The following is a 44426-nucleotide window of genomic DNA, read 5'->3' as shown; positions in this document are numbered from 1 at the left end:
CATAAATGTGTCCCAACCGTAGGATAGGCATTGGTCAAGAATTAACTTTCCTCTTTCTCCTTCAACTTGAGTAAAGTCATCCCGACTTTTAGTACGGCGCGTTTTTTGACTGAAAAGCGGAAGTCGGAATTTTTTTATACAAAATCGGTTAGGGTGAAGAGATAATTAGACAAGGTAAGGAAAACCTAATTGCAAGTAAATAGATGCCTAAAACCAATTAGGGAAGCTTGAAAACGGAGAGGGTCTTTTGCATCAAACAACCATGACGGTGAAAAAAATCATGTTTATGAATATTTATTTTTTGAGTAAGCACGTAGAAAGACATATCCAGCAAATGGAAGAGGATCGAGCTGAATTTGAAACAGTAGAGGAGCTTTAACAAGCGCTAAAACATAAAAAAAACATGGGAATGCAAGGAGTAAGCATTAATAAATTCAGTACCTGTTTGCTGTTTTTAATAATTATGATGGGCACAGGTTGCCAAACTTATAAAGGGTACTATTATTCGAGTTTCGATGCTGATCGTCCTCGTATTTACGAGTATTCTTGTAAAGCAGATCCAACAAGAACCCAGTATTGGAGAATGACAAGTGATCATAATAGTCTGATTACAGAAGCATACGATGCTAATTTTACTCAATTCGAATTAATTAAGGAAGCGTTTAATCATGAAGGTTCCGTTTTAGTTAGCTACATTAATTTTGATGATAAGGGAGATCGTCTGCATAGGGATATTCAAAAAACGGACATTTATAAATGGAAAAAAGATGGACCGTACGAATATGCGATTGAATATGAAAACAATGGAGAGCGAGTATTCTTTTTAAAGGAAAGAGAATACATAGGTGTGGCAAAAGTGAATGTACTAGGTGCAGATTATGACTGCCTTAAGTTCAAGGGGACCTATAAGTTTGGCCTGGTGGGAGAGCCTGCCGAGTATGAGTATTATCAGTACAGTTATTACGCTAAAGGCCTTGGGATGGTCAAGTATGAGAGATACTTTCCGGATGGAGAATCGATTGTATTAGAGCTGACTGAAATTTATGATGATCAAGAATGGAAAAGGAGAATAAATTGATTTTCTACTGTTGCAGTGATGCTTTGTCCAAAATGTAATGAGCAATCAAAGGAGATGAGAAAGGGGAGCTACGCATTGCTTATCATTAATGGTATTAACATCGTAGAAAAGATACGTTGGGGCTATTTCGCGAAGAATACATCAAGGTTGATAATCTATATGCCTTCAATACTGGATTTAATGATCAGCATCTTCGTGTCTCTTATTGCTATAGTTGTTATTGTCAAGAAAATGGCGAATGATGATCATTCTAATGTGGTTTTCCGTGATGATGTATTGGATGCTTTTGATAAGGTATTGCCAAAGAGAAATTATTGGCTTGTAGGCATACTCACCTTGGTAGCCTGTTTTTACGTAAGTATAAAAGCAATGTTTTAGAACAAGTCTACTAAACCGGTAGCACAAATGCAGTGACTCCGTTTAGCAATAAGTAGTCTTACATTTGTAACAGAACCAAAGAACCAACCATGAAAACAAAATTCCTTACCATTTTTCTGTGCACTTTCTGTATTGGCGCCAGTGCACAAGTTGCATTTGAACAAAATGTAGTTATCGATAACTTTTACAGCACTATCAATCCTAGGGCAATAACAGCTGCTGACATTGATAACGACGGCTTTAAGGACCTTTTGGTCGCTAGCTATAGTAGTGCCGCCTGGGTAAGAAGTACCGACGGAGTAGGAGGTTTTGAAAAGGTAAGGCCCATTTCAACTGAGTTTTTAGACGCCAGTAATATTGCAGCAGCAGATTTTGATGGTGATAATGATTTAGATGTTGTGATCTACGCGCGTGGTGACAACAGTTCTTATGATGTACTTTATGCTGAAAATACCGATGGTCTTGGAGCTTTTTCAGCGCCCATTGTGTTGGCTAGTACGGAGTCTCTTATTCGTTTGAACTTACAGGTGCTGGATATGGATAATGATGGAGATATTGATATTGCCTATGGTAGTAATGACAATATTTCCTGGTTAGAAAACACCGATGGGCAAGCCACATTTACCGATAATTACTTGTTGGGGACCAATGATGGCTTTTATACGATTGATGTAGACGGCGACGATATTTCGGACATTATCGCTGATTTTGGCTATGATTTAAGGGCCTATAAGCTTAATGCCGATGGGACGCTTTCGTTTTTTGAAACTATGAATACCTTCTCCTTGAATAACGACCACAAAGCAGGAGATATAGACGGTGATGGTGATAATGACGTGGTGACCTTTTTTGAGAACGGAACAACGCGCCAAGTACATTGGTATGAAAATACAGATGGCTTAGGCATTTTTAGCAATAGGCAAATCTTGTTCAATCTGCCTTCTATTTCAGGTTCTTCCAGTGGTGATCAAAAAAGCTTGGAAATTATAGATATAGATAACGATAATTTGGTAGATGTCGTGACCTTTGACTCTAGAAGAAACGGTATGTCATGGTACAAGAATTTGGGGAGTGGTGCATTTGGTATGGAGCAAATTGTAAGTGACGAAATATTATCAATAACCAGTATTGCCATTTCAGATATAGACAATGATGGAGCGCAAGATATTTTATTCACGGATTATACCTCAAACGAATTTTCCTGGCTCAGAAACCAAGATGGTTTAGGCAATTTTGGAGGTATACTCAGGATGTCATCTTATGCTTATTTTGTTAATCATGTTGATTATGGCGACATAGACGGAGATGGTGATTTAGACTTGGTGTCTTCTTCCCATGGCGATAATAAAGTAGCTTGGTACGAAAACACCAATGGCCTAGGCGATTTTTCAAATATTCAGCAACTAATTTCAAAAACAACAGACGGGGCAAGGGATGTTTTTGCGGTAGATCTGGATGGCGACTTGGATCTGGATGTTTTGGTATCGGCCTATTTGGATGCTACAACAGACGAGCATCAACTCATCTGGTTTGAGAATGACGGCACAGGTACTTTTACGACAGAACACATTTTTGAAACTACGATGGAAATGATCTTGCGAATTAACTACGCAGACGTAGATAATGACGGAGACATGGATGTGATCAGTGGGCAAGAAAATAGCGTCTTGGCATTGTATAAAAACAATGGAGATGGAACCTTTGCACCGCCCGTTATCTTTTCTGAACCCGGATTTTCCTACCTAACGAGCTTGCAAGTTGCTGATATGGATGGCGATAATGATATCGACGTTTTAGCATCTTACATCAGTAGTGAAATTATATGGCATGAAAATGTTGATGGGCTTGGGGACTTAAGTGTTAAGCATGTTATTATTGATGCGATGCCGTCTTCTAGCCCAATCTTTGTGGCCGACATTGATGGCGACAGTGATAATGATGTACTGTTCGGTAGCAGGTCTGGCGATGAGGTGGGCTATTTTCTTAATGAAGACGGGCAAGGCACTTTTGGAGATAAGATCGTTACCTCGGAGGTTCCTCAAGAACCAAATGCTATTTACAGTTTAGACGTGGATGGTGACGGCGATATGGACATGATTGCCCATTCTTCAGAAGGACAAAAGTTTATCTGGTTTCCAAATGATGGCGATGCCAATTTTGGCGATGCTATCGAGATTACAAGTTTAATAGGAAGAATCAACCACATCACTTCGGCTGATATAAATGGAGACGGGAAAGTAGATTTAATCACTTCGTCTTATGATGACGACAAGGTGGCTTGGTTCGAAAACTTAGGCACCTTATTTACCAACACCATTTCTGGTGTGGTTCGTTTAGACGCCAATGCGGACGGTTGTGATGTGGCCGATGCCGTGATTCCAAACTTATTGATCCAGTCGAACAATTTCAATAATACCTTCGCAACGTTTACACAGCCCGATGGAAGTTATACTCTACAAGCTAATGAAGAAATTTTCACAACGGTAATTTCTTCCGCTTTACCAACGTATTATACGAGCAACCCAGCTAGCCATACCTTTGACTTTACAGGCTTGAGTAACACGACTAGCTATTCCGACTTTTGTGTAGAAGCCAATCAAACGGTCAATGATCTGAATATAGTTGTTTATCCATCCCTTGATGACCCTAGACCTGGGTTTGAAACATCGTATCGGTTGATCTATAAAAACAATGGTACAACGCCATTGACAGGAACCATTGACTTCCAGTTTGATGATACTAAAGTGAATTTTTTAAGTGCTTCTGAAACGATAGCTACACAAACCGCAAACACCTTAACGTTTAGCTATAGTGACTTGATTCCTTTTGAGACGCGGTATATTGATTTAGTATTCAGTGTATCACCTCCACCCACAACGAATATCGACGATGTACTAAATGTAATCGCAACGGTCAATCCACTTGCAGGAGAAAACAATGAAGACGACAACGTTTTTAGCTTAGCGCAAACCGTTATTGGTTCTTACGATCCCAATGACATTCGCGTCCTGGAGGGGGAAGAAATAACAATAGAGGAAGCCGATAAGTATTTGCATTATATTATTCGTTTTCAAAACACAGGAACAGCGAGTGCGATAAATGTAAGGGTTAATAATATTTTAGAAGATAAACTCGATTGGTCAACATTGCAACTGGAAGGTTTAAGCCACGCAGGAAGAGTTGAAATCATAGATGGTAACAACGTCGATTTCATATTCGATGCGATTAATTTACCAGATAGTACTACGAACGAGCCGGGTTCCCATGGGTTTATAGCCTATAAAATCAAACCAATGAGCAATGTTGTAGTTGGCGACATATTTTCTAATAAAGCTGATATTTACTTCGACTTCAACCCGCCGATTATAACGAATACAGCAACTACCGAGATTGTAATCCCATTGTCAGTGTCTGATATTGGAACGCATTCCGTTAAGTTTTATCCTAACCCCGTAAGTTCCGTTTTAACAATTAGATCGGAAAATGTAGTCGATTTAATTCGGGTTTATGATGTCAATGGGAGATTGCGTAAAACACTAATGCCGAATAGTGAGATGATCTCTTTAGATGTTTCAAATTTAGTTGAAGGCCTGTATTTTATGGAGGTTAAGTCTAAAGACGGTATCCAGATGTTGAAGTTTGTTAGGAAGTAAGCTGGATTTTCGGAAAAGTGCCGAAAGTTCAGCTAAGTTGTTGTTGGGGAAGACTGTCTTTTTACGTAAGCATAAAAACAATATTTTGGCATGAGGAAGCAACTGTTATTGTTGATTTTAGTCAGTCAACTACTTCCCGCTTGTTCCATTCCAGGGACCTACTATTTGGTAAACTCAACAGATGCTAGCCTTAGCGTAAGACTAGGTTATGCGTATTCTTTTGAAAATTTAGAAATCAAATCTGCCATATATGAAGGTCAGGCTGTTGATTTTGGTGATTTTGGCGAAATGGTAGATCATTCATGTGAATTTGATACATTATCCCACTCTGTCCTATTCACTTTGGAGCCAAATACCTATGCGTTTATTGGGTATGGATCAAATCATAGAAGCTATGTAGATGTAATTGATATTGCTCAAATTCAAAAACCAATGAACATCAATGATGGGGACAATAGCAAGGTGGATATTTCGTCAGCAGGTATGGGGTCGTATATAGGAGTAGTGACGATAGATCAAGTTGAAGATATCAGTAATATTCCGCCGCCAGATGGCGTATACATTTACGATGTCGCTTTCGCCGAATGGGAAGGAAAGTCAATGGGAGATAAAGTGGAAGTTACGATAAGGAATAGGAGCGTAGAAGTTCGATATGATGGCGGAAGCCAGTTGCCGTTAGCGGAAAAAGGTGAATTACTAGATAGTGGTATACTTGTTCGTCATAGAACAGGAGAGTGGATCATTGTCCGATCTCATGATGAGATTGATGCGGAAGAAATAGGCGGCTGTACTGGAGGGCCTTCTGTAATTGACTTCGATAAGCAGAAGTTCTGGATGTGCTAGCTGAATACAGCTCTCCAGTTTTATTACCTAAGAAAACAACCTAAATGCCTGGCTTTAAAGATGACAGAATACTCGATGCCCCTGTTCCATCTAGCGTCAAGAAATTGAGTGATTATCAACTTGCTGGATTCCTTGAAGAGGATCATCGATACGCAAGAATATTGAGAGAATACATTTCCGAACTTCGTATATGCCGAAAAACAGTGGTGGCAACCATTAATACAATACCTCAAAAATGACAAAAGTTACAATTGCTTTCTTTTTTTTAGCCTCATCATTCGCGGTCTTTGGGCAATCTATTGATGAGCCTTTTTCAATAGAAAAGATGGAAAAAGACTTAGAGGTATTTAAAGAAATAAGGCAAAAAGCTAATTCAGGGCTCTACAAATACCGTACAAAGCAACAAATTGATAGCTTATATGAATGGGCAGGCAATGAAATTCAAAATATTACCACCTATATCGGTTTTTACAACTTAATCTCTACCCTTACTGATTTTGAAGGAAGCCTGCATAACAATACTTCTTTGCCCCAGAAGTACCTGAAAAGTATACTGTCGGAAGAGGGTGGCTACTTTCCCTACCCCCTAAAGTGGATAGAAGGAAGATGGCTTGTTAATTACAAAGACGGGGACCTGCCTTTGGGAGCAGAAATTACAGCAATAAACGATGTGCCAATCTCGGAAGTAATAGTAAATCTACACAAATACTATACCACCGACGGCGTAAATACAACAGGAAAACGAATAGGGATAAGTAGTGCTTTTAGCAGGTACTACAGGTACCATTATGGTTTAAAAGATACTTTCGAAATTTCGTTCATAGCACCCAACTCGGATATCGAAGAAACATTAAGAACAACGAGTGTCAGGTATTCAGACTATCGTGTTAAGTTCAGAAAAAGACACTCCCGTCCGTTTGACAAACTTCAATTCAAAACGATCCAGGAAAAGGAAAGGTATGCCTACAAACAAATAGATGAGCATACAGGACTTCTTACCCTCAATACATTTGGTATGGGCAATGAAGAATCAGAAGAACACCTGGAATACAAAGCATGGCTGGACAGCATTTTTATCGCTATTAAAAAAAGCGAATTAGAAAATTTGATTGTAGATGTGAGGAACAATGGCGGTGGCGACGACCCTAATGATGTAGTAACGTATTCGTACCTAACCAATAGAACGTTTCAAGAAAGCAAGCAGGCTTGGATTAGCTTTAACAAGGTTCCATTGCTCAAGTATTATGATTCCCCGTTTCCTAGAATACTCCGACCGCTAGGTGTTGGCAAATTCAATCGTGATTTTCAAAAAAGATTTCCAAGGGAAGAGGATGGGAGGTTCTATATAAGCAAAGCGTCTAATGAAATGAAAATACGACAACCCAACGACAATGCTTTTAAAGGGAATATTTATCTTTTGATAAGCCCAAGGGTTGCCTCGGCAGGGAGCCTTTTTGCTGCGTTGGTAGCAGGAAATGATAATACCACTTCAATTGGTGAAGAAACAATGGGCGGATATTATGGTCATAATGGACATACTCCTTTTGGTTACGTTTTACCAAGATCAAAGATTGTTACCGAGTTTTCCATTGACAACATAGCGCAGGATGTACCTGTAAAGGCAAACCAATTCTATAATAGAGGAGTTATCCCTGACTATGAGGTTTTACAAACTTTTGAAGATTTTTTAGACAACAAAGACACGCAAATGGAATTTGTTTTAAACCTGATAAAAGAGAAATGAAAAAAATCGTGATTACTTTTTTAGTCTTAATTTCTTTTGGGAATTTTGGATTTTCCAAGGTAGAGGGGATTAGTGATACGCTGGAGACAACGACTGTTTTGTATAAGGTGACACATCCTGATAGCCAATATGAATCTTATCTGTTTGGCACCCACCACGCTTTCGGGAAACCTTTTTTTGATTCATTACAGTTTGCAAAAGAGGCTCTTTTGTCATCGAAAATCCTGATTAAGGAGAACCTTAATATTCCGGGACATTTAGCAGAAGATATTATCAATAAAAGAACATCTACTACAAAGTGGAACAAGTATTTAGACAAAGAAAACTATTCCTATATCCAAGCTCTTTTTTCACCGAGTAATTTGGAGTTCGATAAAATGACGCCGGCTGAATTATATGCTTTTTTAAGTAGGCACTACAAAGAAAAAGTTTGTATCAAAAAGGACTCAAAGGCTAATTATTTCTCTCTTGATGATTATATCGGGATGGTAGCTGAGCAAAATCAGATAGAGGTAGTTGGACTTGAAACGACTGAGGAGCAGATTTTATTAATCAACAACGACTTGAAAGGGATGCCTCGGAAGGTACATAAAAGGAGGCTCGGAAGTATGATAAACAGAATCCAATCGGAGTCTAATGACCATTGTGCTGAAATTGAATGGTACCGGAAAATGGACTTTGATTTCCGGCTGAATGAACCTTGCCAGAATACTTTGGTGTTATCAGATCGAAATGAGAAGTGGATGATTCAAATACAAGATCATTTTACTTCAAAAAGCTGTTTTGTAGCCGTCGGACTAAGTCATTTAATGTTTGAGTGTGGATTAATAAGCAAATTAAGAGCATTGGGGTATGAAATAGCTCCAATTGACGTAAAATGAAACGACTGACAACTATCAAAATTATATTCAATAATACCTCCACGATATTGCCAGGTGTAATATTCTTACTCCTAATAATTGTGTGAGCGGGAAAGGAGAAATAACTCGAGAAGGAAGTCTGACTGCCGCACCAAATTCAACCTTAGAAGTTGGGAAAATCTCGGCGTTGAACCAATATAAAGACGGTGAGAAAGATGGATTGTGGAGGACGTATTAGCAGAGGGGGCAATTGGAGACAGAAGGCCATTGTAGCGTTGGACTAAAATAAATCAGCTTTCAGCCCCATTTTGAGCTGCTAAAAAGGTATTTGCCTTATGCTAAAGCGACGAATGTATTTTTTCTTTTCACAGCTTCCGTTACCTAAAGCTTTGATTGCGAGGATAAACTATTACATGGTTATGGCCTTTGAAAAGAAAATTTGTAAAAAAGTACTGTACAACTTGCCTCCTAATAAAATATGTCCTAGATTTGCCTCGCCTTTTAAAGAAAGGTACTCTTATAGGTTGGTGCGGTAGCTCAGTTGGTAGAGCAATGGACTGAAAATCCATGTGTCGGCGGTTCGATTCCGCCCCACACCACTTCTTTCAGCAATTATGAACGTAACTTTTGTACATCATCATCATTCAGGCTTTGCTTTTGCGGCGAATGGTGATCTGATGGGTGCATAATTACTGAATTAACACACAATGAAAAGGTCTTCCGTTAGTCGCGGAAGGCCTTTTTTTATTTCCCTAAGTCAAAGTTTTGACGGAAATAAGTCATCTGGCCTCCAACACAAACGGGGAAATTCTGTTCCAAACCATAAAATACCCCCAAAATGGCCAATCGACTCAAAGTAGCTGTTCAAAAATCCGGGCGATTACTCGATGATTCGCTCAAATTACTCAAAGAATGTGGCATCAGTATTGATAATGGCCGCAATCAGCTGAAAGCTTCAGCGCGTAACTTTCCAATCGATGTGTTGTATCTCCGTAATGGCGATATTCCTCAGTATGTGCAAGATGGTGTAGCGGATATCGGAATCATTGGGCAAAACACGGTGCTCGAAAAAGAAAAAAATATTAAAGAGGCGCTACAGTTGGGGTTCTCTAAATGCCGTCTATCTATTGCCACTCCTCGACAGACAGACTATTCCGGGCCTCAGTGGCTAGCAGGCAAGCGCATTGCTACCTCTTACCCCAATTCACTCCGCCAGTATCTTAAAAGCAATAATGTTACTGCCGAAATTCACGAAATATCCGGTTCGGTGGAGATCGCTCCGAATATTGGTCTGGCCGATGCCATTTGTGATTTGGTGAGTACCGGTAGCACGCTCTTTAAGAATAACCTGGTAGAGCAGGAAGTGATGTTCAAGTCGCAGGCTTGTATCGTACAAAACGAAGATTTAGATCCCGAACTACAGCAGATTCTGGATAAATTGGTGTTCCGTATCCAGTCGGTGCTTACGGCCCGCAAAAACAAATACCTTCTGATGAATGCCCGTGATGAAGCGGTGCAAGATATCATTAACGTACTTCCCGGCATGAAGAGCCCTACCGTTATGCCGCTTGCGCAAAGTGGCTGGAGCTCGATCCATACCGTTATTTCAGAAGACCGCTTTTGGGATATTATTGATTCCCTCAAGGACAAAGGTGCTGAGGGGATTTTGATTGTCCCGATTCAGAAGATGATTCTTTAGTGACGAGGCTCGCTTTAGCGTATACCCTAGCGTAGCATTTTCGCAGTCAAGCCTCATCGTATTAGGTACTTGGTGCAAGGTATAGGGATTTGAAAACCCGAGACGTTGAGACTTACCAAGTACCCGTTATTTTTTACTTTGCACAGTGAGATTTGATATTGTTCAGCTCACTGAAGAACAGCATGAAAATAGGATTGCATTTTATTTTCTGCGCAATAATAAGGATGCACTTTTATAATCAAATCTCACTATACTTATGCAACTCTATCTTCATAGTGATCCCGAAAAGTGGCCAGAAATCCTGGCGCGCCCAGCGCTGGATTTGGCCCAGCTCGAAGCGCCAGTCAATGCGATCCTCCAGGAAGTAGCTACACGGGGTGACGATGCCTTGCTGGATTTTACGGCCAAGTTTGATGGCGTTCGCCTGGCGGAGTTGGCGGTAAGTAAAGAAGAAATAGCACTGGCCGCAGAACAATTGCCTGTAGAATTGCGCACTGCGATTCAAACGGCAAAAAGCAATATCTCACAGTTTCACGCGGCCCAGCAGGAAACTCCTTTGGTGATAGAAACCATGCCGGGCGTTCGTTGCTGGCGCAAGAGTGTAGGCATCGAACGGGTGGGCTTGTACATTCCTGGCGGTACGGCGCCTTTGTTTTCAACCGTTCTTATGCTAGCGGTACCGGCGCAGTTGGCAGGGTGCAAAGAGATTGTTTTGTGTACGCCACCACAAAAGGATGGCACGGTACATCCCGCTATTCTTTACGCAGCCCAATTAGCTGGTGTTGAACGTATCTTTCGGGTAGGCGGTGCCCAAGCCATCGCGGCCATGGCCCACGGCACGGAAAGTATTCCGGCGACCTATAAGATATTCGGCCCTGGAAATGCCTACGTGACCGTTGCCAAGCAATTGGTAAGCAGATTGGGAGTAGCCATTGATATGCCTGCCGGTCCCTCTGAAGTGATGGTCGTCGCCGACGAGACCGCCGATCCCGATTTTGTGGCGGCAGATCTACTGAGTCAGGCCGAACATGGTGCCGATAGCCAAGTGGTACTGGTCACCTATTCAGCGCAGATGGCCAGGCGCGTCATAAAGGCGACAGAGGAACAACTTGCGAACTTGCCTCGCCGAGAATTTGCTGCAGCGAGCTTGAAAAACAGTTCTGCACTGGTGGTTTCTACACCAGAAGAAGCTATAACGTTGATCAATGTGTATGCACCGGAGCACCTGATCTTATCGGTAGATAATCCAGAGGAATTGGCAGCTGGCGTCATCAATGCTGGTTCTGTATTTATGGGGCACTATACGCCGGAGTCGGTTGGCGATTATGCCAGTGGTACCAATCATACCTTGCCCACCAATGGTTTTGCCCGGGCATACAGCGGAGTATCTTTGGATGCTTTTGTAAGGAAAATTACTTACCAGCAATTGACCAAAGAGGGTTTGCAAAACATTGGCCCTACGGTAGAAACAATGGCAACGGCAGAATCCCTTGTAGCTCACCAACGCGCAGTGAGCATTCGTTTAGCAAAGTTAAATTCTTGATCCCATGTCTCGAAAATTTGATCTTAAACAGTGGGTGCGCCCGAATATCGCCGCGCTGAAACCCTACTCTTCGGCGCGTGATGAATTTAAGGGCACTGCCGATATTTATCTGGATGCCAATGAGAATCCCTACGAAACGGGCCTCAATCGCTACCCTGACCCCGGTGCAGCAGCAGTAAAGGCGAAGCTGGAAGCGCTAAAAGGTATCCCCGTCAACCAGATTATGCTGGGTAATGGCAGCGACGAGGTTATCGACCTGTTGTTTCGCATTTTTTGTGAACCTGGGCAAGACGAAGTCATCATTCTGCCACCGACCTATGGCATGTACCAAGTAAGCGCAGATATTAACAATGTAGGTGTGGTAACCGTACCGCTTAAGAAACGTTTCGTGCCGGATGTGCCCGCTATTTTGGCTGCAGCCAACGAAAAAACGAAAATTCTTTGGCTCTGTACGCCCAACAATCCCAGCGGCAACGATTTTCCCGCCAGTGATATCGAACAACTACTGAAGGAGTTTCCAGGTGTTGTCGTTATCGATGAAGCTTACGTCGATTTTGCCGGGCGAGATACATATATCGGTTGGTTGGAACGCTATCGTAACTTAGTGGTTATGCAGACCTTTTCCAAAGCTTGGGGGCTAGCGGGAATTCGACTGGGAATGGCTTTTGCTTCACCGGGAATAATAGCCTTACTCAATGCCGTGAAGCCTCCCTATAACGTGAATAGACTTACGCAACAGGCTGCCCTCGACGCTTTGGAAAAGCAGGAAGAACAGGCACAGCAGGTTGTCGTTTTACTGGGCCAGCGCACCTTGTTGCAACAATACCTCAGCGGCTTGGAATTTGTAGAACGTATCTACCCTTCCAGTGCAAATTTCATCTTGGCCAAAGTGAACGACCCACAAGGTATTTACAATTACCTGATGAGCAAAGGAATCATCGTTCGCGATCGTTCACGGCAGTACCTCTGCGAGGGATGCTTGCGTTTTACGGTGGGAACGCCAGAAGAAAATGAGAGGTTGTTTCGAGCCTTGTTGGCTTATTCACAGTAGACAGTCTTTCTATGTTGAGAAGAATGTCTAAAATATAGTAATCTTTATTAAAAGGATGGAACACGGATTTGACGGACGAAACAGGATTTACACAGATTTTAGATCCGCGAAAATCCGCCTGATCCGTTAAATCCGTGGCCCATCCTCCTTTAAGAGACTAAATAATAGGATGCGTTTTTGATTACCCTATGTTTGAAAACAAAGTAACCATGCAAAAAATACTCTTTCTTGATCGTGATGGTACCCTCAATTTGGAGCCAGAAGATTACCAAGTAGATGCTTTATCAAAAGTCGTCTTTTATCCAGAGGTATTTCAATACCTGGGGCGCATTGCTAGGGAGTTGGATTACGAACTCGTAATGGTTACTAACCAAGATGGTTTGGGGACGGACAGCTTTCCGGAAGATACCTTTTGGCCTGCTCAGAATATGATCGTTGATACCCTTGCGGGAGAAGGCATTACTTTTTCTGAAATCATCATTGATCGCACTTTTGCCAAAGACAATAAGCCTACCCGGAAGCCTGGCACGGCATTGCTCACAAAGTATCTGGAAGGTGATTATGACTTGGAGAATAGCTTCGTTGCAGGAGATCGCCTGACTGATATGCAGCTTGCGAAAAACTTGGGCGCTAAAGGCATCTGGATGAACAATGCGCCGGAGCTAGGTGCGGATGAGTTACAGCGCGAGCAACTAGAGCAACTCGAAAGCACTATTGCACTCACCTCCACCAGCTGGGCTGACATCTACGCTTTGCTGAAACTTGGTGGCCGTGAAGCTCGTGTACATCGCCAAACGAAGGAAACGGATATTTTGATAGAACTCCGTTTGGATGGTACCGGCCAGGGTAAAATGGATACAGGCCTCGGGTTTTTCGATCACATGTTGGATCAATTGTCTCGTCACTCAGGTTGCGATCTTAATGTGACAGTAAAGGGAGACCTGCACATCGATGAGCACCATACCATCGAAGATACCGCCCTCGCGCTTGGGGAAGCTTTCGCACAAGCATTAGGCAACAAAATAGGCATAGAGCGTTACGGTTTTCACCTTCCGATGGATGATGTGCTGGCCCAGGTTGCCATAGATTTTGGTGGCCGCCCCTGGATCGTTTGGGACGCCGAATACAAGCGTGAGAAAATTGGTGATATGCCGACGGAAATGTTTTTCCACTTTTTTAAATCCTTCTCGGATGCTGCCCGTTGTAATTTGAACATAAAGGTAGAAGGGGACAACGAGCATCACAAAATCGAAGCGACATTTAAAGCTTTGGCGAAAGCCATAAAAATGGCCAAACGTCGCGATGCGCGTGATGCCCAATTGCCGAGCACCAAAGGAATACTGTAAGATGAAAATTGCAATCATTGACTACAACGCCGGAAATGTACGCTCGGTACTTTATGCCATGGAGCGCATTGGCCATGAGGCACAGCTGACCTCCGACCATGAGGTAATCCGCGCTGCCGACAAGGTGATTTTTCCAGGGGTTGGCGCAGCAGGAACAACAATGGCCTTTCTTCGGGAAAAAGGCTTGGATAAACTAATACCTAGTCTAACACAACCCGTACTGGGTGTGTGTCTTGGGATGCAGTTGCTTTGTGATTATTCAGAAGAAGACGGTCATACCCCTTGTTTAGGAATCATTCCTCAGGCGGTGAAGCGTTTTCTGCCACAGCAGGGAGAGAAAGTACCTCACATGGGGTGGAATACACTACGTTTGCACGAAAATAGTTGGCTGAGCGCTGAATTAGAAGGTCAGCATGCCTATTTCGTACATAGTTATTACGTAGAGTTAGGCCCTTACACGGTAGCCGAAACCGACCATATTCATCCTTTTAGTGCCGTGCTACAAAAGGATAATTTTTACGCCACCCAGTTTCACCCCGAGAAGTCGGGGAGTGTGGGCGAGCGTATTTTACTTGATTTTTTAGAAAAAACAGCACAAGAATAAGTCTATGTATATTATTCCTGCAATCGACATTATTGATGGCAAATGTGTTCGCCTCACTCAGGGTGACTATAACCAGAAAAAAGTCTATAACGAAGACCCATTGGAGGTCGCAAAAGCCTTTGCTGATGCCGGGGTGACCCGCCTTCACTTGGTGGACCTCGACGGTGCTCGAGCCAAGCAGATCGTTAACTATAAGGTGTTGGAACGGATTGCTAGCAAAACCAACCTGCACATTGATTTTGGTGGTGGCCTCAAGAAAGACGATGACCTACGTATTGCTTTTGAATGTGGTGCTCAACAGGTTACCGGAGGAACGGTAGCAGTAAAAGACCCTGACCTGTTTCTATCGTGGTTGGAGCGCTTTGGGCCTGAACGTATCATTTTGGGCGCTGATGTTAAAAACGGAAAAATTGCTGTCAGTGGGTGGCAAGAAGAAAGCCAGGAAGAGTTACTTCCTTTTCTTGAGCGTTACCTGGCGGCGGGGGTGCGTTATGCCATTTGTACCGATGTTTCCAAGGATGGCCTTTTAGCCGGTTCTGCCAAGGATCTTTATAAGCAAATCACGACAGAATTTCCAGATTTGCAACTAATTGCCAGCGGCGGTGTGACGGAAATAGACGAAGTAGAGGAATTGCGAGAGATGGGGTGCTTTGGCGCCATTATCGGAAAAGCGATTTACGAGGGGCGGATTTCTTTGGAAGATTTAATGAGATAACCAATGCTAGCAAAACGAATTATCCCCTGCCTGGACATCAAAGACGGGCGTACGGTGAAAGGAGTCAATTTTGTCCAGTTGCGTGATGCTGGTGATCCGGTAGAGCTGGGCGCCCGCTACAGCGAAGAAGGAGCGGATGAACTGGTGTTTTTGGATATTACTGCGACCCACGAAAAACGCAAGACATTAGCGGCGCTAGCGCGTAAGATTGCCCGGCACCTCAAGATACCTTTTACCGTGGGTGGAGGTATTCGGTCGGTTGATGATGTAGGCGTGTTGCTGGATGCCGGCGCTGATAAAGTCTCTATTAATTCTGCTGCCGTGCGCCGGCCCGAACTCATCAGTGAGTTGGCGAGAGACTTTGGTAGCCAGTTTGTCGTACTAGCTGTAGATGCAAAGCAGGTAGGCGACGAATGGTATGTACACCTCAATGGTGGCCGGATAGCAACGGAGATGAAACTCTTTGATTGGGTAAAAGAAGCGGAGAATCGTGGTGCTGGAGAAATTATGTTTACCAGCATGGACCATGATGGTACTAAAGCGGGGTTTGCTAATGAAGCTACAGCAAGAATTGCCGAACTGGTACAGATTCCAGTAATTGCTTCGGGAGGAGCAGGGAGTATGGAACACTTTGCAGAAGTGTTTACTAGCGGCCAGGCCGATGCCGGACTAGCCGCCAGTATTTTTCACTTCGGGGAAATACCTATTCCGCAGTTAAAAAGTTACCTGCAAGGAAAACGTATTCCGGTAAGGGTTTAGAAAGACGCAAGCCCACCAATGATACCGATGAGGAACATCAAGGCATAAAATCCAAGCATAATCGCCATGAGGATGCCGTAAAATTTAAACATTGATTTGTGATTCTCAAAAGCATCACGGAGAAATACTTGGTTGTCGTCACGAAGAGCTACTTGCATTTTCGTAGCGAAATTGTACAAGTAGTAAATCGGAATAAGGCTAATGCCAAGTGCAATAACATATACCAAAATCATAATTCCTCCCATGCCAGCCATACCGCCGGCAATCATTGCACCACCGCCAAAGAGCATCATGAGAACGCCTAAGCCAATAAAAACAAAGCCAATAATGGCAATGAATTTACCCCAACGGGCAGATTCGGCAAGAAAACTGCGAATAGCGTCTGTAATAATTAATTCTGAGCCCGGGTTGCCGGTGTCGTCAAGAATGTTGTCAATATCCATCGTTAAAGTTTAGGTGAAAAAGTGGTTTTTCGTTTGTGTCAGAGAAGGTTTGATTTGTCCCGTAGGGATGCCTATGGCCTATTCTCATTGACACTCTTCATTGTTTAATCTTTCTAAAGGTAACAAGTAATGCGTAATTTTTTGATTTCAGACATAGATTTTCAAAAAGGTGAAGGGTTGATACCTGTCGTTGTTCAAGATGCTAATACACAAGTAGTCTTGATGTTAGGGTATATGGATCAAGTTGCCGTTGAGAAAACACTTGCTGAAAAACGAGTGACCTTTTTTAGTCGCAGCAAAAATCGCTTGTGGACAAAAGGCGAAACTTCCGGTAATTTTCTTGAACTGGTTGATCTACAACTCGACTGTGACCAGGATACGCTGCTGGCACTTGTTGTGCCTAAAGGGCCTACTTGCCATAAAGGAACCGGCACCTGCTTTGGTACAGAAAACAAAGGCTCATTTGTTCCTTACTTGGAAAAAGTGATTCAAGATCGTAGGGATAACCCCAATGACGAATCCTATACCAGTTCTCTTTTTAAGAAAGGAATCAATAAGGTTGCCCAAAAAGTAGGGGAAGAAGCCGTAGAACTTGTTATTGAAGCCAAAGACGACGACAAGAATCTTTTCCTCAACGAAGCAGCAGATCTGATGTATCATTATTTGGTGTTGTTGGCCGCAAAAGGATATAACTGGGAGGAAGTAATGGCTATTTTGCGAGAGCGGCATAAGTAGAGGAGTGTGTGTCCTATTTGATAATCCCCCAATAAGCTCTAAATTAGCGACATACAAAACGAAGTTGATGGGTAAGGAAAAAAATGAAATAGCAGTGCCAGGGCAGGTAGAGGCGCACTATCTCTCGCCCTTTGGCTGTTTTCGCTTGGTAGGAAGCCCTAAGGGGCTACGGTCTGTGAGTTTGGTGAGTACCAAACCCTGCCCTGCCGGACCAATTCCTCGTGAATTGAAAGAAGCAGTAAAGCAACTGGATCAATATTTTAAGCAGCAGCGAGAGGTGTTTGATTTGCCCCTTGATTTTTCCGGATATACCGATTTTCATCAAGCCGTTTGGCAACAATTGGTAAAGATCCCCTACGGTCGTACCACCTCTTATTTGTCGATAGCCGAAAGAATGGGCGACCCCAAGGCTATTCGGGCCGTAGGCCAAGCCAACCGCAACAACCCCATCGCCATCATCGTGCCTTGTCATCGGGTGATTGCCAAAAACGGCCAATTACAGGGCTATTTTTATGGCCTCGACTTCAAGCGGAGACTTTTGGAGTTAGAAAATCCCCTTAGCTTTGCCCGACAAGGGAGCCTCTTTTAATGTGAGGTTTACCTTTCGATCAGGAGAGGTAATATTAACTTGGTATCAAGTAAGTAAATGAATCGAGAATTTGCCGGGAACGCCGTATTGATTGTTGTGCTGAACTTGGTAGTAAAATCCTTCTACCTCTTTGGCATTGACCGTACGGTTCAGAATCTTCTGCCGGAAGGGGAATACGGTTTGTATTTTACCTTGTTCAACTTCGCGTTTATCTTTCAGATCATCTCTGATTTTGGGCTTCAAAATTTTAATGCCCGCAACCTCTCGCAATCACGGCATTTATTGCAAAAATATTTCCCGCACCTTTTAACGATCAAACTGTTGCTAGGTGCCGCTTTCACCGTCATTACTGTTCTTCTAGGGTACTGGTGGGGTTTTCGATCAACAGGCGTGTGGGTTTTATTGCTCATCATCTGTGTCAATCAATTTTTACAAACGTTGGTCCTTTTTCTGCGTTCAAACCTGGCAGGTTTGGGGCTTTACCGTTTGGATAGTTGGGCCTCTGTGTTAGACAAAAGCCTGTTGGTCATCATTGCCGGGGTATTGCTTTGGGGGCCTGGATTGCGCACTCATTTTACGATCATTTGGTTTGTGTTGGCTCAAACAGGGGCTTACGTGATCACAATCTTTCTGCTGCTTTGGTACTTGCGTCCTCGGCTGGGGCAGCTGCGACTCCGTTGGCGGGGGGCACAGGTGCAAAGCTTGCTACGGCAGAGCGCCCCGTATGCCTTGGTGGTATTTTTGATGACCGCTTATACCCGCCTGGATGCGGTTATGATTGAGAAACTGTTACCCAACGGAGCTGTTGAGGCAGATCGTTATGCATCAGCATTCCGGCTTTTAGATGCCAGTAATATTGCAGGTTATCTCTTGGCAGGCTTACTCTTGCCCATGTTTGCCCGTCAGTTAAAAACAGCAACGAGTATTGTGCCGCTTACGCGATTGGCCATTAGTACGATGTGGACAGGTGCGATCAGTTTATCTATTAGTGTTATTTGGTTTGCCGTTCCGATTATGACCCGCTTGTATACGAATGGTGATGGTTATTCAGGAGCTATTTTACAATGGCTTATGCTTACGTTTATTCCCATGAGTGGAGGCTACGTTTATGGCACCTTACTGACGGCCAATGCCAGTTTGCGCCTAATGAATTGGGTGTTTGTCGCTGGGATATTCATAAACATCACACTCAACCTGTTGCTTATCCCCCGTTATGGGGCGCTGGGCGCTGCGCAAGCTACCTTTATTACCCAGTCGCTGACCTTTTTGGCCCAGTTGGCTTTAGCCAAACACCTTTTGCAGTTACCCTTCGCGCCGGCCTTGTTACTGAGGTTGATACTGCTGTCTGGTTTGCTGGTAGCGCTGGGGTATTACCTAAACACTCACTTGCTATCTGTACCTTTGTTCGTTAAATTCAGTACCTGTATATGTGCGGGCATACTAGGAGCGTTCGCCTTAAAGCTTCTTGATTTAAAAAGTTGGTGGTCGTGGTTGCGGCCTCAGTAAGCCTGAAAGATGAGCTTCAATGCACCAAAGCCCAAGGCTTTTTCTACTTTTGCAAAAAAATCGCAAGTCTTTGCCTATGACTGCTCAAAAAGACAAGGTTTCTAATAACCTGCCGACAACGCCGAAAACCGATTTGGTGGACGTTATCCGCACGCTTTTTCGTTGGAAAAAAGTGATTGTAACTGCCTGCCTGCTTGCCGGTATTGGTAGTGCAGCTATCGTATTGCTGTTGCCGGTCTATTACCAGGCGAATACGGTTTTCTTTGCTACTAGCCCAGACCAAGCTACGCCAGAGTTGTTGTTTGGTGATGGAGCACTCGCACCCGAATTGTATGGCAATGAAAGCGATATCGACCGCATGCTGACCATCAGTGAGTCGAACGAACTGATCGACTACTTGGTAGATACATTTCGCTTGTATGAGCATTACGATATCGACGAGGACAGCCCCAAAGGACAGTTCTACGTAAGACGCCATTTTCTGGGGCTTTATGATATCACAAAAACCAAGCGCGACGCGATCCAGTTGAGTATAGAGGATCAGGATCCTGAATTGGCTGCGACGATTGCCCGCACGGCTCGCGATAAAATCAATCAATTGGGGCAATCGCTCATTAAGTCGACCCAGCAACGCGCGATCGCTACATTTGTAAACAATGTTTCCAGCAAAGAAGAACAACTGGCGGTGCTCAGCGATACCTTACAAGCACTACGCAAGCGTTACGGTATTTACAATACAGAGGCACAGTCAGAAAGCCTTACCGCATTAGCATCCACAACGGAGAATAAACTCAATAGCACGCGCGCCAAACTCATTGCGTTTCAGGAGCGGGGCGGCCGATTCCGTGATTCTATTGGTGTTTACGAAATAAAAGCAGCAGGTTTAGAAGAGGAGTTTTCCAAGTTAAACCTCAAGCTTGATCGCTTTAATGACGGTTTGTCCCAAGTATTACTTTATACCCGCCAGTACCAGGAAGCGAATACCAGCCTCAGTGAAGACAAAGAAAAACTGAAGCAGTACCAAGCGACCTATAGCTCAGATATTCCCGCCATGATCGTGGTAGAAGATGCTGCGCGGCCACAAGTCAAGTCTCGGCCTTTTCGCACGCTGATCGTCCTTGGAGCGGTGTTTGTTACTTTCCTTTTCACCTTGATCGGTATCCTCCTTTTCGAAGCATATAGCGATGTCGATTGGAAAGCAGTTTACCAAGGAGAATAAGAAACAGCACAAGAAAATCGTGTTTTATTTTCTGCGCAATAAAAAGTAATGTATACCAAATTTAGACAACAAATTGCCAATTTACCCACCGGCCATGGCATAGTGCTGGGCTTTGTGGTATTGGTGCTGTTGTCTGTATTTGTAGCTGCGGCTAGTGGTTATTACGTGCTGGCGGGCATTCCCGCAATATTGCTGGTGATTTACCTGGCTATTGTCGATTTCAAGCCGCTTTATTGGCTGCTCATTGCTTGCATTCCCATCTCTACCGAAATTCAGCTCCCCAATGGCTTGGGCACCGACCTGCCAACAGAACCGCTGATTGTAGGCCTCATGTTGCTTTTTGGCCTGTTTATGCTCCGCAACCTCAAGCAGCTTTCTACCGATTTGCTCAGGCATCCGCTTACCTTATTGCTACTGCTGCATTTGGCTTGGCTAGCCACCACCACAATAACTTCCGACTTGTTTATTGTGTCATTAAAGTTCCTGTTGGCCAAGTTGTGGTACGTAGTAACCTTTTTCTTGCTCAGTGCCTATCTCCTCAGGAATGATGCAGATTTTCGAAAATTCTTCTGGATTTTCTTCTGGCCATTCATCATGATGGTTTCCATCATTGTTGTTCGTCACGCGCTCCTGGGTTTCTCTTTTCAGGGCATCCACAGTATCATGCACCCTTTTCAGCGCAATCATGTCAACTACGCTGCGGCCCTTACCCTTTTCTTTCCTTTTATGGTCTTAATGCTACTGCGTTATCGCCAGTGGAGCTGGCAGTGGGTTGTGCTTGCAGGGTCAAGCTTGCTGGTATTGGCGGCTATTTACCTTTCGTTTACGCGTGCCGCTTATATTGCACTAGTAATTGCAGGAGGGACCTATTTTATTGTCCGCTGGCGCCTGATGAAGTATGCACTCATTGGCGCGGGTATCGCTGCCCTGGTGGGTATAGTATATATCGTTCAGGACAATACCTACCTCGATTTCGCCCCCAATTACGATCGCACAATATCCCACGAACGCTTTGACAATCTGATCGAGGCCACCTACAAGATGGAAGACATTTCCACTATGGAGCGGGTCTATCGTTGGGTAGCAGCGGGTCACATGGCCCCAGAACGCCCTCTTTTGGGCTGGGGCCCTGGCAACTTTATCAATTTCTACAAACCTTTCGCGGTCACCAGTTTCCAGACCTACGTCAGCGACAACCCCGAGCAATCAGGTATCCATAGCTATTTTTTTATGACCCTGGTAGAACAGGGTTTACCCGGCCTCCTGATCTTTCTCGCATTATTGGTCGTTTTCTTTCTTCGTGCCGAAAACCTCTACCACGCATTAGCCGCATATCCTGAGCGGCAAAGTATCGCCCTGACGGCTTTATTGTCGATGACTATCATCACAGCCTTCCTCTTGATCAATGATTTGATAGAAACCGACAAAGTAGGCTCGTTCTTTTTTATCAATCTGGCTTTACTGATTAACCAGGATTTGTTCCTGCAAAGGCAAAAGTAGATGCGACTTCGTTCGGCGTAGATTAGATTACATCCCTGTTCGACATTAAGATTGCATCTACGTCGCTGTATCCTAATGGTTGTTTAGTTTTTTGAAGATATACCCGTTACTAAGTGGAAATGTCCCAAACCACTTAGTAACGGGTATAATACAATTAATCATGCACTGTCTTTTCTTGCGGGGCCTCCCTTCGGGCGCTACGTTGCGTAGCTCGCTATCCGCTCGGCCCTCAAAGGGCCTGCCCCTGCCGGGGCAGCTACTGCACATCGCTAGGCCAGTTGGGTGCCTAAAATTGCTAGTGCCTTCGGAACTAAATGTTCGCACTAGACGTAACTTGGGGCTTTATAGTGGTCCAAATTCCCCCCAAGCCCCCTCCATTTTATACGGCAAAAAACGAGCAAACAACTCCTCCTTGTACCAGCCCAGTTCGCGGGTTTTCTGGATGACTTCTTTGTGAAAGGTATTTTGGTAGGCATAGTCCATCATCGCCTGTGAGCTTTCCCAAATGCTGAATGTTGCCTGCATAAATAGCGGCCACTCGCCCACGCCGATACTTAACCGCTGACCGGGACGCCCCTTGACGTGGGCACTCACACTCGGCACATAACGCCAAAAGCCGATCAAATGTCGTGTTTTGATCGTCGCTCGGGTGATGACGGCCACCGGCGCTTTGATGTCATAGTCAGTAGTGATGGTAAAAGGTTGCTGACCGCCCCACTCGCCATGTACTACGGCGGGTTTTAGATAAAAAGTACAGCGCTCCGTAGATTTCTTCAAGGCGCGTTGCCACCAGGGATGTTGGGTGAAGAAAGCCTGCGCAGCGCTTTCGTTTTCCCAAACGGCGAGTACCGCATAAACGCCAAAGTTTGGCCGGATACTGAAGCCATTACCAGCTCCACTACCTAGTAGCTTGAGTAGCTTGAGGCCAGGAATGTTTTTCAGGTACCAACCACCAATACCCATCTGTGAAAAAGCCCACCAGCGCGAGGCTATGCTTTCATAGCGCAGCAAACTCATTGTAACAACTTCGGAAGAAACGGACATAAGCAACCAGATAAATGATTCAAAAGCCTCAACAAGCACAAAAGAAAATGGTTGCTGTATCTTTTTTACAGTTCGCCCGTTATTAGTACAAAGTCATCCCTATACACAGGAAGTACAGTAAGAGATCATGCCCATCTTCAGTAATGAACGGGTTGATCCTGCTGTGCTGTCGAATTTTACGCTTATCTTTGAATTCGGTGTGATACCGATTTAAGACTAAGTATTTGGGCTGTAATACGCCTCCTAACAACTTCTGAAGCGGATAATGAAATATTTTTTGTTACTGGTTTTGACCCTCTGCATGAGTACGATTGCCTGGAGTCAGAACAATGAGATTGATGAAATAAAAGAAGCGCTCGGGGAAGCAGAAAATGCCCACGAACGGATGATCCTGCGCTACGAATTGGCGGAGGCTTACCTGCGGGTCGATGCGGAAGAGGCCGAAGATATTGGCAAGCAAGCCTACAACGCTGCCAATGATCAAAACAACAATGGCATGGCGGCACGGGCAGCGTTCTTGGTAGCCAAAGCTTTTGAGCGCCAGCGTGATGATCGCAATACCGAAGTATGGCTACGTACTACCCTTAATCATGCCAAGCGTGCTGGTGATTCGGACTTGATCATGAGTTCGGTAGAAAAGCGATCTAGCCTTGCAGTGAAAGACCGTAATTATCGCCGGGCCTACGAAATCAATCAGGAAGCGTTTACTTATTTTAGTCAGAATGGTAATAGCATTAGTGATCTCGAAGCCAAGTTTGAAACCCTTCGTCGTCAAATCGACAGAGATAAAAGGAGTCTTGCCCAAGAGAAAGACCAGTTGGAGTTTCAGGTCCGCAACCTACGCCTGGAAACGGACCAGCTGAGTTCTGATAAGTCGGTGCTGGAAGAACGTACCAGCCAGCTTAGTGAAGCAAACAAGGCGAAAACAGAAGAGATTCAGAACAAAGAAGAAGAACTTGCTAGTGTCTCGGAGCAGAAAGAAAAGGCAGAACGGGAAGCAAAACAGCGAACCCGAGAGGTAAATGCACTGAGTGAAGAAGTCGCAAAGGAACAACTGATCGCCGAAAAAGCAGAAAACGCTAAAATTAGCGCAGAGTTAAAAGCTAAAAATCAGGAAATATACCTGTTCGCAGCAGCCGGCATCGCGGGCATTTTATTACTCTTGGCTCTTTTGCTCTACAGCCGCTTTGCCGCAAAACGGCGTACCGCAAAATCGTTGGAAGAAAAAAATCAGCAGATCGAGGAAGAACGTGAGCGTTCTGATGAGCTTCTGCTCAATATCCTTCCGGCTTCTATTGCAGAGGAATTAAAAACGAAAGGCAAAGCCCAGGCACGGCAATACAAAGAAGCAACAGTCTTCTTTTCTGATTTTATCAACTTTACCGGTATAGCCGAAAAGCTCAGTCCGGAAGAGCTTGTGCAAGAATTAGATAAGTGCTTCAAAGGTTTTGACTTCATTATTAGTCAGTACGAAGATATCGAGAAGATCAAAACCATCGGTGATGCGTATATGTGCGCCAGTGGCTTAAATGACCGTAAAGCGATGCCTAATAGTATGGTGAAAGCCGCACTGGAGATGCAGGAGTTTCTCGATGAGCAGAAGCAGGAACGTATCCGTATGGGCAAGCCTTATTTCGAAGCACGTATCGGTATTCACACCGGTCCTGTAGTAGCCGGAGTCGTTGGTGTGAAAAAGTTTGCCTACGATATTTGGGGCGATACCGTAAACACTGCTGCTCGAGTAGAAGCCAACAGCGAAGCCGGGAAAGTGAATATTTCAGAAACCACCTACGGGCTGATCAAATACAATTTTGAGTGTACTCACCGAGGCAAGGTACAGGCCAAAAACAAAGGCTTGCTGGATATGTACTACGTTGAGCGTGAGTTGGTGGCTGCGGCTGTTTAGCTTATTTCCCCTTAAACTGCGCTTCTCGCCGTTCCAAGAAAGAATTTAGGCCTTCCGCTGCATCCTCTGTTTGCATGAGTTTGCGGGCTACGGGGAGCAGGTTTGCCATAGCTTTTTTCTCACCGTCGATAATGGATTCTCGCACACTCGCAATGGTAGCCTGTACCGCTAGTGGTGCTTGGCTGGCAATCGTTTCCGCAATGGAGAGCGCACGATCAAAAGGATCTTCTGTCGTCATTTCCTGAATCATACCAATTCGCAGGGCTTCTCTTGCCGAAAATAGATCACCAGTGAGGAGGTATCGCATGGCATTACCATAACCACAGCGTTGTACCATCCGTACGGTGGCTCCACCAAAAGGAATGAAGCCGCGTTTGATCTCTATTTGTCCAAAACGGGTATTCTCGGCGGCAACGGCAATATCTGCGGCCAGCAAAGTTTCGATGCCAATCGTGAGGCAGTAGCCTTTGACGGCAAATACCAGTGGTTTGGTGCGCAAGCGCCCTCCGGTTTGAGCAGGGTCGACAAGGTGTTCACCAAATAAATCACCTCCTTTCATAACAGCTGGCCCTACGTCCCCCAGATCAAGGCCAGAGGTGAAGTGTTCACCTTCGGAGTAAACAAGCCCGCACCAAATTTCGGGATCGTCTTCCATTTGGGTGTATGCTTCGGCCAACTCTCGCAGCATTTGCCGGTTAAAGGCATTCATCTTCTCGGGGCGATTGAGTTTGATGAGTAACAGATGGTCGCGAATTTCAGTTACAATTAAAGACATAGTTGTTTTTTTAGACCCGAAAGATATTTGCATCCGGTAAATAATGTTCCACAAGATAGGCACCCATGTTAAACCAGCGCTCGGCTTGGTCGATCACCCAACCATCGGCACTTACAACGATATGTGGGCTCACGGCGAGTACTTTGTCTGGATCAAAGCAGAGCTCTACTTCCCAGGGGAAACTATTTTGAGCACTAATTTCTTCAAGAAAAGCGCGCAAGCGGCCACTGTTTGAAATGGGCTGATCCAGAAACCATTTCACGTGCGCAACCTCTAATGTTTGGAAGACGTCTCCAATCAGTTTTATGGCTTCTCCGGTTTGTTTGATGTGCTTATAACTACCATGTACACTTGAAATGTCACGTAAACAGCCATCAAGGGAATGAAAGATATAGGCTCCGGAAAAGACATTCTCTAGCAGAATGAGTAAGTTAAAACCATCAACAGCAACAGTTGCTCCCTTCATGGCTGGCAGGCTGCAAGCTTTAGTTTGCCGTTGCTCTACATCTGATGGGGCTACGCTCATTCTCCGTAAAGCTTGCCGCTGCCGTTTATTTAAGCGGTAACGATTACCCACGATCTCAAGACTAGAGGTTGTGCCATAACCACGCTCAAGTAAAAAAGAATGATCATCAAGAGCGTCTTTGAAAATTGGTGGCCATTTTGCACCAAAGAGCTTGTCATCATTGGGGTGTTTACCGCGTTGGCGCTGGGTGGGGTTCATTGATTTGATTGTTCTTACTATTTCAGCCCCAATACGTCTTGCATATTATAAAGCCCAGCGGCTTGCTTCAATGCCCAGCGAGCAGCTACGATTGCACCTTGGGCAAAAATTCGTCGGTCGCTGGCTTGGTGCTTTAACTCCAGGCGTTCGCCAGGGCCAGCAAAAATAACGGTATGCTCTCCAACGACTTCTCCGCCACGTAGGGAATGGACGCCGATTTCTTCGTCGGGGCGTTCGCCGGTGATGCCGGAGCGGCCATTTTTTACTTTATCTGACGACCACTCTCGGCCGCGGAGGATGGCTTCCACCAAGTTCTCGGCGGTGCCACTAGGGGCATCTTTTTTCATACGATGATGCATTTCCACCACTTCGGGATGAAAATCATTGGTGAGGGTAGCGGCTACTTTTTCCGTAAGATAAAACAGCAAATTCACGCCCACAGCGTAGTTGCCCGCCCAAACTACAGGAATCTGGGTTTGGTATTCCAAAATGGCAGTTTTTTCTTCTACGGTGTGCCCGGTAGTACCGATAATGATTGGTTTGCCTGCTTTGGCTGCAGCTTCGGCAATCGCTAAAGTAGCTTCATGAGTACTGAAGTCAAGGACGACATCACAAGTGTCGATGGTTTCTAATTGTGGCTGTTTACGGGTAGCTGCTGTATGGATAACCGCTTTTTCATTGGGTGCAATTGCTGAGATTGCTTTTCCCATACGACCCTGTGCTCCGTTTAAAAATACTTTCATGATCAAAAATCTTGCAGAAGTAAATCCAGTTTACCTTGATTTTCTAAAGTAGGGTACGTCAATGGTAATCGAACTTGTGCCGTTTCAATCTTACCTGCTTTTTGTAACGCGTATTTGATGCAAACAGGGTTGGGTTCTAGCGAAAGCATTTGGGCAAACAATGGAAAAAACCTTTTGTGGTAGGTTTGTGCTGTTGCGAAATCATTGGCTAAAGCCGCTTCGACCATTTTTACCATACCAGTAGGCATAAGGTTAGAGGTGACGCTGACAACCCCTTTGGCACCAACAGACATGAAAGGCAAAGTGAGGGCATCATCACCGGAGAGAACTGCAACGCTATCCCCCAGTTCCTGAACCAGCTCCGATACTTTGTCACATGAGCCACCAGCTTCTTTGATACAGCTTACATGATCAAAGCGAGCTCTTAATCGGGCCACAGTAGGGGTGTCAATAGCAATTCCACTCCGGCCTGGAATGGAATACAGCATAATCGGCTTGTCTGTGCTATCGGCGATCCGCGAAAAGTGTTGAAAAAGGCCTTCTTGGCTAGGTTTGTTGTAATAAGGCCCAACTTGCAGAAAACCATCAACACCCAACTCATGGGCACTTGTTGTCGTATTGAGTGCCGAGCGGGTATCATTGGAGCCCGTACCCGCAATTATTTGAATGCGCCCCGCAACTTCATCAACAGCGACTTCGACTACTTTGAGGTGCTCATGAATATTGAGGGTAGGCGATTCTCCGGTTGTACCCACAACGACAATTCCTTTTACCCCTGCAGCGATTTGTTCTCGGATCAGTTTCCGAAACCCTTCGTAATCGACCTCTTCGTCTTTGTCAAAAGGAGTAACAATAGCAGTATAAACGCCTTCCCAGAAATGTTGATCCATGATAATTCAGTAACTAAAGATTGTTAATATCGCCCGCAAGGTAAGGGGAATAGCCAGGGGAAGCAATGGCAGTTGTCTAATACCTGGTTTAGAATGTTTCGTTATCTACATCTTTTAAAAACTGGATTACACCGGGGAAGTAATGCTCCGGATCATCGTATTGAGCGAGATGACTACCGTTGGGGCAGTGCAGATAGCGACCGTTTTTCACCTCTCCGGCCATCCATTCCATGTGTTTAGGGTCCATTGTATCATGAGCTGCTCCGATGACTAAGGTCGGAATAGTGATTTCCTTGAGTCGATTCTTGACATCCCAATCAGCGAGTAAACCCCGGATGCCAAATTCGCTAGGTCCTTGCATCGGCACATATACAGCGGGGTTGATATGGGCAAAAAGACGATTGACAGGGTCTGGCCATTCTGCAACAGGGAAACGAATGACGTGTTCCGTATAGTGGTGATTGATCAGAATGTCCATATAGCGAGGGTTACCAAAGTCCTCCGCATTTTCAAAAGCTTTTATTTCTTCAAAAAGCGCAGGGTCCATTGCAGGCCCTAGTACTTCCATGGCGTAGGCACCATATTCCGGACAGCTGGCCATCATGTTAGAGATAATTAGCCCCTTCATGTTTTGCTGGTACTTCAGCGCGTATTCCATTCCAAGAATACCTCCCCAAGACTGCCCCATAAGGTAGAAGTTGTCGGGGCCTAAGCCTAGGGCTTTTCGTACTTGTTCCACCTCTTCTACGAAGCGTTCCGTGCGCCAGAGCGTACTGTCTTCGGGTTGATCACTATAATAAGAGCCTAGTTGGTCGTAATAGTAATATTCGATGGCTTCACCAGGGAAATAGCTGTCGCAAGCTAACCATTCTTCGTGAGTACCGCCAGGCCCGCCGTGAAGAAGCAGTACTTTGATGGTCGGATTGTTGCCCGTGCGCTTGGTCCAGACATTGAAGGTGCCACTGGGCGTAGTGATCGGGATCAGTTTGATGCCACCACTAATGACGTCGTCGCGCCCGCTATTGTCAAAATATTCTGTCAGAGAAGTTGTTTCGGTCACTTCTGTGTTTGCCGGAGTGGGTTCACAGGCAAAAGTTAAAACCAATAACCCGAGGATGAATAAGGGTAGGGATGCTTTTTTCATAAATCTAGCTTTTTTTTCTGGTGTAAACTTCAAAGACGAAATCATGTTCATCCCGCTCACCAGCTTGATGGGGTTCACTACTGATTAACTCCCATTCAGCTGCGGGCAAATCGGGGAAAACGACTTCTCCTTTGGGCTCAGCGGATACGCGGGTCAGATACACTTTGTCGACATAGTGCATACTTTGCTGATAAATTTCGCCACCGCCAATGATGAAAACTTCTGTTTCATCATTATCGTAGGCAATGGTAAGTGCTTCTTCTATGGAATGTGCTACCAGGATGCCCGTAGCCGTAAACATGAGGTCACGAGTGAGGACAACGTTGGTACGCTTTGGGAGTGGGCGACCCATGCTAGCAAAGGTTTTCCTACCCATAATGACATGATGGTCGAGGGTCGTCCGTTTAAAGTACTTAAGGTCGGAAGATATCCGCCAGGGAATATCATTTCCATCACCAATTACGTTGTTTTGAGCAGCTGCTACTATAGCTGATACAATCATAGAGATAAAATTATGGTTGGCGACCAATGAGATCGGCAGTCTTCATACGATCTTCAAGCCACTGCCGGTTGGGCGTGATTTCACCACGCAGGTATTTTTCAATCATCAGGCTTACAATCGGTGCTGCGTAGCTTCCGCCCCAGCCACCGTTTTCAATGTAAACGGCGATGGCGATTTTTGGGTTTTCTTTTGGTGCAAAAGCAAAAAAGATAGAGTGGTCTTTACCGCCCCGTTGCGAATTCTCTGCGGTACCTGTTTTTCCACAAATAGGGATATCGGGAATATAGGCAATGCGAGCAGTACCTGATTGTACCACCATTTCCATACCGTCAATTACTGGAGGGAAATGCTTGGCATCGATACCTGTTTCTCGCCTTTGTAAGCTTAATGGAGAATTGATAGGGTTGCCTTCTGAATCTCTTAGTGCCCGAGTAAGGTGAGGGGTGATGAAGTGGCCATGATTGGCGATAGCTGCCGCAAGGTTGGCCAATTGTAGGTTGGTTGTTAGTAATTCACCTTGGCCAATACCCAGCGACCGAAGCCAGATAGACTTCCAGCCTGTTTCATTGGCGTATACCTTATCATAGAAGGCAGAGGAAGGAACATTGCCGCCTTGCTCACCGGGAAAGTCTAGCCCCAGTTGTTGCCCCATGCCGAAGTTTTCCAAATAATTGTTGAAATCGGTCAACCCTTCACGTGGCGTATTTTCGTTAGGAAAGCGATCGATGACTTCCCGAAAGGCCGTCACAAAGTAGGCATTGCAGGAATGCTGAATAGCAGTAGCAACGTCTTTACAGTAAGGGTGGTTGTGGCACCCCGTCAGGCGCATCCCATTGAGGTAGTAGGCTCCTTGGCAACTGATACCGCGATCTGGCGTAAGCGTGCCGTTCTGCATGGCGATCAAAGCAACAATAGGCTTGAATAAGGACCCTGGAGGATACTGTGCCTGGATACTACGATTGAAAAAAGGCTGTAAGGAGTCGCTTAGTAATTCCGCATAATGCTTGCCACGTCCAGTTCCAATTGCCAACAGTGTAGGGTCATAGGTAGGCGTGCTGATCATGGCGAGGATTTCACCGGTAGCAGGTTCAATGGCTACAATACTGCCAATTTTGTTTTTCATCAACTCCTCTCCATAAGTCTGAAGGTTGAGGTCAATCGTGGAAAACAAATCATCGCCAGCCTGGGGGCTAACATCAAGCTCGCCATCTTTCACGCTGCCGATGATACGGCCGTAGATGTCTTTTTCTACCCTGCGAATGCCTTTGGTACCACGCAGGTAATATTCATATTCCTTTTCTAGCCCGGTAATCCCCATATAGTCACCTGTGTTGTAGGTGTCGGTAGAGTCTTCCAGTATACTGGGGCTAACTTCTCCGATGTATCCCAGAAGGTGGGCACTACTATGATGAGGGTATGCCCGAGCATTGCGTTCCTGTATAAAAAAGCCGGGAAATTGATAAAGGCTTTCTTGTAAGGTAGCGTATTGTTCCTGTGAAATACGGGTAAGAAAGGGTTCCATTTTAGCTTTGGAGTAGCGAGGGTCACGCCAGTTTTTATCCAAAGCTGCTATGAAGTAGTCTTTGGTGACCCCTAATAATTGGCAAAACTTGGTGGTATCAAAGGTAGTTTTGTAATCTTCGAACTGATTGTAGATAAACATCAGGTCGTAGATAGGTTTGTTAACGACCAGTAGTTGTCCGTTGCGGTCGAAAATTAAGCCTCGGGAAGGATATTCCAGTTGCTTGCTTGAGCCCGCGGCTTCTGCCCGGTTGCGGAAGTTTTTGTTGAGCACTTGTAGATTGAGCAATTGCCCGATTATCACCAGTATGATGATGATAAAGAAAACCTGTATTATGCTTCCACGATTTTTGTGATGATCAACGGCCACAGTACCAGGTTTATAAAATTATGCTTCAGGATTGATAGCGTAGATGCTTGCCAGTAAAAAAAACATCGAGGCTAACCAACTAAACAATACCTTCAGTAGGATAGATTTGAAATATACAAAAGTAAATGCTTCTAAGGAAAAGTAGACGAATAAATGAATTAGAATAAGCGTTGCAGCATATTGAAAAAACCAAGTTTGTCCGAGAGACTTTTTTGTGGGGGAATCTTTGATGCTGTACCCTTCCCTAGGGGTAAGAATACCCAAAATAACAGCTCGCATATAAGCGGTGAAAACCAAAGCGCCAGCATGTAAGCCAGGGCTTTCGTAAAGCCAGTCGATGGCCAAGCCCAAAACAAATCCAAGGAAAACAGTAAGGCTACGAGGGGTATTAAAAGGAAGTAAGAGGATAAAGAGAGGATACAAGAAAACCTGTAAGTAAACAATACCATCCCAGCCCCAGATGACTTGCTTTAAAATAAAGACCTGGATGACCCATAGTAGAAAAAAACGAATGGTGCTATTGGTAATTGCTTTATTCATTTATTCCTGATTGTCGAGTTGATTCAAATCGTCTTTCATCAAGTCACGGACGATATAAGCATCCTTCACGCCATAAAGGTTGTTGAAGAGTTCAATCTCCAGCTCTAGCGTATTGTCCCCCTCATTAATTTCTTTGTTCAATACACTGCCGATAGGAACTCCTGTCGGAAAAATATTAGAATAACCAGTTGTCTCAATAGTGTCTCCAATGACGACATCAGCATATTCCGGAATAGCGTAGAGCATTGCTTTTCGAGTATCTCCGCCGTTCCAACGCAATGTTCCAAAAAAGTCTTTGTTGCGAAGTCCTGCACTGATACGTAAACTATGATGTGTAATGCTCATTACACGGCAATGTCGTTGAGCAACTTGGGTAACAATACCAACCACTCCCTCTCCATTGATAACCCCCAGGTGAGGCTCGACACCATGAATGTGGCCTCTGTTCACGACATAAGTAATATTAGCACTAGGCGCAGATTTATTGATGATCTCACCAGCGATATAATTATACCGTTGCCGGAGGGAATCATCCTGAATGGTATCATTACTTAATGCTTCTGTATAAAAGGCATTGGGCATCCTGGATAACAGGTTGGCATTTTCTTCCCGCAACTGGTCATTGAGTTGTTGAAGGTGAAAATAATCCTGGGCTTTGCTGGCCCGGTTCATAAATTCACCAGAGTACATCTTCCAGGTAGAAGCGGCAACTTCCTGCTGCGGAGTGTTATAGGTAATAATGAGGTAGAGGCATACCACTTCCAGCGCAGCAAACAGAAAGAATGCTCCTTGACGCGTAAAGAGTTGGAGTAAACTACTCATACCTGATTAATTTCAGACCCTGCTAATGGTATTTAGTATTGTGCTGTTTCTTAAACGCTACCCCGAGGAATCAAGATCGGCCGATAGCGGTCGGTGTCGGCTAACGCCGCACTGGTGCCACGAACAACGGCTCTTAGTGGATCTTCAGCAACGTGTACCGGGAGCTTGGTTTTAGAACTAATTCTTTTGTCAAGTCCTCTAAGCAAAGCACCACCACCCGTAAGGTAAAGACCAGTACGGTAAATATCACTTGCCAATTCCGGTGGTGTAGCCTCCAGTGCCCGCAATACGGCTTCTTCAATCGCTGTGATTGATTCGTCAATTGCGTGGGCAATCTCCTGATAGGTCACGAGAATTTGCTTGGGAATACCCGTCATCAAATCTCGTCCGTTTACCGCAAAATCATCCGGTGGAGTCTCCAAAACAGGTAGTGCGGAGCCTACGTGGATTTTAATTTGCTCAGCCGTACGCTCTCCAATCAGGATGTTGTGCTGCCGTTTCATGTAGTTCATGATATCGGTCGTGAGCTCATCCCCTGCGGTGCGGATAGATTGGTCGGTAACAATACCCGAGAGTGCTATAACTGCAATCTCTGTTGTACCTCCACCTATATCGATGATCATATTTCCAATAGGCTCTTCTACATCGAGCCCGATACCAAGGGCAGCGGCCATTGGTTCGTAAATAAGGTAAGTTTCTTTAGAGTCGACGTGGTCAGCAGAATCGAATACGGCACGTTTTTCCACTTCGGTAATCCCTGAAGGAATACAGATTACCATTTTGAGATGTGTAAAAAATCGGCGTTTACGGCCGATCATCCGGATCATCCCTTCGATCATATTTTCGGCAGCTTTGAAGTCGGCAATAACACCGTCTTTCAAAGGGCGAATAGTTCTTATTTCTTCGTGTGTTTTCTCGTGCATCTGCATAGCCTTCCGGCCAACAGCGATAGTCTCTTCTGAGCGTCGGTTATAAGCAACGATAGATGGTTCGTCGACAACAACTTCTCCGTCTTGGATGATTAATGTATTGGCCGTTCCCAAGTCAATGGCCAGTTCTTGCTTGAATAAGCTAAATAGCTTCATTAATTGTTTGTTCTCCTTAGTTTCAATAAGAGGGATGAATGATGTAATTCACCGCTTTAAAAAGTCGAAATTACATAAAATAGTGTATAGCCTCGGCTATTTTCTACGCTTAATTTACACTTTCTGCAAAGCAAAGCAAAAAATAGCTGGTTTTTTACCTAAAGTAGCGGTTTTATTGCAAACTAAGGTCCAACAATAACCGTCCATAGGTCTTCATCCTGGAGATAACGTTGAGCCAGGCGCTGAATTTCTTTAGGGCTAATATCCTGTACCGTTTTTATCAGGTTCGCCAGGTCTGTTGTTCCGAGTTGCTCAGTGAGTAGGGTACGTACTGTTTCTGCCCAATTGAAAGGCCCATCGACCATCGTAAGGAAAGAGCCCATAAGGTAATTGCGCAGCATTTGGAGTTCTTCCTCTTCAATCAATTCGTCTCGTAGACGAGCTATTTCGTGCCGAATTTCCTGAAGGGTTTGTTGTACGTATTCAGGGCTTACTTCGGTGTCAATTTGGAAAGTTCCGCCCCAGCGAAAACTGTCATAACCAGCGGAAATATTATAAGTATAGCCTTTGTCTTCCCGAATGTTTTCCATCAAGCGGCTACCAAAATAGCCACCCAGAAGATTAGCCAAGACATAGCAACCGTTAGCATCGGGATGGGTGCGAGGGAAAAGGCGTCGACCAATACGAATAGCTGCTTGCCCTCCCTGCGCATGCGGAATGACTATCTTACCAGGTGTTTGCTCGGCAACGGTCAAAGTGTTAATGGGTGCAGCTGTGCGATTAGGAATACGCGCCAGTTCGCCGTGAATGTAGCTGCTAGTAGCCTCGTCAAACCGACCGCTGATAATCGCAAAGCCATTGCCGGCATGAAAGCATCGATAGTGGTGTTCGACCAGCCACTCCTGCTGTAGGTCAGCGTAAGCCTCTGGAGTGGAATTATACCCGTAAGGGTGATTTGCACCGAAAAAGTGCTCGGTAATGTTGCGATAAGCAACAACCTCTGCTTTGCTCAAATCTTCTTTAAGACTTTGCTGCTTGCGTTTGAGGTAGGCTTGCAAATCCGTTTGCCGCAAAGCAGGTTCACAGAGTATTTCAATAAAAAATGGCAATATCTCCGGTAGTTGTTTGTTGAGGCAGTGCATGGCCAGATTGCCGGTGTCCATTTGAAAGGGAACACTCAGGTGTGCACCATAATAGTCGAACTGTTCTGCAATAGCACTGCCTGTATGCCGACGAGTACCTTCCTTGAGCAACGCGGCAGTAGTACGGGCCACCAAAGGGTGTTTCTCGTAGGGGCGGCCACCCCAACAGATGAATTCAATGCGGACCAAGTCCTGAGTGCCGCGATTGATATGATAGCACGGCAAGCCATTGGCAAGTAAGTGCTGCTCAAAATCGGGCAACTCAATATGGGTGACCGGAAAGATCGGCGGGGGTGCTGGCATAAAATTTCACTGATGAATTTAGAGCAAAAACTGCCCTGTAGTAAACTACAAAGCTATAAAAACATACTTATCCACATATTGTTAACATCTTAGTCTGCTTTATCGCTCATTTAATTGTATTTTTGCTATTCGACTCACCATTACATTTATCTATGAAGTTTAGTGTATCCTCTAACGATTTACTCAAGCGCCTGCAAGTAGCAGGTGGAGCTATCAGTTCCAATCCGGTACTCCCTATTCTCGAAGATTTTCTCTTCCGGATAGAGAATAACCAATTGTCGATCACCGCGACGGATTTGGAGACTTCCATCATTACCTCAATTGAAGTAATGGCCGATAAAGATGGTATGGTAGCCGTTCCTGCAAAAATCTTGTTGGAAACCCTCAAAGCACTGCCTCAACAGCCAATTACCTTTACGGTAAATGATGATAATTTTGGTATTGAAATCACCTCGGCTTACGGTAAGTACAAGCTAGCTGGTGAGAATGGCGAGGATTTCCCAAATATTCCGGAAGCCGATACCGTAGATACGGTAACTGTACCTTCTCGTTCTTTATTACAAGGGATCAATAATACCCTTTTTGCTACTAGTTCAGATGAATTGCGCCCTGCGATGACGGGAGTGTATTTTCAGGTAGACTTTAATAAAGTAATTCTGGTAGCCACCGATGCTCACAAATTAGTGAAATATGCTTTCAGCGATGTTGTTAGCGAAGTATCTACCACCTTTATCGTACCTAAAAAAGCCCTCAATTTGCTCAAGGGAGCCCTCCCTGACGGAGAAGAGGTGACTTTGTCTTTCAATAAAGCCAATGCTTTCTTTAGCTTCGCAAATACCAGCATGGTGTGCCGTTTGATTGATGCACGATACCCCGATTACAACGCCGTTATTCCGGTGGATAATCCAAATGTGTTGAGTGTGTCGCGAACGGATTTTCAGAACTCCTTGAAGCGGATTGCGATTTACGCTAATAAGACTACCAATCAGGTGATCCTCAGTATCAGCGACGGTAGCCTGACGGTTTCTGCCCAGGATCTTGATTTCTCTAACGAAGCGACAGAACAGCTCACTTGTACCTACGATGGCGATCCGATGACAATAGGGTTCAACGCTCGCTTTCTGGTAGAAATGTTGGGAATCCTTGAATCTGATGAGGTGAAAATCGAGATGAGTTCGGCAACACGCGCCGGTATTCTGCTACCTACAGAGGAAACAGAAGGAGAAGAAATCCTGATGCTCGTAATGCCTGTGATGCTGAGTAACTAATGTTAATGCTCCGTTTATTTATTTATGGTAGCTGCCTGCTTCTATTAGCTGGTGCTTGTACGAACAACACTTCTCCGGAGCCGGAAGAGGTCGTTACAGCGTACATTAATAAGTTGCATCGAAGCGACTTTGATGGAGCTGCGGCATTCTGTACCCCTGCCGGCGTAGCTTATGTAGAGGCACTAAAAGCGATTATGGCCGACCCGGAAGCGTTACCGGATACCTCGTCTGTGGTGATTAATCAAATTCTTTGCGAGCCGCTAAGTGGCGATTCAATAATGCGTTGCGAAGTCATGATTGACGATGGCTTTGAAGTTTATGCAGAGCAATATCTACTTCGTCAAAGTGCTAAAGGCTGGCTAATAGATCATCAACCACAAGACGGAGAAACAAGTGCCTCAGAGGAGGTTATCTCTACGGAGGAAAAGCCCGCTGTTGAAAACTGATCTTATGCGCAAAACTGGTCTCTTCTTTGGTTCTTTCAATCCGGTGCATACCGGCCACATGGTGATTGCCAACTTTATGGCCACCCAAACTGACCTCGATGAGGTGTGGATGATTGTTAGTCCGCAAAATCCCCTGAAAAATAAAAAAAGCCTGGCACGGGATCACGATAGATTACATCTGGTTCGACTAGCCATTGGCGAAAATACCAACCTCCGAGCTTCCGATGTGGAATTCTCCCTACCACAGCCGTCTTATACTGTTGATACCCTCGTTTATCTCCGTGAGAAATATCCTGACCGCGAGTTTGTCCTCATCATGGGCGGCGATAACCTTGGGACTTTGCACAAGTGGAAAAATTATGAAATACTGCTGCGTGACTACCAAATTTACGTTTACCAACGCCCCCAATACGACCTGGGCGAACTGGCGGATCACCCCAGTATTAAAATATGGGAAGCTCCGCTAATGCAGATTTCGGCTTCTTATATCCGCCGTTGTTTGCGTGAGGGATTGTCGGTACAGTACCTGGTGCCGGATCCAGTTTTTGAATACTTGGAGGGGAGTGGATTGTATAAGTAAACGAGTTTTCTTAACCCACCTTGAATTTTCTCAAATCATATTTAAAGCTTAGCATAAAATACTGCTGTAAAGTATTGGTTTGCTGGTCTTCGGTATAGGTTTCCGTTATATTCCGAGACAAGCTATTGTTTTGCTTAAGTAGATCAAAAACGGAAAGCGCAATCTCTCCTCGCTGGCTTTCGAAAACCTTCTTTCCAACACTCATATTCCAAAGGAGGTAGTTTTGGTCGAAATCATCTGAGAGACCGCGATAGAGTTGGTGATTAAGGTCTGTTCTGAAGACTAATCCATTCCCTAATACCCAACCAAGCTTTAGGCGAGTACTTTGATTGAGGTAATTCGTATTGCTCTGCGTCTGCAAGGAATTGGTGACCGTACTGTATTTGCTGCGTGATGAGATCGTGAAATCTAACTGTTCGCTAATGTTGCTGCTGAGGGTAAGGCCTACGCCATAACCGGTATTGCTGGAGTAGTTCAATGCTTCATTGACCAACCCCGGCGTCTTCAGGTAGTCTGTTGAAAAATCAAGATTAAGGTTCGACTTTAGGAAGGTGAGCGGAAAGCCATAGGTGATCAAGGAGCGTAAATTCCAGTATCCATCTATGTTTACGGTTTGGGTGAGCTGTGCTCCTGCGGCGACATTGTTTTCATTAAGAATAGGAAAGTCACCGTCGCCAGCACCTAGGTAGGTACTTTGCCCCAAGTAGTTATTGGTGTAGTTACCTCTAAGCAAGACGAAAAAGACAGATGATTTTTCCGTATTCGTTTTAGAATACCGAATATTGATGTTGTGTTGAAAAGCCTGTACCAAGTTGGCGTTCCCAATGGTTAATTGCAGCGGGTTGCTATTGTTAAGCACCTCTTGTAGCTGTTCGGTCGAGGGAAGTTGGGTGTTTGCTCGATAAGATAAATTGAAGCTTTTTGATTGAGCAACTTTATAACGGAGCCTAAATAAAGGCAGAATATTTGTAAACGTATGCTTACTTGTATTATCAAAAGGGAAGGTTTGTTCCCCGATCAAATTAGCCTGTTGTACACTTGCTCTGGTTGTTATAGATAAGTCTCTTTTTCGATAATTGTAACCTGCGCCCAATTGCTGGGTGTAGTAGTCGTTGGAAAACAGGTTGCTTAGGCCCGAGTTGAATACATCATAGTCTTGTGATCCTTCATCAAAATCGAGAGTTTCTTTATCGCTTTCTTCTTGCTGATAGCTGGTTCTGTAGTTAAATGTGAGCATCCCTTTTTCGCTAAGGGGTTCGGTGTACTGGACGTTGACGGCCATGTTCCAGCTGTTTAAATCCAGCGTAGATTTTTGTTGCAAAAAGATGGAGTCCGTAGAAGGCGAAGAGAAAATACTCTCGGAGAAAAGAAAGTTCTCCCCTTTTTTAGGGGCATAGCCCGAATTGAGGTTTACAGAAAATGTGCGGCCTCTCTTTTCAAATTTGTGTCTCCATAAAAGCCTATTGCCTAGGTTTAGGGCGGTCAAGTCGGCATTAAAACCAAGGTCAGTTTGACTGAGTAGATTGTCACTTAGTAGCGTTTGTCCTAACAAGTCTTCGGCTCCTTCATTGCCTTGGAAGCTTAGTGTTGGTTGCCAAATCAGTGAGTTGTTAGGATTGATTTCGTAATTCAGGCGACCCGAAAATCGATGGTTGGTATTGATGCTGTTGGTGTAGCTTTCTTCGGTATAAAACTCATCTATTCCTTCGGTGTCAAAAAACTGCTGTCGAACCAATTCCTCGGTGGTGTTGTCAGAGGTGTTGAAGAAGTAACTTCCCGACAGTTCGATTTTCTCTCCCCATTTATCCGAAAAGTTGAGTCCAAAGGCATTGGAGTTGGTGATTCCTCCCTGTTGAGAAACGAGGAAGTCATTGGCGTTTCCGCCGTTATTGTTGCCCCGGCCACCTCTTCTGCCCCCGCCTCTTCGTCCCCGACCACCGCCGCCAGAAGAGCTAACTACGCCAAGTAGATCTTCCGAAGAAAAGTTTTGTTGATTGATGTTATTTGATAAACCAAGGATAGAAATACGCTGGTCGCCACTGAAAAAGTTGATATTTCCTCCGGCCTGGTACTTGTCTTCGTAGCCGTAGCCCGCATAGACTTTTCCGAAAGTACCATTACGCATAGTCTGCTTGGTAATGATATTGATGGTTTTAGAGGTTTCTCCGTCATCAAATCCGGTAAACTGCGCTTGTTCACTTTGTTGGTCGAAGATTTGAATTTTATCAATTACCTCTGCGGGGAGATTGCGAAGTGCTGCGGTGGGGTCGCTCCCAAAGAAAGGCTTTCCATCTACAAGCACTTGTTTTACATCTTCTCCCTGAGCTTGAATTTTACCATCCTCAAGATTGACGGTGGGCATTTTTTCGATCAAATCTTCCGCACTAGCATCGGAAAGTGTTTTGTAGGCATCAGCATTAAATTGTGTTGTATCTCCCATTTGTAATACGGGAAGAACCTTTTCTGTTACCTGCACCTCCTCTAGCTCCACTCCTTCACGGAGTTGTAATGTACCCAGGTTAATCACTTGATTGTTAACTATGATTTCTCTACGGATTTCCTGGAAGCCTATGAAGGAAATTGACAACTGGTAGGTGCCATTTTGCACTGCATCAAAACGGAAAACACCCTTGTCATCGCTTATAGTGGCAATGGTTGTGTTGTCGCTTTTGTTGGTAAGTACCACATGGGCGCCGGGGAGAATTCCTCCATTCGTAGCATCTGCAATTTTGCCTTGCACGGGAGAGGTTTGTGTAAAGGCAGCAATAGTAATGAACTGGCTTAAAAGGAATAAGAAGATAGGTTTCATAGTGATTTTTTGACAAAGATTTTATCAAACCTCTGGTGTGGACAAATAGCTACAACCGTATTGTTTTACAAATAGCAGATACTTTGACAGTATCTTGGATACTTTTTTTCCAAAGGAGGATACTTTTTATAGCTAAACGATAGGCAGCTTTAGTAGATATACTTTATGGAGGGGGGGATAACTGGGGGGCTTTTGTATGAAATAGCTCTTTTGGTGTGATACTGTGCTAAGAGATGGGCTTTGTCGCTTTTGCCTCTTGATGTCCAAGTGCCTCACAGACAACTAGCTGCAAGTTGTCTCCCCTTTTGTCCCCCCTGTTCTATCGTAAGGCAGCTCTGGTATTGTGTAGATTCACGTCTGCATATCGCATATCGAGATTTTGACTTTTGTAACCAACCAGTCAGTTCTCTTGATCGGTAAGTGTTTTTTTTCGACCTAAAAACACAGGACTACTTTTTTGATTGGGTACAGGTGTATGCTTGTGCTTGAGTAACAAATTATTATTTTATAACAAATTTCTCATGACAAAAAGAATTGTACTCTTTTTATGGTTGTCCATAATGCTCTTTATGAGTGGGCTGGACGCCCAATCTGGCTTCTTCTCGCCAGTCGTTGACGAGGTGCTGCCTAAAGCCATCGGCGTAGTGGAGAACATCAATAGTATGAGCGTTCTCCGGCTCGATGAAGCAGCCTTGCGCCAGTATCTTTTGGACGCACCGATGGAATTTAAGGAAAATGGAGAACCTTTGTCTCTGGAAATTCCTTTACCGGACGGTTCAGTTGAAACGTTCAAAATGTTGGAATCTCCTATTCTATCGCCCGAAGTAGGTGCGTTGTATCCAGAGATAAAAACCTATGCTGGCAATGGTACCATTAACCAACAAGCCATTGTGCGACTGAGCCTAACTTCTAGCGGGTTTAGTGCTATCATTCTTTATGGAAATGGAGAGACGGTATATTTTCAGAAATATTCTGAAGATGCCACTGACCTTTACTTCAATTATTTTGCAAAAGATGCAAGGTTGCCAGAAGGTGCCTCTAGATTTAGTTGTGGGGTAGAAGAGGACAGCAAGAGGGAAGAACATGGTGGCCCCGTAAGAAACATGTCGGGCGCAACCCTGCGTACCTTCCGTCTCGCTATGGCTGGTACGGGAGAGTATACAGCAAATCATGGTGGTACCGCGATGGGCGGTTACAATGCCATTGTTGAGTATGTCAATGCAATGAACATCACCTACCGAAATGAGCTGAGTGTGTCCTTCGTTTTAGTCAGCACCGCAGCCACGGTTTATACTAACGCTGCTACCGATCCCTACACGCAAAGCATGGAAAGCATGATGCTGACCGAGAACCAAGATAATTTGGATATGGTAGTAGGCTCGGCCAATTACGATATTGGTCACCTGATGGGGGCTAATCCGGCTGGTACCAGCCCAAGCGGTTTGGCCAGCTTTGGCGTTGTCTGTGATGACACAGTAAAAGGACAAGGCTGGACAAAGGAAGCCGATCCATTGACCTACTCTCTCTTGTTCAACCAGCAAGTGCTTTTCCACGAAACAGGTCACATGTTTGGTATGAACCACAGCTACAACAGTAATATCAGTATCTGTACTACCCGCAACTGGCCCACCTCGGTAGAGCCAGGATCTGGTGCTACGATCATGAGCTATGGCTATACTTGTGATGATGATGATTATTTCCCATCTACCCAGATCGGGCCACTTCTTCAGTATCACACGATCAGCTACTCTCAGGCCATTGCCTTCTTGGGCACGATCAGTTGTAACACCAGTGCTGCTACAGGTAATACCCCTCCGGTAGTTACCGTGCCAGGGCCGTTTACGATACCAGTCTCTACACCCTTTTCGCTTACTGGTAGTGCTGATGCTCCGGGATCAGGCGATTCCTACACCTACTGTTGGGAAGGTACCAATATCGGTATTGAAACGCCTTTGCCTGATGCAACGACCTTAATGGATCCGTCTAAGCCTCCATTTTTCAGGTCTTACCCACCCACTACCTCAACTACCCGTACGTACCCGCTGTTGTCAGCGATATTGGATGGTACGAACATCGCAAGGGGAGATAAACTTCCTTCCATTGGTATTGCAACGACCCACCGCTTTACCGTGCGTGACAACAACGCTGCTGGCGGTGGTGTGACGTTTGGCGAGACGACGGTTACCGTGGATGGCAACATCGGTCCATTTTTAGAAACGACCAACTTGGCCGCTACTTATCCCGCGGGTTCTACGCAAAATATTACCTGGTCGGTTAACGGTACGAATGTAGCTACCCCAACGGTCAATGTTTTATTGTCTGTTGATGGAGGCTTGACGTTCCCTTACACGCTGGCAACAGCTACGGGGAATGATGGAACGGAGTTGGTTACATTTCCTAATGTCCAAACCAGTACTGCTCGTATTAAAGTAGAAGCGGTTGGCAATATTTTCTTCGATATTTCCAACTTCAACTTTGGTATAGAAATTCCTGGATGTACTGCTGTAAATAGCAATATTTGCCCAACCGATGCCATGACCTTTGATCAGGGCGATGCAGGGTTGGACTTAGGTTTGAGCAACACCTTCGGCGCTGCTGTAACCCAGGTAGCTCTTAGTACGACCAATGCCAGCCCTGAAGGGGAATTGGCTAACGCTACTACTGCTGGTGGTACAACCTGTCAGACTCCTTGGGGAGAGGAACGCTATACTACCTATGATTTTACGGTTTCTACCACAGGTAGCTATACTTTTACCAGAGATGCCCAGTTTGGGGCTTTTTCAATTTTTGTTGCTGCGGGTTACGATCCGGCCATGCCATGTGCAGGTACTTTCTTAGGTTCCAATGCTGATGGTGCTATTTCCTCAGCTTTATCAGCTACGGTTACGCTAAATGCTTGTACTACCTATAAACTGGTAGCTTGGGAAATAAATGGTACTAATGTTGCTACCACTATCACTTTTTCAGGTGCAGGTACTGTTTATTCCGTAGCAGCAGCTCCTGCTGACGCTGGCTATACGTATGTAGCAGTAAACACCGTCAACGATCAGATAGTAGCACAAAGTGCAACGTCTAATTTTACGTCACTAGTGGGAGGTACTTATAAAATATATGGTGCTTCTTATAAGAATGGTGGAGCTACTCCTCCGATGGATGTCAATCCAGCAAGCTGGATTGGTCAAACATTGGCAACTGTACAATCATCAGAGTGTGTGGTGTTTAGTTCAAGCTGTAAGTCGCTGACCGTTGTTGCAGCCATGAGCTGTACGATTACGTCTTCTCTTGCGAAGACGGACGAAACTACAATGGGGGCCAATGACGGCACCATTACTGTGACTGCTTCTTGTGGTGGCACTTGTGGTACCTTGCAGTATTCATTGGATGGTGGTACACCTCAGGCGAGCAACGTCTTTACGGGCCTTGCTCCAGGAACCTATACAATAGAAACCTCCAATGTTGGTATGTTTACCTGTAGTGATACACAGGTGATTACTATCAACGCTGGTCCTGCAGCGACGTGTAATATTACATCTAGCCTTGCGAAGAC

General features: G+C 44.8%; 37 protein-coding genes and 1 tRNA gene. 24 read left to right on the top strand and 14 right to left on the bottom strand.

Going from position 1 to position 44426, the window contains the following annotated elements:
• Positions 1-409: 409 nt before the first annotated feature.
• The 14 genes from ACRBG0_RS14315 (at position 410) to hisF (ending at position 16273) form a co-directional block, all read left to right on the top strand.
• Positions 410-1078 carry a hypothetical protein gene (locus tag ACRBG0_RS14315; protein WP_431487550.1) on the top strand — a complete coding sequence of 223 codons (669 nt, stop codon included), beginning with the start codon at positions 410-412 and terminating at the stop codon, positions 1076-1078.
• A 54-nt stretch (positions 1079-1132) separates the two neighbouring features.
• The gene (locus ACRBG0_RS14310; RefSeq protein ID WP_431487549.1) at positions 1133-1456 is read left to right on the top strand and encodes a hypothetical protein; all 324 of its coding nucleotides are present in this window, start codon (positions 1133-1135) and stop codon (positions 1454-1456) included.
• Positions 1457-1545: 89 nt separating this feature from the next.
• Complete coding sequence (locus tag ACRBG0_RS14305) at positions 1546-5109, top strand: T9SS type A sorting domain-containing protein (RefSeq protein WP_431487548.1); 3564 nt, start codon at positions 1546-1548, stop codon at positions 5107-5109.
• Positions 5110-5199: 90 nt separating this feature from the next.
• On the top strand, positions 5200-5952 hold the full coding sequence (locus ACRBG0_RS14300) for a hypothetical protein (protein WP_431487547.1): 753 nt from the start codon (positions 5200-5202) through the stop codon (positions 5950-5952).
• A gap of 235 nt (positions 5953-6187) precedes the next feature.
• Positions 6188-7696 carry a S41 family peptidase gene (locus tag ACRBG0_RS14295; protein WP_431487546.1) on the top strand — a complete coding sequence of 503 codons (1509 nt, stop codon included), beginning with the start codon at positions 6188-6190 and terminating at the stop codon, positions 7694-7696.
• Positions 7693-8577: a TraB/GumN family protein gene (locus tag ACRBG0_RS14290; protein WP_431487545.1), complete on the top strand. Its 885-nt coding sequence runs from the start codon at positions 7693-7695 to the stop codon at positions 8575-8577. The genes ACRBG0_RS14295 and ACRBG0_RS14290 overlap by 4 nt, the downstream gene beginning before the upstream one ends.
• Positions 8578-9082: 505 nt before the next feature.
• Positions 9083-9155, top strand: a tRNA-Phe gene (locus tag ACRBG0_RS14285).
• Positions 9156-9394: 239 nt separating this feature from the next.
• Positions 9395-10255, top strand: a complete 861-nt coding sequence (gene hisG, locus ACRBG0_RS14280) for an ATP phosphoribosyltransferase (protein WP_431487544.1) — start codon at positions 9395-9397, stop codon at positions 10253-10255.
• A 256-nt stretch (positions 10256-10511) separates the two neighbouring features.
• Positions 10512-11798, top strand: a complete 1287-nt coding sequence (gene hisD / locus ACRBG0_RS14275) for a histidinol dehydrogenase (protein WP_431487543.1) — start codon at positions 10512-10514, stop codon at positions 11796-11798.
• Positions 11799-11802: 4 nt separating this feature from the next.
• The gene (hisC, locus tag ACRBG0_RS14270) at positions 11803-12849 is read left to right on the top strand and encodes a histidinol-phosphate transaminase (RefSeq protein ID WP_431487542.1); all 1047 of its coding nucleotides are present in this window, start codon (positions 11803-11805) and stop codon (positions 12847-12849) included.
• A 209-nt stretch (positions 12850-13058) separates the two neighbouring features.
• The gene (hisB, locus tag ACRBG0_RS14265; RefSeq protein ID WP_431487541.1) at positions 13059-14195 is read left to right on the top strand and encodes a bifunctional histidinol-phosphatase/imidazoleglycerol-phosphate dehydratase HisB; all 1137 of its coding nucleotides are present in this window, start codon (positions 13059-13061) and stop codon (positions 14193-14195) included.
• A gap of 1 nt (position 14196) precedes the next feature.
• Positions 14197-14799, top strand: a complete 603-nt coding sequence (gene hisH / locus ACRBG0_RS14260) for an imidazole glycerol phosphate synthase subunit HisH (RefSeq protein ID WP_431487540.1) — start codon at positions 14197-14199, stop codon at positions 14797-14799.
• A 4-nt stretch (positions 14800-14803) separates the two neighbouring features.
• Entirely contained in the window at positions 14804-15514 is a 711-nt protein-coding gene (gene hisA, locus ACRBG0_RS14255; protein WP_431487539.1) for a 1-(5-phosphoribosyl)-5-[(5-phosphoribosylamino)methylideneamino]imidazole-4-carboxamide isomerase, read from the top strand.
• A gap of 3 nt (positions 15515-15517) precedes the next feature.
• On the top strand, positions 15518-16273 hold the full coding sequence (gene hisF, locus ACRBG0_RS14250) for an imidazole glycerol phosphate synthase subunit HisF (protein WP_431487538.1): 756 nt from the start codon (positions 15518-15520) through the stop codon (positions 16271-16273).
• On the opposite strand, the gene ACRBG0_RS14245 is transcribed toward hisF, so the two are convergent.
• Positions 16270-16716 (bottom strand): hypothetical protein, encoded by a 447-nt coding sequence (locus ACRBG0_RS14245; RefSeq protein ID WP_431487537.1) that lies wholly within the window; start codon positions 16714-16716, stop codon positions 16270-16272. The genes hisF and ACRBG0_RS14245 overlap by 4 nt on opposite strands.
• 129 nt (positions 16717-16845) lie before the next feature.
• Here ACRBG0_RS14245 and hisIE point away from each other — a divergent pair, with 129 nt between their 5' ends.
• From hisIE to ACRBG0_RS14220, 5 genes are all read left to right on the top strand, one after another.
• Positions 16846-17451, top strand: a complete 606-nt coding sequence (hisIE, locus tag ACRBG0_RS14240) for a bifunctional phosphoribosyl-AMP cyclohydrolase/phosphoribosyl-ATP diphosphatase HisIE (RefSeq protein ID WP_431487536.1) — start codon at positions 16846-16848, stop codon at positions 17449-17451.
• Positions 17452-17518: 67 nt separating this feature from the next.
• Complete coding sequence (locus ACRBG0_RS14235; RefSeq protein WP_431487535.1) at positions 17519-18040, top strand: methylated-DNA--[protein]-cysteine S-methyltransferase; 522 nt, start codon at positions 17519-17521, stop codon at positions 18038-18040.
• 57 nt (positions 18041-18097) lie between these two features.
• Positions 18098-19546: a polysaccharide biosynthesis C-terminal domain-containing protein gene (locus tag ACRBG0_RS14230; RefSeq protein ID WP_431487534.1), complete on the top strand. Its 1449-nt coding sequence runs from the start codon at positions 18098-18100 to the stop codon at positions 19544-19546.
• Positions 19547-19622: 76 nt separating this feature from the next.
• Positions 19623-20765, top strand: coding sequence for a Wzz/FepE/Etk N-terminal domain-containing protein (locus ACRBG0_RS14225; protein ID WP_431487533.1), 1143 nt, complete (start codon positions 19623-19625; stop codon positions 20763-20765).
• Positions 20766-20813: 48 nt separating this feature from the next.
• Positions 20814-22265: an O-antigen ligase family protein gene (locus ACRBG0_RS14220; RefSeq protein ID WP_431487532.1), complete on the top strand. Its 1452-nt coding sequence runs from the start codon at positions 20814-20816 to the stop codon at positions 22263-22265.
• 342 nt (positions 22266-22607) lie between these two features.
• Here ACRBG0_RS14220 and ACRBG0_RS14215 read toward each other — a convergent pair whose 3' ends face one another.
• Positions 22608-23309, bottom strand: a complete 702-nt coding sequence (locus tag ACRBG0_RS14215) for a hypothetical protein (protein ID WP_431487531.1) — start codon at positions 23307-23309, stop codon at positions 22608-22610.
• Positions 23310-23574: 265 nt separating this feature from the next.
• Here ACRBG0_RS14215 and ACRBG0_RS14210 point away from each other — a divergent pair, with 265 nt between their 5' ends.
• Positions 23575-25215, top strand: coding sequence for an adenylate/guanylate cyclase domain-containing protein (locus ACRBG0_RS14210; protein WP_431487530.1), 1641 nt, complete (start codon positions 23575-23577; stop codon positions 25213-25215).
• Between the two features lies 1 nt (position 25216).
• Here ACRBG0_RS14210 and ACRBG0_RS14205 read toward each other — a convergent pair whose 3' ends face one another.
• From ACRBG0_RS14205 to ACRBG0_RS14155, 11 genes are all read right to left on the bottom strand, one after another.
• On the bottom strand, positions 25217-25990 hold the full coding sequence (locus tag ACRBG0_RS14205) for a crotonase/enoyl-CoA hydratase family protein (RefSeq protein WP_431487529.1): 774 nt from the start codon (positions 25988-25990) through the stop codon (positions 25217-25219).
• A gap of 10 nt (positions 25991-26000) precedes the next feature.
• On the bottom strand, positions 26001-26714 hold the full coding sequence (locus tag ACRBG0_RS14200) for a DUF434 domain-containing protein (protein ID WP_431487528.1): 714 nt from the start codon (positions 26712-26714) through the stop codon (positions 26001-26003).
• Between the two features lie 17 nt (positions 26715-26731).
• On the bottom strand, positions 26732-27457 hold the full coding sequence (gene dapB / locus ACRBG0_RS14195; RefSeq protein ID WP_431487527.1) for a 4-hydroxy-tetrahydrodipicolinate reductase: 726 nt from the start codon (positions 27455-27457) through the stop codon (positions 26732-26734).
• Positions 27458-27459: 2 nt separating this feature from the next.
• Entirely contained in the window at positions 27460-28347 is an 888-nt protein-coding gene (gene dapA, locus ACRBG0_RS14190) for a 4-hydroxy-tetrahydrodipicolinate synthase (RefSeq protein WP_431487526.1), read from the bottom strand.
• Between the two features lie 88 nt (positions 28348-28435).
• Complete coding sequence (locus tag ACRBG0_RS14185; RefSeq protein WP_431487525.1) at positions 28436-29491, bottom strand: proline iminopeptidase-family hydrolase; 1056 nt, start codon at positions 29489-29491, stop codon at positions 28436-28438.
• A 4-nt stretch (positions 29492-29495) separates the two neighbouring features.
• Positions 29496-29993 (bottom strand): dihydrofolate reductase, encoded by a 498-nt coding sequence (locus tag ACRBG0_RS14180; protein WP_431487524.1) that lies wholly within the window; start codon positions 29991-29993, stop codon positions 29496-29498.
• A gap of 10 nt (positions 29994-30003) precedes the next feature.
• A complete protein-coding gene (mrdA, locus tag ACRBG0_RS14175) occupies positions 30004-31884 on the bottom strand; it encodes a penicillin-binding protein 2 (RefSeq protein ID WP_431487523.1) in 1881 nt (626 codons plus the stop codon).
• A gap of 18 nt (positions 31885-31902) precedes the next feature.
• A complete protein-coding gene (locus ACRBG0_RS14170) occupies positions 31903-32424 on the bottom strand; it encodes a hypothetical protein (RefSeq protein WP_431487522.1) in 522 nt (173 codons plus the stop codon).
• On the bottom strand, positions 32425-33246 hold the full coding sequence (gene mreC / locus ACRBG0_RS14165) for a rod shape-determining protein MreC (protein ID WP_431487521.1): 822 nt from the start codon (positions 33244-33246) through the stop codon (positions 32425-32427).
• A 50-nt stretch (positions 33247-33296) separates the two neighbouring features.
• Positions 33297-34331 carry a rod shape-determining protein gene (locus tag ACRBG0_RS14160; RefSeq protein WP_020537374.1) on the bottom strand — a complete coding sequence of 345 codons (1035 nt, stop codon included), beginning with the start codon at positions 34329-34331 and terminating at the stop codon, positions 33297-33299.
• 182 nt (positions 34332-34513) lie between these two features.
• Entirely contained in the window at positions 34514-35776 is a 1263-nt protein-coding gene (locus tag ACRBG0_RS14155; RefSeq protein WP_431487520.1) for a M16 family metallopeptidase, read from the bottom strand.
• Between the two features lie 152 nt (positions 35777-35928).
• On the opposite strand from ACRBG0_RS14155, the gene dnaN reads away from it, so the two are divergent.
• From dnaN to nadD, 3 genes are read left to right on the top strand one after another with little or no spacing between them, the layout of a single operon-like run.
• Positions 35929-37044, top strand: coding sequence for a DNA polymerase III subunit beta (gene dnaN, locus ACRBG0_RS14150; protein WP_020537377.1), 1116 nt, complete (start codon positions 35929-35931; stop codon positions 37042-37044).
• A 5-nt stretch (positions 37045-37049) separates the two neighbouring features.
• The gene (locus ACRBG0_RS14145; RefSeq protein ID WP_431487519.1) at positions 37050-37490 is read left to right on the top strand and encodes a hypothetical protein; all 441 of its coding nucleotides are present in this window, start codon (positions 37050-37052) and stop codon (positions 37488-37490) included.
• A 4-nt stretch (positions 37491-37494) separates the two neighbouring features.
• Entirely contained in the window at positions 37495-38070 is a 576-nt protein-coding gene (gene nadD, locus ACRBG0_RS14140) for a nicotinate (nicotinamide) nucleotide adenylyltransferase (RefSeq protein ID WP_431487518.1), read from the top strand.
• A 10-nt stretch (positions 38071-38080) separates the two neighbouring features.
• Here the strand turns inward: nadD and ACRBG0_RS14135 are convergent, their stop codons facing one another.
• Positions 38081-40879, bottom strand: coding sequence for an outer membrane beta-barrel protein (locus ACRBG0_RS14135; protein ID WP_431487517.1), 2799 nt, complete (start codon positions 40877-40879; stop codon positions 38081-38083).
• A 521-nt stretch (positions 40880-41400) separates the two neighbouring features.
• Here ACRBG0_RS14135 and ACRBG0_RS14130 point away from each other — a divergent pair.
• Positions 41401-44426, top strand: a 3026-nt coding sequence (locus ACRBG0_RS14130; RefSeq protein ID WP_431487516.1) for a reprolysin-like metallopeptidase, incomplete at its 3' end; no start/stop codon positions are given.

Source organism: Lewinella sp. (genome assembly GCF_050633125.1).
Lineage (GTDB): Bacteria > Bacteroidota > Bacteroidia > Chitinophagales > Saprospiraceae > Lewinella.
The sequence above is the reverse complement of the archived record's forward strand: the minus strand, read 5'-3'. Positions and strand labels throughout refer to the sequence as shown.

What these genes read in the sequence shown, in the direction of transcription:
- ACRBG0_RS14200 (WP_431487528.1), bottom strand. Translation starts at nt 26,714, where the DNA reads ATGAACCCCACCCAGCGCCAACGCGGTAAACACCCCAATGATGACAAG.
- hisH (WP_431487540.1), top strand. Translation starts at nt 14,197, where the DNA reads ATGAAAATTGCAATCATTGACTACAACGCCGGAAATGTACGCTCGGTA.
- dnaN (WP_020537377.1), top strand. Translation starts at nt 35,929, where the DNA reads ATGAAGTTTAGTGTATCCTCTAACGATTTACTCAAGCGCCTGCAAGTA.
- hisA (WP_431487539.1), top strand. Translation starts at nt 14,804, where the DNA reads ATGTATATTATTCCTGCAATCGACATTATTGATGGCAAATGTGTTCGC.
- ACRBG0_RS14300 (WP_431487547.1), top strand. Translation starts at nt 5,200, where the DNA reads ATGAGGAAGCAACTGTTATTGTTGATTTTAGTCAGTCAACTACTTCCC.
- ACRBG0_RS14145 (WP_431487519.1), top strand. Translation starts at nt 37,050, where the DNA reads ATGCTCCGTTTATTTATTTATGGTAGCTGCCTGCTTCTATTAGCTGGT.
- ACRBG0_RS14245 (WP_431487537.1), bottom strand. Translation starts at nt 16,716, where the DNA reads ATGGATATTGACAACATTCTTGACGACACCGGCAACCCGGGCTCAGAA.
- ACRBG0_RS14155 (WP_431487520.1), bottom strand. Translation starts at nt 35,776, where the DNA reads ATGCCAGCACCCCCGCCGATCTTTCCGGTCACCCATATTGAGTTGCCC.
- ACRBG0_RS14170 (WP_431487522.1), bottom strand. Translation starts at nt 32,424, where the DNA reads ATGAATAAAGCAATTACCAATAGCACCATTCGTTTTTTTCTACTATGG.
- ACRBG0_RS14160 (WP_020537374.1), bottom strand. Translation starts at nt 34,331, where the DNA reads ATGAAGCTATTTAGCTTATTCAAGCAAGAACTGGCCATTGACTTGGGA.
- ACRBG0_RS14185 (WP_431487525.1), bottom strand. Translation starts at nt 29,491, where the DNA reads ATGAAAAAAGCATCCCTACCCTTATTCATCCTCGGGTTATTGGTTTTA.
- ACRBG0_RS14215 (WP_431487531.1), bottom strand. Translation starts at nt 23,309, where the DNA reads ATGTCCGTTTCTTCCGAAGTTGTTACAATGAGTTTGCTGCGCTATGAA.
- ACRBG0_RS14205 (WP_431487529.1), bottom strand. Translation starts at nt 25,990, where the DNA reads ATGTCTTTAATTGTAACTGAAATTCGCGACCATCTGTTACTCATCAAA.
- ACRBG0_RS14235 (WP_431487535.1), top strand. Translation starts at nt 17,519, where the DNA reads ATGGGTAAGGAAAAAAATGAAATAGCAGTGCCAGGGCAGGTAGAGGCG.
- dapB (WP_431487527.1), bottom strand. Translation starts at nt 27,457, where the DNA reads ATGAAAGTATTTTTAAACGGAGCACAGGGTCGTATGGGAAAAGCAATC.
- ACRBG0_RS14230 (WP_431487534.1), top strand. Translation starts at nt 18,098, where the DNA reads ATGAATCGAGAATTTGCCGGGAACGCCGTATTGATTGTTGTGCTGAAC.
- ACRBG0_RS14180 (WP_431487524.1), bottom strand. Translation starts at nt 29,993, where the DNA reads ATGATTGTATCAGCTATAGTAGCAGCTGCTCAAAACAACGTAATTGGT.
- ACRBG0_RS14305 (WP_431487548.1), top strand. Translation starts at nt 1,546, where the DNA reads ATGAAAACAAAATTCCTTACCATTTTTCTGTGCACTTTCTGTATTGGC.
- nadD (WP_431487518.1), top strand. Translation starts at nt 37,495, where the DNA reads ATGCGCAAAACTGGTCTCTTCTTTGGTTCTTTCAATCCGGTGCATACC.
- hisC (WP_431487542.1), top strand. Translation starts at nt 11,803, where the DNA reads ATGTCTCGAAAATTTGATCTTAAACAGTGGGTGCGCCCGAATATCGCC.
- dapA (WP_431487526.1), bottom strand. Translation starts at nt 28,347, where the DNA reads ATGGATCAACATTTCTGGGAAGGCGTTTATACTGCTATTGTTACTCCT.
- hisG (WP_431487544.1), top strand. Translation starts at nt 9,395, where the DNA reads ATGGCCAATCGACTCAAAGTAGCTGTTCAAAAATCCGGGCGATTACTC.
- ACRBG0_RS14210 (WP_431487530.1), top strand. Translation starts at nt 23,575, where the DNA reads ATGAAATATTTTTTGTTACTGGTTTTGACCCTCTGCATGAGTACGATT.
- hisD (WP_431487543.1), top strand. Translation starts at nt 10,512, where the DNA reads ATGCAACTCTATCTTCATAGTGATCCCGAAAAGTGGCCAGAAATCCTG.
- ACRBG0_RS14225 (WP_431487533.1), top strand. Translation starts at nt 19,623, where the DNA reads ATGACTGCTCAAAAAGACAAGGTTTCTAATAACCTGCCGACAACGCCG.
- mreC (WP_431487521.1), bottom strand. Translation starts at nt 33,246, where the DNA reads ATGAGTAGTTTACTCCAACTCTTTACGCGTCAAGGAGCATTCTTTCTG.
- ACRBG0_RS14220 (WP_431487532.1), top strand. Translation starts at nt 20,814, where the DNA reads ATGTATACCAAATTTAGACAACAAATTGCCAATTTACCCACCGGCCAT.
- ACRBG0_RS14315 (WP_431487550.1), top strand. Translation starts at nt 410, where the DNA reads ATGCAAGGAGTAAGCATTAATAAATTCAGTACCTGTTTGCTGTTTTTA.
- ACRBG0_RS14290 (WP_431487545.1), top strand. Translation starts at nt 7,693, where the DNA reads ATGAAAAAAATCGTGATTACTTTTTTAGTCTTAATTTCTTTTGGGAAT.
- ACRBG0_RS14310 (WP_431487549.1), top strand. Translation starts at nt 1,133, where the DNA reads ATGAGAAAGGGGAGCTACGCATTGCTTATCATTAATGGTATTAACATC.
- hisB (WP_431487541.1), top strand. Translation starts at nt 13,059, where the DNA reads ATGCAAAAAATACTCTTTCTTGATCGTGATGGTACCCTCAATTTGGAG.
- hisF (WP_431487538.1), top strand. Translation starts at nt 15,518, where the DNA reads ATGCTAGCAAAACGAATTATCCCCTGCCTGGACATCAAAGACGGGCGT.
- hisIE (WP_431487536.1), top strand. Translation starts at nt 16,846, where the DNA reads ATGCGTAATTTTTTGATTTCAGACATAGATTTTCAAAAAGGTGAAGGG.
- ACRBG0_RS14135 (WP_431487517.1), bottom strand. Translation starts at nt 40,879, where the DNA reads ATGAAACCTATCTTCTTATTCCTTTTAAGCCAGTTCATTACTATTGCT.
- ACRBG0_RS14295 (WP_431487546.1), top strand. Translation starts at nt 6,188, where the DNA reads ATGACAAAAGTTACAATTGCTTTCTTTTTTTTAGCCTCATCATTCGCG.